At 36.0% G+C, this 57,671-nt stretch carries 40 protein-coding genes and 1 tRNA gene (2 of these 41 only partly in view); 11 read left to right on the top strand and 30 right to left on the bottom strand.

What is annotated here, in order from left to right:
- The 11 genes from sov to ruvB form a co-directional block, all read right to left on the bottom strand.
- Positions 1-4,416 carry the 5' portion of a T9SS outer membrane translocon Sov/SprA gene (sov, locus tag P177_RS03585; protein WP_036151911.1) on the bottom strand. Its footprint begins 2,769 nt before the window's first position, so only the first 4,416 of its 7,185 coding nucleotides appear in the window; the start codon lies at positions 4,414-4,416; the stop codon falls past the left edge of the window.
- 5 nt (positions 4,417-4,421) lie between these two features.
- Positions 4,422-5,003 (bottom strand): Holliday junction branch migration protein RuvA, encoded by a 582-nt coding sequence (gene ruvA / locus P177_RS03580; RefSeq protein WP_036151909.1) that lies wholly within the window; start codon positions 5,001-5,003, stop codon positions 4,422-4,424.
- Positions 5,004-5,077: 74 nt separating this feature from the next.
- On the bottom strand, positions 5,078-7,372 hold the full coding sequence (locus P177_RS03575) for an NADP-dependent malic enzyme (RefSeq protein ID WP_036151907.1): 2,295 nt from the start codon (positions 7,370-7,372) through the stop codon (positions 5,078-5,080).
- A 119-nt stretch (positions 7,373-7,491) separates the two neighbouring features.
- Positions 7,492-8,811 carry an MFS transporter gene (locus tag P177_RS03570; RefSeq protein WP_036151904.1) on the bottom strand — a complete coding sequence of 440 codons (1,320 nt, stop codon included), beginning with the start codon at positions 8,809-8,811 and terminating at the stop codon, positions 7,492-7,494.
- A 168-nt stretch (positions 8,812-8,979) separates the two neighbouring features.
- Positions 8,980-9,900: a tRNA epoxyqueuosine(34) reductase QueG gene (gene queG / locus P177_RS03565; protein ID WP_036157746.1), complete on the bottom strand. Its 921-nt coding sequence runs from the start codon at positions 9,898-9,900 to the stop codon at positions 8,980-8,982.
- A 177-nt stretch (positions 9,901-10,077) separates the two neighbouring features.
- Positions 10,078-10,887: a sulfite exporter TauE/SafE family protein gene (locus tag P177_RS03560; protein WP_036151902.1), complete on the bottom strand. Its 810-nt coding sequence runs from the start codon at positions 10,885-10,887 to the stop codon at positions 10,078-10,080.
- 20 nt (positions 10,888-10,907) lie between these two features.
- A complete protein-coding gene (locus P177_RS03555; protein ID WP_036151897.1) occupies positions 10,908-11,321 on the bottom strand; it encodes a DsrE family protein in 414 nt (137 codons plus the stop codon).
- A gap of 20 nt (positions 11,322-11,341) precedes the next feature.
- The gene (locus P177_RS03550) at positions 11,342-12,022 is read right to left on the bottom strand and encodes a Tat (twin-arginine translocation) pathway signal sequence containing protein (RefSeq protein WP_036151896.1); all 681 of its coding nucleotides are present in this window, start codon (positions 12,020-12,022) and stop codon (positions 11,342-11,344) included.
- Positions 12,023-12,028: 6 nt separating this feature from the next.
- Positions 12,029-13,075, bottom strand: a complete 1,047-nt coding sequence (locus P177_RS03545; RefSeq protein ID WP_245232996.1) for a c-type cytochrome — start codon at positions 13,073-13,075, stop codon at positions 12,029-12,031.
- Between the two features lie 196 nt (positions 13,076-13,271).
- Positions 13,272-17,363: a hybrid sensor histidine kinase/response regulator transcription factor gene (locus tag P177_RS03540; RefSeq protein WP_167333092.1), complete on the bottom strand. Its 4,092-nt coding sequence runs from the start codon at positions 17,361-17,363 to the stop codon at positions 13,272-13,274.
- A 393-nt stretch (positions 17,364-17,756) separates the two neighbouring features.
- Positions 17,757-18,779 carry a Holliday junction branch migration DNA helicase RuvB gene (gene ruvB / locus P177_RS03535; RefSeq protein WP_036151894.1) on the bottom strand — a complete coding sequence of 341 codons (1,023 nt, stop codon included), beginning with the start codon at positions 18,777-18,779 and terminating at the stop codon, positions 17,757-17,759.
- A gap of 129 nt (positions 18,780-18,908) precedes the next feature.
- On the opposite strand from ruvB, the gene P177_RS03530 reads away from it, so the two are divergent.
- Positions 18,909-21,173, top strand: a complete 2,265-nt coding sequence (locus tag P177_RS03530) for an acyl-CoA dehydrogenase family protein (protein ID WP_036151893.1) — start codon at positions 18,909-18,911, stop codon at positions 21,171-21,173.
- Here the strand turns inward: P177_RS03530 and P177_RS03525 are convergent.
- The 9 genes from P177_RS03525 to P177_RS03485 form a co-directional block, all read right to left on the bottom strand.
- Positions 21,170-21,997: a GIN domain-containing protein gene (locus P177_RS03525; RefSeq protein ID WP_036151892.1), complete on the bottom strand. Its 828-nt coding sequence runs from the start codon at positions 21,995-21,997 to the stop codon at positions 21,170-21,172. The genes P177_RS03530 and P177_RS03525 overlap by 4 nt on opposite strands.
- 134 nt (positions 21,998-22,131) lie before the next feature.
- Complete coding sequence (locus tag P177_RS03520; protein ID WP_036151889.1) at positions 22,132-23,961, bottom strand: cytochrome c oxidase subunit I; 1,830 nt, start codon at positions 23,959-23,961, stop codon at positions 22,132-22,134.
- Between the two features lie 61 nt (positions 23,962-24,022).
- The gene (locus P177_RS03515) at positions 24,023-25,126 is read right to left on the bottom strand and encodes a cytochrome c oxidase subunit II (RefSeq protein WP_036151886.1); all 1,104 of its coding nucleotides are present in this window, start codon (positions 25,124-25,126) and stop codon (positions 24,023-24,025) included.
- A gap of 32 nt (positions 25,127-25,158) precedes the next feature.
- Positions 25,159-26,493, bottom strand: a complete 1,335-nt coding sequence (locus tag P177_RS03510; protein ID WP_036151884.1) for a hypothetical protein — start codon at positions 26,491-26,493, stop codon at positions 25,159-25,161.
- Between the two features lie 15 nt (positions 26,494-26,508).
- The gene (locus P177_RS03505) at positions 26,509-27,069 is read right to left on the bottom strand and encodes a c-type cytochrome (protein WP_036151882.1); all 561 of its coding nucleotides are present in this window, start codon (positions 27,067-27,069) and stop codon (positions 26,509-26,511) included.
- A 2-nt stretch (positions 27,070-27,071) separates the two neighbouring features.
- Positions 27,072-27,602 (bottom strand): DUF3341 domain-containing protein, encoded by a 531-nt coding sequence (locus P177_RS03500; RefSeq protein WP_036151881.1) that lies wholly within the window; start codon positions 27,600-27,602, stop codon positions 27,072-27,074.
- Between the two features lie 2 nt (positions 27,603-27,604).
- Positions 27,605-29,350 (bottom strand): NrfD/PsrC family molybdoenzyme membrane anchor subunit, encoded by a 1,746-nt coding sequence (nrfD, locus tag P177_RS03495; protein WP_084684620.1) that lies wholly within the window; start codon positions 29,348-29,350, stop codon positions 27,605-27,607.
- A gap of 32 nt (positions 29,351-29,382) precedes the next feature.
- Positions 29,383-32,502 (bottom strand): TAT-variant-translocated molybdopterin oxidoreductase, encoded by a 3,120-nt coding sequence (locus tag P177_RS03490; protein ID WP_036151880.1) that lies wholly within the window; start codon positions 32,500-32,502, stop codon positions 29,383-29,385.
- Positions 32,503-32,537: 35 nt separating this feature from the next.
- A complete protein-coding gene (locus P177_RS03485) occupies positions 32,538-33,911 on the bottom strand; it encodes a cytochrome c3 family protein (RefSeq protein WP_036151879.1) in 1,374 nt (457 codons plus the stop codon).
- A gap of 231 nt (positions 33,912-34,142) precedes the next feature.
- Between P177_RS03485 and P177_RS03480 the strand changes: the two genes are divergently transcribed.
- Complete coding sequence (locus tag P177_RS03480) at positions 34,143-34,514, top strand: SPOR domain-containing protein (protein WP_051941700.1); 372 nt, start codon at positions 34,143-34,145, stop codon at positions 34,512-34,514.
- A gap of 56 nt (positions 34,515-34,570) precedes the next feature.
- Here the strand turns inward: P177_RS03480 and infB are convergent, their stop codons facing one another.
- The 3 genes from infB to rimP are packed head-to-tail and all read right to left on the bottom strand — an operon-like array spanning position 34,571 to position 39,160.
- Entirely contained in the window at positions 34,571-37,411 is a 2,841-nt protein-coding gene (infB, locus tag P177_RS03475; protein ID WP_036151878.1) for a translation initiation factor IF-2, read from the bottom strand.
- A 42-nt stretch (positions 37,412-37,453) separates the two neighbouring features.
- The gene (gene nusA / locus P177_RS03470; RefSeq protein WP_036151877.1) at positions 37,454-38,686 is read right to left on the bottom strand and encodes a transcription termination factor NusA; all 1,233 of its coding nucleotides are present in this window, start codon (positions 38,684-38,686) and stop codon (positions 37,454-37,456) included.
- A gap of 12 nt (positions 38,687-38,698) precedes the next feature.
- Positions 38,699-39,160, bottom strand: coding sequence for a ribosome assembly cofactor RimP (gene rimP / locus P177_RS03465; protein ID WP_036151875.1), 462 nt, complete (start codon positions 39,158-39,160; stop codon positions 38,699-38,701).
- A 222-nt stretch (positions 39,161-39,382) separates the two neighbouring features.
- Between rimP and P177_RS03460 the strand changes: the two genes are divergently transcribed.
- Complete coding sequence (locus P177_RS03460) at positions 39,383-40,708, top strand: cation:proton antiporter domain-containing protein (RefSeq protein WP_036151874.1); 1,326 nt, start codon at positions 39,383-39,385, stop codon at positions 40,706-40,708.
- Positions 40,709-40,743: 35 nt separating this feature from the next.
- Here P177_RS03460 and P177_RS03455 read toward each other — a convergent pair whose 3' ends face one another.
- Together P177_RS03455 and P177_RS03450 are read right to left on the bottom strand one after the other, a co-directional pair.
- Positions 40,744-41,076 carry a hypothetical protein gene (locus P177_RS03455; protein WP_051941699.1) on the bottom strand — a complete coding sequence of 111 codons (333 nt, stop codon included), beginning with the start codon at positions 41,074-41,076 and terminating at the stop codon, positions 40,744-40,746.
- 252 nt (positions 41,077-41,328) lie between these two features.
- Positions 41,329-41,399 (bottom strand) — tRNA-Gln (locus tag P177_RS03450).
- Between the two features lie 168 nt (positions 41,400-41,567).
- Here P177_RS03450 and P177_RS03445 point away from each other — a divergent pair.
- Positions 41,568-44,891 carry a glycosyltransferase family 117 protein gene (locus P177_RS03445; RefSeq protein WP_036151872.1) on the top strand — a complete coding sequence of 1,108 codons (3,324 nt, stop codon included), beginning with the start codon at positions 41,568-41,570 and terminating at the stop codon, positions 44,889-44,891.
- Between the two features lie 81 nt (positions 44,892-44,972).
- Here P177_RS03445 and P177_RS03440 read toward each other — a convergent pair whose 3' ends face one another.
- The 3 genes from P177_RS03440 to P177_RS03430 all read right to left on the bottom strand — a co-directional run bounded on the left by P177_RS03440 (position 44,973) and on the right by P177_RS03430 (position 47,371).
- The gene (locus tag P177_RS03440; protein WP_036151869.1) at positions 44,973-45,269 is read right to left on the bottom strand and encodes a thioredoxin family protein; all 297 of its coding nucleotides are present in this window, start codon (positions 45,267-45,269) and stop codon (positions 44,973-44,975) included.
- Positions 45,270-45,361: 92 nt separating this feature from the next.
- Positions 45,362-46,591 carry a metallophosphoesterase gene (locus tag P177_RS03435; protein ID WP_036151866.1) on the bottom strand — a complete coding sequence of 410 codons (1,230 nt, stop codon included), beginning with the start codon at positions 46,589-46,591 and terminating at the stop codon, positions 45,362-45,364.
- Between the two features lie 57 nt (positions 46,592-46,648).
- Entirely contained in the window at positions 46,649-47,371 is a 723-nt protein-coding gene (locus P177_RS03430; protein ID WP_036151863.1) for a copper homeostasis protein CutC, read from the bottom strand.
- A gap of 41 nt (positions 47,372-47,412) precedes the next feature.
- Here P177_RS03430 and P177_RS03425 point away from each other — a divergent pair, with 41 nt between their 5' ends.
- From P177_RS03425 to P177_RS03395, 7 genes are all read left to right on the top strand, one after another.
- Positions 47,413-48,399, top strand: a complete 987-nt coding sequence (locus P177_RS03425; RefSeq protein WP_036151860.1) for an isoaspartyl peptidase/L-asparaginase family protein — start codon at positions 47,413-47,415, stop codon at positions 48,397-48,399.
- Positions 48,400-48,464: 65 nt separating this feature from the next.
- Entirely contained in the window at positions 48,465-49,313 is an 849-nt protein-coding gene (locus tag P177_RS03420) for a hypothetical protein (RefSeq protein ID WP_051941698.1), read from the top strand.
- Positions 49,314-49,323: 10 nt separating this feature from the next.
- Positions 49,324-49,842 carry a hypothetical protein gene (locus P177_RS03415; RefSeq protein ID WP_036151851.1) on the top strand — a complete coding sequence of 173 codons (519 nt, stop codon included), beginning with the start codon at positions 49,324-49,326 and terminating at the stop codon, positions 49,840-49,842.
- Positions 49,843-49,930: 88 nt separating this feature from the next.
- The gene (gene polA / locus P177_RS03410; protein ID WP_036151849.1) at positions 49,931-52,765 is read left to right on the top strand and encodes a DNA polymerase I; all 2,835 of its coding nucleotides are present in this window, start codon (positions 49,931-49,933) and stop codon (positions 52,763-52,765) included.
- Positions 52,766-52,885: 120 nt separating this feature from the next.
- Positions 52,886-55,768, top strand: coding sequence for a leucine-rich repeat domain-containing protein (locus P177_RS19315; RefSeq protein WP_051941697.1), 2,883 nt, complete (start codon positions 52,886-52,888; stop codon positions 55,766-55,768).
- Positions 55,765-56,439 carry a hypothetical protein gene (locus tag P177_RS19310; RefSeq protein ID WP_051941696.1) on the top strand — a complete coding sequence of 225 codons (675 nt, stop codon included), beginning with the start codon at positions 55,765-55,767 and terminating at the stop codon, positions 56,437-56,439. Before P177_RS19315 ends, P177_RS19310 begins: the two co-directional genes overlap by 4 nt.
- Before the next feature lie 89 nt (positions 56,440-56,528).
- Entirely contained in the window at positions 56,529-56,828 is a 300-nt protein-coding gene (locus P177_RS03395) for a T9SS type A sorting domain-containing protein (RefSeq protein WP_036151845.1), read from the top strand.
- A 52-nt stretch (positions 56,829-56,880) separates the two neighbouring features.
- Here P177_RS03395 and P177_RS03390 read toward each other — a convergent pair whose 3' ends face one another.
- Positions 56,881-57,387 carry a hypothetical protein gene (locus P177_RS03390; RefSeq protein WP_036151843.1) on the bottom strand — a complete coding sequence of 169 codons (507 nt, stop codon included), beginning with the start codon at positions 57,385-57,387 and terminating at the stop codon, positions 56,881-56,883.
- Between the two features lie 93 nt (positions 57,388-57,480).
- Positions 57,481-57,671 carry the final stretch of a DUF5916 domain-containing protein gene (locus P177_RS03385; protein ID WP_036151841.1) on the bottom strand. 2,440 nt of this gene lie beyond the right edge of the window, so the window shows 191 of its 2,631 coding nt (coding positions 2,441-2,631); the start codon falls outside the window, past its right edge; the stop codon is at positions 57,481-57,483.

The following is a 57,671-nucleotide window of genomic DNA, read 5'->3' as shown; positions in this document are numbered from 1 at the left end:
AACATCAAACTCACCAACAGGAATCACTTCATCATTTTCAATTTCAAAGAAACGAACATCAGTTAAATCACCATCTGCAATCCATTGCGATTTCACCTTCGTTAAATCACTAAGCAAAATATTCATCTCATTATTCTCTGGCCATATTTCATCATCTGCAACTGCAGTAAAAGGAGTGAACTCTAACGGCAATTCTATTTGATAGTAATTTTGAGTGAAATCTGTACCCATACGCAAGAAACCAACTAAAGGTGTAGAGGTATCAGCATAATCACTATCTATAATTTTTTCGGCATGAATAAACATTTTCAATTTCTCATATTGACGAATGTCTACATTCAAATTTTTGAACACCCCTCTAGAATCTTCAGACTCTAGATTAGATACCGTCAACGAAAGTGATTGCTCGTTCTGCCTAATAATAGTATTGTTATTATTTAACTGCTCTCTAACAACACCTGGAGGCAACACATATGGTATTGGTGTTCTACTACTATTTTCTTCTATGTTAACCGTATTTACATCTAAGGTAGTACCATCATCAGAAGGATCACTGTCAATATTTGTGTCTTGCAAAGTATTTGTATACGTACGCCAATCTCCTCTAACTAAATCCAAAGTTGCAAAACGTAATATAGTAGGGCTATTGAAACCTGTCATATACATACGCATAAAACTAATAGATCTAAAATCCGTAATACCACCAATAGCATCTGTAAAGTCGCTTAATGGAATTTTATACTGAATCCAGCGGTAATTAACCTCATCACCATTCGGTATTCTAATATCACCAGTTGCGGTGCCTTCAATAATATCGGTTACATATTCATCATTAATAGTAGTATTCGGCTTTATAGCAATACGGTACTCATAATAACTATTTACCGTATTCATGGTTAAATCTCTATCAACATCTTCCACATCCGGTAATGTTGTAGAACCCCTATCCGTATTCGTTACCGTTACAGGGGAATTCCCTTCCGGGTTATTAAAATCTAAATACCTATCTAAAATACTACCATCTCTATTTAAATAATATCCGTAGTTATCTAATGCAGGGTCATCACCACCGTTATTAGTATACACATCCGCTTCACGTACATCATCTAAACCGTCAAAACCAATATCCTGTAAACCTCTATTGTTTTCATCTGCATCAAAAGCATACACCAAAGATTGTGTTGCCGGTACTTCACCCCAAGAGGTAGGCGAAACAAAATCATTACTATCAACCCCCGGTAATCCGTTTTCATATTGCTTTTTACCGTCACGCAGAATATCTTCAGAAATATTACCTAGGTTAAGCACTAATTCACCCGCTCCATTTGCAATACCATCAACATAAGGGTCCATTACCCAAAATTGAACGAATTCAACGTTACTCTGTTCAAAATCCGTACTGCTCAAAGAACGCATCATACCACCCCACTTTTCAGTTGGAGCTTCAGTGTCAAAATCTGGATTATTATTGTACGGCCCCTTGGCATTTGGATAATAAACCATATCTAATGTAGACTGTACTTGGGTTTGACCTTGAGCAACATCTGTCTCTGGAAAAACTTCATCAATATATACTCTACGGGTTGCATTGGTTGAAACATCATCATCACTGATTTCGGCAGGTCTTTGCGTGGTAAAGAATATAGGATCTATAGTATACCAAGACAACTTTGCCCTACCATAACCGTTTAACAGGTTATTTGCATCTTCTGGAGAACTACCAAAAGGTTGGTCACCATTACCATATTCCAAAGGCATACTGGCAAGAGACCATCCAAGGGATGCTCTAATATCTATCAATGCCTGCGCTCCTTCAAAATCATCTAAGTAAGTAGTAGTCTCTCCTTCAAAATCAGCATTTTTAGGTGAGCTAGGAATTAATGCCGCCATTTCTGCCCTTACCGAAATATTAGAAGGTACATCTGTATCAATATTTGGTAACTTATTCACCATACGTGTCAAGAAAGGCACCTCAGTAGAAAAGTTAGTATTTAATCCAAAAATAGTATTGTTTACAGATTCTACACCGTATGTAGATTTTTGGGTCAAAGGTCTTTCGTTCATATTTAATAATGTACCGCCCAAAACAAATTTTTCATTGAATTGATGCTCTACATTCACACCTGTAAAACGACGTGTTTGTTGACCGAATACCGCATTATTCTCTACCGATATATTGATAGGCACATTTGAAGCCTCTAAACTAGGATCTAAAATTTGTACCGTACCAGACTGATAATTTACCGTATAATCTATACCCTCTTGTAATGTTCTACCATTAGCCGTTACCGTTACAGAACCTTGGGGCACATTAAATGCTCCTATAGAAATACCGTTACTACCCTCTGATTTGTAAGAACCTTTTAATAAGAACTTATTTTTTTCTGGATCTTGTAGCGCCGCCGTTTTTGTTAAAGCATACATATCTCTGAATACATACTGCTCTTGGTTGGCATTATACCCAGAAGTGACATCGTATTGACCGCTGTTACCATTTTGTAGTTTCTCGTACAAAGACTCTCCAAAAGGTTCTACTGTGGTAAAGATGATACGACCATTCTGCACATCTATGGTTTGCCCACTAATGAAATCAAAGAAACCATCACCACCGGGTTGAATATCATTATACACATTTAACCTATCTAGATTAAAAACATTTAAAAGAATAGTCTCTTCTAATCCTTCTGGCCAACCAGAACCCGGACCTTCTTCTATTGGTGTAATATAATTTCTTGCCGTAGGATCAGAATATAAAATATTCATCTTAAAATCTTCTTGACTTAAGCTATACGCACCAGTAGCGTAGATATTCTTCATCATTAAATCCCAAATAGGATCAGTGATATTGGTGATATTACTTTTAAGAAGTTTAAGTATTAGTGTATTGTTTTCTATAACGGTACTAACATCTTGAGTAACCGTAGTTGCCTCTATACCACCATTTGCAAATTCACCTACTTGGTATACTTGCCCTTGAAATGTATATTGGTAAGCAACACCTAAAACCTCATCATTACTTAAACGTTGGTTTAAAGAGATATACCCTAATTGTGTATTGAAATCGAAATCTCTACCCTGTTCCAATTTTCTTGCATTCTCTAAATACGCATAATCAAAACCTTGGTTAGGAGAGTATCCACCGGTAAAACTACCAGCATTAAAACCACTCTCTACAGTTGCAATTTCTCTAATATTATCATTTAAAGCACCACTATTAGTAAGTATTAAAGCCGGGTCATAATCATTTGCGTTGTTTCTAGGTCTTAAATCTGCAGGACCATTAAAGAAACCACTACCGCTACCATTATTTTGTCCTACTCTGGTCTTTGTAATATCTGATTCACCTAAATCCTGAATAGCCACCACATTACGCACATTTAACGTCTGCTGCGTTCTGTTTGTAATCCAAACCTCTATACGCGTAATCTGAACTTGACTTTGTATATAAGGATAAGAAGAAAGTGCTTCATCGTAATTATCTCTAAAGTATTGCGCTAAGAAAAAGTGTCTGTTTTCATCATAATCCAAAGCCGTTAGAGAGAAATCATTTAATGTACCACCACCTTGTGCTACTACCGTATTATTTTGCGAACGCTGCTCAGAAAAAACTGCGGTAACCGAAGTTTTACCAAATTGTAACTTCGTTTTTACACCAAATAAACTTTGTGCTCCTTGAATTAAGGAACTATTTAGTGGCATGTTTACGTTACCAACTTCTATAGATTGAATAATATCATCTTCAGTTGGTGTGTAATCTAACTTAACAATGTTCTGAAAATCGAAGGTTGCTTCTGTATCATAATTGGCATTTACCTGTAGGCGCTCACCAATTTGACCCAACATACTAAGACTTATACGCTGATCAAAATCAAAAGAAAGGTTTGTTCTATTTCTAGGAGATAAAGAAGGATTATCGTTTTTCTGCCAGATAACACCCAAATCCATTGCCACAGATCCTTGTGGAATTATCTCAATAGTATTACCACCAAAAATGGTAGAAAAGAAATCATTATTTACATAAAAATTAGGAAGTAAGTTTTTACGAGCTTCTTCACTACCTTCTTTTTTACCTGAGTAAGCATCGGATTTTTCCTTGAAGTAAGATTTAATTCCTTCTTCCCTGATCAATTTAAAATATTGATCTGGTGTAAGAATTATAGGATAACCAATATTAAAATCACCCACACTCTCATTATAGATATAACGATCAAGTTCAGGGTCATAAATATATTTTGACACAATACTTTCTGGATTCTCAATTAGAATTCTACCCAAATCATACCCTGTCTTTACCGAATCAATTTCCTTTTCTTCTGTTTCTTGCGCCATAACAGTCGTTATAGAAGCTAAAAACATAAAGAATGCAAAGATGCCCTTAAAAGAAATTTTAAGAAATTTAGTTACCCCGTTTTTCAAACTTATTACAAATTTTTGAGCGCGAGTTTTATTATATCCTCGACACTTAGCGAAGCATCTTGACCAAGCACTTTATCGACAACCCTCTCTGATTGTTTACGTGCGAAGCCCAGAACTTCTAAAGCAGATAACGCTTCATCTTTATTTGTATTGTTTGTACTTAGTGAAAGTTCGTCTATATCGTAAACTTTTAAGACCTTATCTCTAAGATCCAAAATTACGCGCTGTGCCGTTTTCGCCCCTATACCTTTTACAGCTTGTATTGATGCAACATCACCGTTAGCAATAGCATCTCTAACTTGAGACGGAGACATAGAAGAAAGCATGGTTCTTGCTATACTTGATCCTATGCCCGAAACGGACAATAATAATCGGAATATCTCACGCTCTGATTTTTCAACAAATCCGAACAGTGTGTGAGAATCTTCTTTCACCTGAAGGTGCGTAAAAACAGAGATATTTTCTTGCTCCGGCAACTTAGAAAAAGTATTTAAAGAAATATTTACAAAATAGCCAACACCACCACATTCGATAATAACATGAGTTGGGTTCTTCTCTACTAGTTTTCCTCTTAAGTGATGTATCATGATTTTTCTAAAATTAAAAAGGGAAAGAAGTATGTCTACCAATTTCCCTATTCGAGTTATCCTTTAATTATAATTTATTTTGAACCTTTCGCTTTCTTGCGTTTTTCACGCTCTTGAGCATCAATTACAGCAACTGCAGCCATGTTTACTATTTCATCAACACTAGCTCCTAATTGCATAATATGAACGGCTTTTCTTAAACCTACCATGATTGGACCGATAGAATCTGCACTATTCAATTCTTTCAATAGCTTATAGGTAATGTTTGCGGATTCTAAATTAGGAAATATTAAGGTGTTCACCTTTCTACCAGCTAGCTTAGAAAACGGAAACTTACTCTCGTGAAGCTCTCTGTTTAAAGCAAAATCTGTTTGTATTTCACCGTCAACCACCAAATCTGGCTTTGTTTCATGAAGAATTTGAACTGCCTCTCTAACCTTTTTCGCGTTAGGATGTGTTGAAGAACCAAAGTTTGCATAACTCAACATTGCCAACACGGGATTGAATCCGAAATTTGAAGCAACATTTGCGGTCATTTGTGCTATATCTGCCAATTCCTCGGCATTTGGTTCTATATTGATTGAAGTATCGGCCAAAAACAACGGCCCTCTATCGGTAATCATAATGTTCACCGTAGCTACTTTCTTAACCTGACTTGCTCTACCAACAACTTCTAAAATTGGTTTTACCACCGTAGGATATGCTCTTGAGTAACCAGAAATCATACCATCAGCATCTCCCTCCATCACCATCATAGAACCGAAATAATTACGCTCGCGCATTTTTATTTTCGCACTGTAAAAAGTCACCCCGCTTCTCTTACGGCTTTCCCAGTATTTAGTAGCATAACGAACATGGCGCTCGTCAAACTCCTCTGACATAGGATCAATAATAGCAAGATCAGCATCAAACTCCAACTCTTTCTTTAATTCAAGAATAATATCTTTTCTACCTAAAAGAATAGGAATTGCTATACCCTCTTCATGTACTATCTGCGCCGCTTTTAAAACATCTAAATGATCAGCTTCTGCAAATACAATTTTCTTGGCATTGCTACGAGCCCTACCATGAAGTTGACGTACAACTTTATTATCATTCCCAGAACGAAGCATCAACTCCTCTCTATATTTATCCCAATCGTCTATAGGTGCCTTAGCTACACCACTTTCCATAGCAGCTTTAGCTACAGCAGGTGGTATTTCATATATTAATCGTTGATCAAAAGGTTTTGGAATAATATACTCCTTACCAAATGTTAGTCTAGTTTCACCATAAGCAATATTCACTTGCTCAGGTACCGGTTGTCTTGTTAAATCTGCCAAAGCTTTTACTGCAGCCATTTTCATAGCTTCATTAATCGCGGTAGCCCTTACATCTAATGCACCTCTAAATATAAATGGAAAACCAAGTACATTATTCACTTGGTTAGGATGATCTGATCTTCCTGTTGCCATTATAATATCCTTACGTGTAGCAACTGCCAAATCATAAGCAATCTCTGGATCTGGATTAGCCATTGCAAACACTATAGGATTCTCTGCCATAGATTCCAACATCGCCGGACTTACAACATTCGCTATGGAAAGACCAACGAATACATCGGCATCTACCATTGCTTCATCTAGGGTATCTATTTTTCTATCGGTTGCAAATTCCTTCTTTGCAGGAGATAAATTATCGGCATCTTTTCTAATAACACCCTTACTATCAAGCATTACTATATTTTCCGCTTTGGCACCAAATGCCTTGTACAATTTAGTACACGAAACAGCGGCAGCACCTGCACCACTAATAACAATGCGTACATCTTCCATTTTCTTTTTAGAAAGCTCCAAAGCATTCAATAAAGCAGCAGCAGAAATAATAGCCGTACCGTGTTGGTCATCATGCATTACAGGAATATCCAATTCCTCTTTTAATCTACGTTCAATCTCAAAAGCTTCAGGAGCTTTGATATCCTCTAGGTTAATTCCACCAAAAGTTGGAGCAATCATTTTAACGGTCTCAATGAACTTATCTACATCTTCAGTATCCACTTCAATATCAATACCATCAATATCCGCAAAAATCTTAAAAAGAAGACCTTTACCTTCCATTACCGGTTTTGAAGCCTCAGGACCTATATTTCCTAAACCCAAAACAGCGGTACCGTTAGATATAATGGCTACTAAATTACCTTTAGAAGTATATTTATAGGCGTTGTCCTTATCCTTTGCTATTTCTAAACATGGCTCTGCAACACCGGGCGAGTACGCCAGAGCAAGATCACGTTGTGTACTATATGGTTTAGTAGGTACTATTTTTATCTTACCAGGCTGTGGTTTTGCATGATAAATAAGTGCTTCTCTTCTTAGCTTTTCATTGCTCATACTCTTCTATTTAAAAAAACAAATTTAAAGGTATTCTGTAAGAAAGCGATAAGCAGACCTGTATTTATATGAATAAAATAAATAGTTCTGTTATGATAGACCTAAAGTAAAATTTGAAATTACAAATCAGCTGCCTTTTCTTTACTAGACACGTTAAGTCTCAATGCCAAAAACCCCGATATTGCAAAAAATGCACCTGCAAACAACATGGCATTAATGGCATTATTTCCAAGCAAATATTTATAAATAGGTCCAAAAGTAAGCGTCTCTATTCCCATAGGAATTACAATCATCATATTTAAAATACCCATATAAACACCACGTCTTTCTTGCGGAACCACTTTTGACACCATGGTATAAGGAATACCCATCATTGCCGCCCAACCAATACCGAACAACACCATTGGCGCCAATACCAAAATAGGATCTGTGATATACGGGATCGCAAATAAAGAAATAGCAGTACCGAACAAGCTTAATGCATATATTTTTTTACCACCGTATTTTAATGTAAGCGGCACCAAAGCCAAAGCAACAACCATGGTTACTATATTATAGGTCAAACTCATTTGTGCAGATTGTGAAGCTGCTTCTCCTGTAGTGTAACCCATTGTCAATTTAAATAATGGCGTTGTATACTGCCAGTAAATAAATAAAGCATACCATTGAAACAAATACACTGCACCAACCCTCCACATAAATTTGGGCATTTTCTTTATAGACTCACCAATTTCTTTAAAAGGCAAAGCAATACGCTCAGTTAATGGTTTAACTTTTGCATGATTAATTGCGGCCAACTCTTCTGATGAAGGTGGAATTTCGGGAGTTTTTAAAACAGAATAAAGGATAGTGGTAATAGAAAGAATTGCACCAATATAAAAGGAATAGTACAACCAAGTAGGTATCGTTCCCGCAACTTCCACAGATTCACCTCCAAATAAATATTGGAATAGTACAATAGATCCATTAGCCAAGAGAATACCTGCACCCACAAACAAACTTTGCATTTGATACCCCAAACTCAATTGTTTCTCAGGGAGTTTATCCCCAACAAATGCTCTATAAGGCTCCATTGCCATATTGTTACCCACATCTAAAATCCAAAGTAAACCAACCGCAAACCATAAAACGGGACTCGTTGGAAAAGCGAATAAACATAAACTACCCAAAATTGCCCCAATCAAGAAATAAGGCTTTCTTCTACCCCAACGTTCAGACCAAGTTTTATCTGACATTGCACCAATTATAGGTTGCACAATTAACCCTGTTACCGGACCCGCAATATTTAAAATGGGCAGCATATCTTCTGGTGCACCTAAGTATAAGAAAATAGGATTAATAGCCGTTTGCTGCAACCCAAAACTATACTGGATTCCTAAAAATCCAACATTCATATTAAATATCTGCCAAAAACTAAGACTCGGTTTTTTGATTTTCATCTAAAAAAAATGTTATTGATTCGGTGGTAAATTTTATTACATTCTTACAAAAATCATGTGTTTTATTAGAAAAACATAATTTTACATGACTAGCAATATAATATAATTAAGTCTCCTCTATGTCATCAGCAAAGAAAAAAGCTAACGAAAACGTTTGAAAATAAAATATTATTTCAAAAAATTGATGTTTCTGGTGAGTCCACCATACTTTGTTCGCTTCACTGCAGATTTTTGAAACACCTTTCTAAACACATCCTCGGTGATTTCTTCCCAATCTTTTTTGGTCATACTCAGCAATTCTGGATTAGGATTGAACAAAGGTTCATTATGAGGTTTGGAAAATCGGTTCCACGGACAAACATCTTGACAAACATCGCAGCCGAACATCCAATCATCAAAAGACCCTTTCATTTCATTGGGCAATTCATTCTTTAATTCAATCGTAAAATAAGAGATACACTTACTACCATCAACTACATAAGGATCTACAATTGCCTCAGTTGGGCAGGCATCTATACAAGCCGTACATGTACCACAATGATCTGTCACTGCATGATCGTATTCCAATTCAATATCTACTATTAGCTCTGCTATAAAGTAAAAAGACCCTACTTGTTGGGTAAGCAGATTACTATGCTTACCTATCCACCCTAACCCACTTTTTGCTGCCCAAGCTTTATCAAGTACCGGAGCAGAATCTACAAAAGCCCGCCCATTAACTTCACCTATTTCTTCAGATATGAATTCCTGTAGCTGCCTAAGTTTTGTTTTTATCACATGATGGTAATCGTGGCCATATGCGTATTTAGAAATCTTATAAGAATCTTCTCGTTGGGTTTCTTCCGGATAGTAATTTAAAAGAAGGGAAATAACGGATTTAGACCCTTCTACCAATTTTCTTGGATCTAATCTTTTATCGAAATGATTAGCCATATAGCTCATTTCGCCGTTCATATTATTATTGAGCCACCGCTCTAATCTAGGAGCTTCCTCTTCTAGAAAATCAGCTTTGGATACACCGCATGATAAAAAACCGAGGCGTTTGGCTTCGGTTTTAATAAGGTTGCTATTCTTTTGTTTTAAGTTCAGGGTCAAATAATTTAAATCTAAATTACGATTATCATTCTAATTCATTTTATCATTGTTATATTAATTATGGTAACCCACCATACCTGCATAAATACGGAGAAAAACATCCATTTACACAGTTTGCAATTATTTCATCTTTCATCAAACTTTAATAACTCATAATTGGTTTCAAATTAACTATGTTTTACCAAAAAATAATTCTTTAACCATTATACATAAAACTATACATATTAAGAACCAACCAAAATATTTCTTCAGCTTTTCGCCCTTTACAAATGTTGAAAAATAGCTTCCTAAGAGAATACCTAAAACAGAAACCAACGTAAAGCCAAATAGAAAAGACCAGTTGATTTCAACACTGAGAATATCACCCAAGAAACCAATGAGGGACTTTAAAGCTATAATGAACATTGAGGTGACCACTGCATTTTTCATCGGTAAACGCAAACAGATTACAAGTGATGGAACTATAAGAAAACCGCCACCTATACCGACAACACCTGTTAAAACACCTATCAGCACCCCAGCTATTATCATTATTGGATAGTTATAATACAACTGCTCAAAAGGGTTATGATAAACCTTATTATTATGTATCATAGAATACCCAGATACCAACATCAAAATAGCCAGTAAAAACAATATCGCAAAATGTTGTGTTACAACATAACCGAAAAGACTAAATAATTCCTCTGGAATAATAGGAATAAGAAATTTACGAACCAGAAACACTGAAATAAAAGTTGGAATACCAAAAAATACAACTATCCTAAAATTTACAAGTTTCTTCTTTAAATTACCTAAAGCGCCTATTGTAGCCGAAGTGCCAACAACAAACAAAGAGTAAGCTGTGGTAGTTACCGGACCAATGTGGAAAAAATAAGTAAATATGGGAATTGCCATTAATGAACCTCCACTACCAATCAGTCCCAAAACTACCCCTATAGCCAACGCACCAAAATATCCTAATATTTGGGTAATTTCCACTTCTGTTAATGATTAAGTTTTTACTTACCTTCTTTTATATAACCCCAGCCTTGCTTTTGCTTAGAAATAATTTCATAAATACCGTCAGTAACCGTTCCTACGCCCGGTATTAAATCTTTCTCCGTTTTTTTATTTCGCTTCATTGTGTTTTGACAAACCACGATAGAAATATTATCGTTGTTAATGATTTCGCGAAGAGTTTCACCTGCAACAGACGAATTTTTATCCACCATTGAATAAGCACTACTATAAACAACCAACTCAAATTCTGAAGTTGGATATGATTCAGACATCAATCTCAAATGTCGCGCTGCAGAGCGTTGTACATCGGGACTTCCACTAGTAAGGTCAAACACAACTTTAATAGGTTCCTTTTGGGAAAATAAGTTTAAAGACAGGGAAAAAAATGCTATAATTATTATTATATTTCTCATGTTATTATATTTTTTATTAATTAATTTCCGGCAAAAATATAGCCACATCCGTTCTGCTGAGCTCTACCCAAAGCCCAGACGCCAGAGGGAACAATCTGTATTTCTGGATGAACCGCATCTACCCATTCTTGATATACCTTCTTAGCATCCAAACCCATTTTTTCTGCGACAGCACCACTGTAAACTGATAGTGCCAAATTACAGACACAGAACATTGCGCCACGCTCTTGCATTTCTTTAATACCTTGAATTACCGGCATTGGAAAATCACCATTTTGAGGCTCATAATAAGGATTGCGCAAAGCAGCAACATTGGTAGTATTATCATTTACTCCGAATACTTCACCTAACTTATATTTTTTCCAAACTTCTGATTTCAATGCAAAAGGAATAGCATTATGGCGTAATACTGTCATGGCAGTTATATCATCATCTTTTGATCCCGTTTCATTATTACTTAGGTAAAAAGCCCAATTCCAAATAATTGGAAATCCGTCATGAGGCGTAGACCCATCATAAACAATGCGATGGGTACCCTTAATTTTATTGAACCAATCATCCGCTTCCGCCATTTTTTTATCATCGTAATTTGGCATTGCTGCATATACCGGTCCGGTAATTAATGACAAGGTACTTGCCGTGGCCCCCATTAGCACCGCACCCATAAACTTTCTTCTAGAACTCTCGTTTTCTGTTTTCATACTTACTTATTTAGATTTAATAATATTGTATTCACTTTTGTAATATTCCATAATTGGTAAAAAAGGTCCTATTTGATGCTGCCGTATTGAAAATGTATCGGCATACGGGGGATATGGAGTTGATACCGGCTTTTTTTTGAGATCGGGAAAATCTCTTTCGCGATTTTTTTTGGATGGTCTATCTTGCACATTGATATATCCGGCAACGTCATAAGCCTCTTCATCGGTCAAAATTGGATTCTCGTAGGTAACGCCATATGGCATGTTTGCTTTAATAAATCTTGCTGCCGTAATTACCCGGGTCATACCTGCTCCATCATTATAAGAATCCTTACCCCAAAGCGGTGGGTATTGATATCCATACCCTACTTTCGCCTTTAAGCCTTGACCTTTTTCAGCATGACATAAAACACATTTTGCCTTAAAAACCGCTTTACCTTGTTTAATATCAACCGCCCTGTCAGGAATATCTATTTTCACAAATCCTTGCCCTGAAATTTTTCCATCTTCGGGGGCATACCTGCTAAGCCAACTCATATAAGCCAATAACCCCTTCATTTCCTTACCTTCTAAAGGCATAGGTTTTCCGTTCATACTGCGCTCCATGCATCCATTTATACGCTCCTCTATTGTGCCTATTTTATTCTCTCTTCCCCTATATTGAGGAAAACGATTTATTATCCCAACTAGTGGAGCGGCGTATGCTTTTGTACCCGACCAGAGATGACAATTATTACAAGACAATTTATTACCTGCATACACACTGCCTTTATCTTTGCTACCATTTCCTATATACTTGGAGGTGTTTTGAAAAAGATCATAACCAAATCGTATTAAGTCATTATCTTTTGAATCATCCAATTGAGAAATATCATAACTCATATCGTAATCTTTGCTCAAGGAATTTTCAACTCTTTTTTCAATTGTTGGCTTATCTAAACAACTACAGAGCAGAAAAAAAGAAATAAAGCTTAGACTCATTAAAAGCTTCAAATAGAATGGAGTCAGTACTTGTGCCGAACATCTAGGTTCAGAATTAACAATATCTATCATCTAGTTTCATTTTACTGCCACATATTGCCCTAAGGGATAATAATTACTTCTGGATACATGCAATTTTAAAACAAGAATTAGTGAAGGGCTTTCAGTATCCCGGCAAAGTCTTGTAGTATTTATGAAAAGAGAATTTAGTATAGCATTATTTGTGCATAAGAAAAGTTGAAACTAAACTCAAACCGCTACTTATCAATTATTTATCAATTGCACTTGGTGCATAACCAAATTCATTCTTAAAAGCGCGGCTAAACCAAGAAGGATCATTAAAACCTACGCTATAAGCAATTTCCGAAACAGTCATATCAGAATCGTAAAGCATTTCTTTTGCTCTATTCAAACGGACCGAGCGTATAAAGACCGCAGTAGATTTATCAGTGATAGTTTTTAGTTTTCTATACGTTTGAGATTCGCTCAATTGTAATTTAAATGCCAATTGTTTTGGACCGAAGTTAGAATTAGCCATCTCATGTTGTATAATTTCAATGACTTTTTGAAGGAATTGAACTCTTGGGTTCTTAGTTTGAGTTTTTAAAAAAACAGCTAAACCATCGCTTTCAAACTTATTGACCATTTTCTTACGTAATGCAATAAGTTGATCTAACCTTATAAACAACTCAGCTTTTTCAAAGGGCTTTACCAAATATGCGTCAGCACCATGTGATAGACCTACAATACGGTCTTTTTGAGTAGACTTCGCCGTTAACATTATAATTGGTATATGATCTGTACGCTTATCTGATTTTAAAGTTTTACAAACTTCATAACCATCCATTACCGGCATCATTACATCGCAAATTATTATGTCTGGAATTTCACTTAGAGCTTTCTCAACACCAATCTTACCATTATCTGCACAAACTGTTTGATATTTGGTTTCAAGCGAATTCTTCAAAAAATAAACTACATCGACATTGTCTTCTATGATCAATGCAATTGGCAAATTACTTTCTTTAAAATATTGTGGCTTTTCATCTTCTTTTAACCCATCGATTTCAAATACGGGAATTTCAATATCTTTAAGTGTTAAGTACTGTCTTTTAGCGGTGGTGAATATGGGTAAATAAACAGTAAATTCCGTTCCTTTACCCAATTCACTTTTCACTGTTATGTTTCCACCCATCAACTCAATAAAGTTTTTGGTTAACGACAGCCCTATACCAGTGCCTTCACTCGACCTAATCATGGATGCATCTGCTTGATAAAATCTATTAAAAATATGAGGTAGGACATCTTTTGAAATACCCATACCATTATCTTTAACTTTTATCAGAAATTGACTAGAGCCATTTTCCGCAGTACTGTTAAGATGTACAATGATTTTATCCCCGTCACCTAAAAATTTGATTGCATTTGATAACAGATTATAAATAATGGTCTGTAATTTGTTTTCATCTACATCCATTAATAAGCTGTCTACTTCTGAGTATACTACTAAATTGACATTTTTTTCATAGGCATACGATTGAAAACTTTCACAGATGTATTTAATAAATGAGATTACATCGGTCTTCACGAGTTGCAATTCTATATTTCCGCTTTCCAACTTAGCAAGCTCTAGCATTTCATTAACTAAATGCAATAGGCTTTTGCCATTTCGCGCAATTATCTCAAGAGGTTTATTTACCCTTACAAATTCTTTTTCACCAAGATTTTCCTTTATAGTTTCGGCCATACCCAATATTACTGTCAAAGGAGTTCTAAACTCATGCGTAATATTCGTATAAAGACTATTCTTTAGTTGGTCTATTTCTTTAAGCCTGTTACTTTCAGCAAATGCCAACTTTCTTGAAACCTTAAACTTATAGAAAGAATATGCCAATACTATCGCTAAAATGACGTATAGCATGTAAGCCCACCAGGTTGACCACCATGGAGGAATTATATGCAACTTCATTTTAAGAGGCTCTTGATCCCATTCTACACCCCGTGAAAAACCATTTACCAGCAACGTATGATTACCCGATGGAAGGTTCAAAAATTGAATCTCCGGGTCTTTAAGCATATTCCATTCTTTATTATTGGGCAATAACTTATACCCATATCCAATCTGTTTGTTTAAACGGAAATCAACAGAAGAAAACTGAAGATAAAATGGGAATTGATTATTATTGAATTTTAACTCTTTAGTCTTTAACAATGATTCCTTTAGGGCACTTTTAGGTGAGCTGTTAGCTTTTAATACTTGATCCTTAATCCGAAATTCAGAAAAATAAAGTGGTTGTGGTGCATCGATACTGGTTAAATCTCGAGGATGAAAATAGGTAAGGCCATCAATACCGCCCAAATAAATAAATCCCTGATCATCCCTAAATCTCGCATGAATATCAAACTCGTTACTCTGAATACCGTCTTGAACCCCATATTGTTTAAACTGGTTGCTTCTTGGATTAAAATGAACAATACCAGCAGTAGTACCCAGCCAAAGATTTCCATCAAGGTCATCTTGTACTCCATAGATTATGGCACTTGTAAATTGATTTTGCTCTGTCCACGATTTAAATGTACCATCTTGTTGCCACAAATTTAAACCGTAACGTGTTGCTACCCATTTATTGTCTTCGTCATCTACCAAAATATCGTAAACAGAATTATGGGATAACGAATTCTCTAAATCATCATTTCGTGTATAATTTGTAAAAACGGGGTTAGGATAGTTTTTAAAGCTCAATTTAGTAAGACCACCCTGAGAACCGATCCAAATGTCCCCTATTTTATCTATAGTAATACATTGTGCAAAATCATTAATAAGAGAATTTGAATTACCCTTCTCGTTCTTGTATCTATAAATCTTTTCATTGCCATTTGAATCCATCTTCAAACTGAAAATTCCGTGACCAAATGTAGCTCCCCAAACTATACCAGAAGAATCGAGTGCGATTCCTTTAAGAAAATCATTACTAATAGTATTGGGGTTACTCTTTACATGTCTAAATATTTTGAACTTAGGATTTTCAGCGTCAAAAGTCTTTAAATCTATCATACTAAGCCCTCTAGTTGTGGCTATCCAGATTCGCTGATTCGCTTCATCCTTACAAATTTCTCGAATTACATTACCCGAAATACTGAAAGGGTCGTTTTGATTTTCTTGAAAATAATATACATTATCTTCCCGAATAAGGTTCAATCCCCCATCAGAAGTACCAAACCACAGGTCTTTTCCATCCTTTAAAATTGAAAATATCACATTATCATTTAATACTTGTGAGCCTCTCTTATTTTTGGAAATGTTTTTAAAATAAGGACTATTAAAATCTAGGAGATTCAAATTGTTTGCTGTACCTACTAATAATTGATTTTCTGAATTTTTCAGCAATGACTGAACAGTATTATTACTTAATCCGTCAGTTTCATTTTCTGAATATTGAATGTTTAGAACTACTTCAAGTGCATATACATCAAACAAAAATAAACCTGACCCAGTACCAACCCAAACTGTGGAATTGTCAGCTTTCAAAAAAGTTACAACATGTCTAGTAGGGCTTCCACCATATTTATTCAAATTGATTTTTTGGAGCTGTTTTGAATTAGTATCGTACAAGAACATACCGATTTCAGTGCCAATAAATAATTTTTCGTTACTTCTAAAAAATGCTTGTACATCACCTTCCACACTTATATCAGATGAAATAGCTGATGAAACACCGGGGTTTAAATCAAATTTATAAACAGTCCCATTATACCCTCCCACCCATAAATTATGGCTGTTATCAAAATAGAGTCCACTTAAAGATGTGTTCTTGAGAAAATTCTCTTGGATAAAATTCTCACCATCAGAAGTAATTTTATATAGTCCTGAGTTACGTGTAGTTATCCAGACATTACTTTTGTGGTCTACAACCATATCCAGAATTGTCTCGTTAGGCACAAGGTTCTCTAAGTCTATTGAACGAAAAACATCTAGTTCATAGTCATAAAGATTCAATCCATTGCCAAGTGTCCCCACCCATATATTACCAGATTTATCTTCCAGCAAACTAGTTACATGATTTCCAGAAATGGAAGCATCGTCAGATTCGTCGTATTTATAAGTTTTAAACTTCTTTCCATCAAATCTATTGAGCCCATCTTGAGTTCCAATCCATACAAATCCTAAACTATCTTTTAACAATTCGTTTATTGTGACCTGTGAAATACCATCTTCTAAGGAATAATATTTTATACGTACATCATCTTGTGCAAAAAGAAAAGATAATTGGAATAAAAGCGTACTTATTAAAGAAATACACCTTACCGATAATGGATAAAAGAAAAACTTGAGAATTTTAAATTCAACACTCCAACCCATAATTGCTTCTTTAAAATAATGAAGAAAAAGCATCGGGGTTTGCTAGAATATGCGCAATGAACTTCGCAAATGCACAGAACAATTTACTAAAAGATAACTAGCGAAGGAAACTTATTGAAAAAATTAAATTATTAACGATTTAGGAGGATATATTTATAAAGTACATTGATAGAAACCCAAACCTCGAAATCTCTATTAAAAGTTGTGAGCAGAACCATTTTATTCAATAGTTTCAGGTACTTAATTTAGCTTTAAAGATTCATATTAAGCCATTTTTCAATACAAGGCTCTTCTATCTTTTAAAATCTGATTTGGATATACCGCATGATAAAAAACCGAGGCGTTTGGCTTCGGTTTTAATACTATTGGTCCATTTAGATTTTATATCAATACTCAAAATAGCCCTGGTTGAATTCCGCCTTTTATTCTTCCAAGGTGCTTATAAGCTAATTCTGTGACTTCCCTACCGCGCGGAGTTCTCATAATAAAACCTTGTTGAATTAAAAACGGCTCGTACACCTCTTCTATCGTTTCTGCACTCTCAGAAACCGCAGTTGCCAAAGTGGTAATACCAACAGGACCGCCTTTGAATTTATCAATTATAGTTGTTAGTATTTTGTTATCCATTTCATCAAGACCATGAGCATCCACGTTCAATGCCTTTAAGCTAAACTTTGAAATTTCCATATCAATAGAGCCATTTCCTTTAATCTCCGCAAAATCACGTACCCTTCTAAGTAAGGCATTGCAGATTCTAGGTGTACCTCTGCTTCTACCAGCAATTTCTATAGCTGCATCTTGAGAAATAGGTACGCGCAAAATTTCTGCACTACGCTCTACAATAGTAGAAAGTAGTTCTGTAGAATAATATTGCAATCTACTTTGGATACCAAAACGCGCACGCATAGGCGCAGTCAATAATCCTGACCGTGTTGTTGCACCAATCAATGTAAACGGATTTAAATTTATCTGAACAGACCTGGCATTTGGTCCAGATTCCAACATAATATCTATTTTATAATCCTCCATTGCAGAGTACAAATACTCTTCAACAATAGGGCTTAATCTATGGATCTCATCAATAAACAACACATCACGCTCATCTAAGTTAGTCAATAACCCTGCTAAATCTCCTGGTTTATCCAATACAGGACCAGATGTTATTTTAATTGACACCCCCAATTCATTAGCAAGAATATTAGCCAAAGTAGTTTTACCCAAACCCGGAGGACCATGAAACAAGGTATGATCCAATGCTTCTCCTCTTCTATTTGCGGCTTCCACAAAAACCTTAAGGTTTTCAAGCACCTGATCTTGACCGGCAAAATCGTCAAAATTTACAGGTCTTAATGCTCTTTCAATATCAAGTTCCTCATTAGAGAAACCATCAGCAGATGGGTCTAAATACTCGTTCATACACTAACAAAGATAGACAAACACCAGATAACTTTTAACTTAAACCAATAGCTAATTCAATTTATCAAAATACCCAAATGACCGTTAAATACCTGTAAGAAATCTAACTAAAAATTGTAATTTCATGGCATGACAAAAGAAAATTACACAGCACAAGTATTACAATATATTCCGGTCTTTTATATTATATGGTCAGATGACCTCTTGTCGGCATCAGAAATAAATGTTGTTGAGAACGCCATATCAAATGATGTTACCTTATCCTCAGATGACAAAAAACAACTTAAAGCGTGGATGAATGTCAAAAATCCGCCAAAAAACGAGTTATTCAAGTCTTGGAAACAATTGATTATAAATAGTGGTGTAAAGTTAGTGGAGCACGAAACGTATCCATTAACGGCTTTCAGTCAAAAAGTAGCATCACACTACTACAATGACATATCGTACAACGATCAAATAAAAAGTATTGAAATTAATTTGGGCATTCAACCCAATCATTACAGCCATTTATTTGACGTACATATTGACTTAGAAAAAAAATCCTCTCAATATTCGGCAAAAACCATAGACACAATTTTAAAAGGAAATCATGCAAAGGCAATAGATTCTTTTAGAGCCGTACTTAGTGATCCAATTTTCTCTTGGGAAATAAGACGTAACAAAGAAGAGTTTCGAAATCATGTTCTAAAACAAGTTGAGTTTTTGGCGGATAAGGGTTACGGCGCAATGGCATATCCCGAAGCATATGGTGGCACCAATGATATGGAAGGCTACGCTTACATTTTTGAGAATATGATGTGGGCAGACGGAAGTCTATCTATAAAATTTGGGGTACAATTTGGGTTATTCGGTGGCAGTATTCAGAAATTGGGCACCAAGAAACACCATGATAAGTATTTAAACGATACAGGTAAGTCTGAATTATTAGGCTGTTTTGCCATGACAGAAACCGGACACGGATCTAATGTTCGCGGAATTAAAACAACGGCCACCTATAACAAAGATTCCGAAACTATTGTCATACATACCCCAGGTAAAAACGATAATAAAGAATATATTGGAAATGCCATTCATTCTAAAATGGCATCTGTTTTTGCTCAACTTATTGTAAACGGAAAAAATGAAGGAGTACACGCTATTCTAGTTCCCCTTAGAAATCAAGAACATGAATTATTACCAGGTATAATGGTTGAGGACAACGGTTACAAACTTGGACTTAACGGCGTTGATAATGGCAAAATTTGGTTTAACCAAGTTGAGGTACCAAAAGAGAATCTATTGAACAAGTACGGTACTATATTAGGTAATGGAGATTATTATTCAGAAATAAAGAATCCGAACAAACGCTTTTTCACCATGTTGGGTACTCTGGTAGGAGGTAGAATATGCGTTGCCAGGGCAGGTTTAGGCGGAGCAAAATTTGCATTGACAGTTGCCATTAAGCATGCTTTAAAAAGAAGACAATTTAATGATAGCGTTAAAATACAAGAAGACCTTTTGATGGATTACCCATCTCACCAACTACGCTTGACTCCCATAGTAGCCAGCGCGTATGTGTATCACATTACGTTAGATAAAATGATGGCGCTCTATTGCGATGAATCTCAACCAGACAAAAGACAGGTTGAAACGCAGGTAGCAGGACTTAAATCCATTATTACTTGGTACGCCAACGATGCCATTCAAGAATGTAGAGAAGCTTGTGGTGGCAAGGGTTATCTTTTAGAGAATAGAATTGCAGACCTGAAAGGTGATGTTGATATATTCACAACTTTTGAAGGCGATAATAATGTATTATTACAACTAGCCGCTAAGGGTGTTCTTTCAGATTTTAAAGCGGAGTTCAACAGCGCAGGCTTTTCAACTGTCTTGAAATTATTAAGCTCTCAGCTAAGTGATAAACTGTCCACCATAAACCCGTTGTACACAAACAAGACAGATAAAGACCATTTATACAATCCTAAATTTCATGTACACGCTTTTGAACATAGAACAAGAAGATTAACCTATACTATTGCAATGCGTATTAGAGGTTATATTAAGAAAGGAATTCCGTCATATCAAGCCTTTTTAAAGGTACAAACACACTTAATGACACTTGGCAAGGCATATAGTGCCGAACTGGCGTACAAATCATTTATAGCGCACAACGACACAATGACCGACCCAGAGTATAAAGCGCTATTTGAAAAACTAGGCACCTTATATGCTCTGCATGAAATAAGAAAAGATGCATCATGGTATTTAGAGCAAGGCTACATAAGCGGAACTAAATCTAAAGCTATACGCCAAAGAGTTGAACGCCTGTGTACAGAACTGAGACCGCACCTTAATAGCCTTGTAGATGGTTTTGGAATACCGGATCACTTAATGACCGCGCCAATAGCTAACTAATTACGCTCTTTCTCTAATCTTGATGTGTCTAAAAAATCAAGAATAGTTATTTCAGGTTCACCATAGAGCTTGGTTCTAGTACCACCTTTAGAACTAAGCTGTAATGTGTTCAAAGCCCTAACTTCTATATCTGGTGAATCTTCGGCAACTACAAGAACATAGTTAGCTTGAAGATCAGATGCCTTTAGAGATGTGTTACCATACAACTTAGCCATTAAAAAATCTGTTGTACCCTCCACTTTAGCAGAGGCATTTTTATACATGTAAATATTATTACTAGCACCAGTGGTATATAATTTCACATCTATTCTATCTTTTAATGTAAGATTTAAAGAGTCACTGGCTAAGTTAAAATCACCTGAACTGATTTCTTCCATGTTAATATCCATAATATCAGCAGTAGCATTTAACTCTAGTCTAGATGTACCAAAGGTTTCTACCCTTAACCTATCGGTAGAAATAACATCCTTCATGCTAATTTTACCATTCATCATTCTAATACTATTCAGCTCTTGAAAGAAAATGGTAATCTCCAATTTCTTCTTTCCCGTAATATTATAGAACGAAGATATCTTTAGTGTGCCATTGTCCACTTTAAATTTTAGTACATCTACCAAATTATCATCCAGCTCCAAAGCATAACCTTCTGTAGTTGCTTTTTGAATAACGATGTCAAGATCATCAACCAATTCAATAGCATTAAAAGGCTCTAAATCCTCGCGTACTTCAATAACATTTTTATTCCCTTTTATCTTGGGTTTACGTTGCGAATAACCGTTAGCAGAAATAACCAACAGAATAATCAATAGGGCGAACTTTTTCATAGTGTTTACTTATGTTTAATAGTTGAAGATATCAATTTTAAGTAAAATTAGAACAACTTAATAATATCTTAGGATTATTACCAAAAAAAAAGCCCAACTATTACTAGTTGGGCTTTTTTAGATTTAAATTTTATTTAGTGATTCATTTCCTCTTCATCTTCCTGCAATGGTATATGTTGTGGAACATAATCTTGTCCAGCAATTATATATTCGCCGTTCTCATAGACTTTACTATAGTCATAAGCCCATCTATGAACTTCAGGAATAGGACCAGCCCAGTTTCCGTGAATATGTTTTTGTTCAGCAGTCCATTCTAATGTATTTGACTTCCATGGATTTTGAGGTCCAACCTTACCGTAGAATATACTATAGAAGAAGTTAGCAACAAATACTAGCTGTGCCGCTGCCGCTATAATAGCAAAAACAGTCATTAATACTTGGATATCTGTTAACTCATCAAACATTGGGAAAGCTGTATTCTCATAATATCTTCTTGGAACACCAGCCATACCTACAAAGTGCATTGGAAAGAATACTCCATAAGCACAAATTGCAGTTACCCAGAAGTGAACATATCCTAAGTTCTTGTTCATTAATCTACCTCCGTACATTTTAGGGAACCAGTGGTAAACACCAGCAAACAACCCGTACAATGCAGATATACCCATTACCAAGTGGAAGTGAGCAACCACAAAGTAAGTATCATGAACGTTAATATCTAATGTACTATCACCTAAAACTATACCGGTTAAACCACCAGTAATAAATGTTGATACCAAACCAATGGAAAACAGCATAGCCGGATTCAATTGTAGGTTACCTTTCCAAAGTGTAGTTATATAATTAAATGCTTTTACAGCAGATGGTATTGCAATCAATAATGTTGTAAATGTAAATACAGATCCCAAAAATGGATTCATACCAGAAATAAACATATGGTGACCCCAAACGATTGTCGATAAAAATGCGATTGCCAAAATAGAAGCAATCATTGCACGGTAACCAAAAATTGGTTTACGAGCGTTTGTAGACATAACTTCAGAGGTAATACCTAATGCAGGTAACAATACTATATATACCTCTGGGTGACCTAAAAACCAGAACAGGTGCTCATATAATACTGGAGAACCACCTTGGTAATGTAAAACTTCACCTTGAATAAAAATATCCGACAAGAAGAAAGAAGTACCAAAACTTCTATCCATTATTAATAATAAAGCTGCAGATAATAATACCGGGAATGAAATAACACCAATTATAGCTGTTACAAAGAAAGCCCAAATTGTCAAAGGCAATCTTGTCATTGACATCCCTTTAGTTCTTAAGTTGATTACAGTTACAATATAGTTCAATGATCCTAAAAGAGATGAAGCGATAAATATCGCCATTGAGCTCAACCATAATGTCATACCCATACCTGAACCAGGCTGAGCCATTGGCAAAGCACTTAAAGGTGGATAAATCGTCCAACCAGCTGCTGCTGGTCCTGCTTCAACAAATAATGAAACAATCATTATACCCGAGGCAATAGCAAACAACCAAAAAGAAACCATGTTCAAGAAACCAGATGCCATATCTCTTGCACCTATCTGTAACGGAATCAACAAATTACTAAACGTACCACTTAAACCAGCAGTAAGTACAAAGAATACCATGATGGTACCGTGCATAGTTACTAATGCTAGATAGACATCAGCATCCATAACACCACCTGGCGCCCACTTACCTAAAAGTGCCTCAAAAATAGGAAAAGATTCCCCTGGCCACGCCAATTGCATTCTAAACAATAATGACATTGCAATACCAATAAAACCCATAACAAACACACCTAAAATAAGGTATTGTTTACCAATCATTTTATGATCTTGACTAAAGATATACTTTGTTACAAAAGTTTCTTTATGATGATGTCCATGATCGTCGTGTGCGTGATCATCTACATGTGCATGTGCTGTTGCTGACATAATCGTAATCTTATTTTTATTAATTTTCTAATTATAGCTTTGTTGACTAGAGACTAAAGTATTACTCTCCTATTGATATAGCGCTTAATGAATGAACTACAGGACTAGATTCGTCTTTCATTACTGTTTCTGCAAAGGTAGACTGACCTTTCATCCATTCCATATAATCCTCTTCAGATTCAACAATAATCTTCATTTGCATATTGTAGTGAGATTTACCACAAATCTTATTACAAAGCAAAATATAATCGAATTGCCATGGATCTAAAGGCTCACCCGTACTTGCAGCCTTTTCTGCACGAATTTTATTGGTTCTCTTTACCTTATCCATAACATCTGGATTGGTTCTCATCTCCTCTGTTGTGTAAATCGGTGTAAATGAAAACTCAGTAATCATTCCTGGAACACAGTTCATTTGTGCTCTGAAGTGAGGCATATAAGCTGAATGCAATACATCTTGCGAACGCATTTTAAAGTTTACTTTTCTACCTACAGGTAAGTGTAGTTCTTTAACGATAACATCGTCATGAGCATAGGTATCAGCTTCATCTAAACCTAATACATTAGCTTTATCGATATCTATCATTCTAACATTAGCACCACCTAAAACATTATCTCCACCACCATATCTAGCGGTCCAATTAAATTGTTGTGCATAAAGCTCTACAATTAAAGGATCATCCTCATCGTTAACATCCATAATGGTTGTCCATGTGTATAATCCCCATAGAATAAGACCTGCCAATACAATTACAGGAATAATAGTCCAAATAAACTCTAAACGATCATTATCTGCATAGAACAATGCCTTTTGTCCCTTTTTACCTGCATATTTATATCCAAAATAATGTAATAAAGCCTGTGTAAGAGTCTGTACTATAAAGATGATAATAAAAGATACCAACATTAAGCTATCATACTCCTCACCGTGAGCAGATCCTGCTTCAGGCAATAAGAACTTACCATATTTCCAAAAACTGAAAATGGTAATTCCGTAAATGAATACCAAAAATCCAAATAACATATAACCGTTATTCTTATTATCGCTATCCGTTGCTATTTGGTGTTGCTCAGTTTTAAGCTGTGATAATTCAAATATCTTAGTCAACTGCCAAATGGCAATGGCTACAAGAACAAGTACAGCTAAAGTTAATAATGTCGTCATTGTATATATAAATGTTATACTTTACTTAATTACTAGTAATGAAAATGTCTACTTTCTTCAATAAAAGGATTTCTTTTTGGTTGTAAAGGCTGTGTTGATAGCGCTCTGAAAATCCAAAATATAAATAAGCCTGCAAAGAACAATACAGAACCAATTTCAGGAATACCAATATACCAGTTCTTACCAACCGTTGATGGCATTATGGCATTAAAGATATCCATATAGTGACCTGCAAGTATTACAATACCTGTTAAAATTACGAACCAATTAATTCTTTTAAAATCGCTATTCATCAATAACAGTACGGGAAATAAGAAGTTCATAGCTACCATACCAAAGAATGGCAATCTATAGTCTGCAATTCTAGTTACATAATACGTTACTTCTTCAGGTATATTAGAATACCAGATAAGCATGAATTGAGAAAACCATAGGTACGTCCAAAAGATACTGATACCAAACATGAATTTTGCCAAATCATGAATATGACTATCGTTAACATCCGGTAAATAACCTTTAGATTTTAAATAAACAGTAACCATAGCGATTACTGTAATACCTGATACGAACATACTCGCAAATATGTACCAACCAAATAGCGTACTAAACCAGTGTGGCTCAACACTCATTATCCAATCCCAAGACATTATAGACTCAGAAATCAAATAGAAAACTAAGAAACCAGCAGATATTCTAAAATTTAATTTAAAGTTAGAATTATCATCAGATTCATCTTGAGCTATTGATAATTTTCTAGAATATTCTCTATACCCGATCCAACCAGCTAAAAATATCGCCGCTCTTATCAAAAAGAAAGTAGGGTTTAAATATCCAGATTTACCTTGAAGTAATGCATCGTGAGCAACTACGGTTTCATCCATCCAAATGAATAAATGATTCATATGGAGTACCGAAAGAAGTAATATTACGAATACAATGATTCCACCAGGAACCAAGTAAGCGGTGATACCTTCCATAACTCTAAACAATAACGGTGACCAACCTGCCTGTGCAGCACGTTGTATAGCGTAGAACGCCAACACCCCTAAAGATATCATAAAAAAGAAGAATGCCGCAACATATAATGCCGCCCATGGTCTATTCTTTAATTGATCTAATAAATGCTGATCATGAGAAGAATCATGTTCTTCACCATGAGATTCAACAACCGCATGATCACTTTCTTTAGTTGCATGTTCAGCTTCAGCTGCATGGGCATCACCATGACCTTCGTCGTGACTTGCTACCATTTCTTTTGCCTCTGCTATAGTTCCAGGAGCCATAACAAATCCACCAATGATTCCTAATGCACCTACTATCATTAGAACGATGGAAGCTATTTTGAGTCTATTTGAAAACGTATACATAGTATTGTTTACCTATTATTTGGTTAAATCTTGTTTCAGTGTCATAACATATTCAGATACTTGCCACATCTCTTCTGTATTCATTTGAGATGCATAAGAGCCCATTGAATTCAATCCGTAATGAATTGTATAATATGTAGATCCTACTGTTAAGTTTCTTACTGGGTCAGCATAACTAGGAACACCTAGTATCTTTTCTCTTTTCACAAGAGTTCCCTTACCATCTCCTTTATCTCCATGGCAAATGGCACAATATATTGTATACAATTGACCGCCTTTAGCCAAATTAGTTTCAACATTAATTGAATCTAATGGACTACCTTGTAATCTTGCTAGTTCTTTACCTTCTGGAGAATTCTCGATTTCATAAGGCAACCAACCTCTGTTAATTGTATTTGCCGGTGGCAACATAGCTTCTGATTGATTTGGTAAAAAATCTGCCTCACCATAAGCTTCGTAACCAACAGACTCATACATATTTGGCATGTACTGATAGTTTCTAGACCCTTCTGTTTGACAAGAAGTTACTACGATCGCTAAACCGAATAATATTGTTAGTTTCTTAAAACTGTTCATATTTAATGACTGTTTTTTTCAGATATATTAATTTCAACTGCACCAGTATTCATCAATAAATCTCTTAATTCTTGCTCGTTGTCATGGATTTCAATCTCCATTAAAAAATGATCATCCGTAGTTCTTACATCAGGATTTTCAGCTTCTTTAAAAGGCCATAATCTACTTCTTAGATAGAAAGTAATTACCATTAAGTGAGCTGCGAAGAAAACCGTTAATTCGAACATAATAGGAACGAAAGCTGGTAAGTTCTCCAGGTAGCTAAAACTTGGCTTACCACCTATATCTTGTGGCCAATCTTCGATCATGATAAAATTCATCATAAGAGTTGCCACTGTAAGACCAACACAACCATATAAGAAAGCTGTTATAGCTAATCTAGTTGGAGCCAAGCCCATAGCCTTATCCAAGCCGTGAACAGGAAAAGGACAATATACCTCCTCTATATGAAGTTTTGCTGCTTTAACCTTTTTAACGGCAAGCATTAGCACATCATCATCATCGTAAAAAGCGTGTATAACTTTAGATGCCATATTTATCTTTTGTTATTTAATAAAATTGATGCTTGTCCTGCCCAGTCATCACGTTGTGCTCTTCCTGGAAAAGAACCTGTAATAGAATCCAACAAATTGTATTCACTCTCAGTCATTCTAGCAACTTGAGCAAAAGTGTAAATTCCTATTTCATTTAAAGTAGCTTCCATTTGCGGACCAATACCTTTAACTTTCTTCAAATCATCGGCCTGTTGCGTTGTAGCATCAAATGTACCAACTGCACTCAATAAATCAGAAACCCCTACTTTATCACCTACCGTAGGAACAACTTCCCCCATCAGAACATCATCGGTAATTGGTTCTTTAATCTCTACTTTAGTTTCTTTAATTTCATAAAGTGGCTTACCAGCATCTCTTAACACCTTGTATTTCTGCCCTGAAGATTTCAAGATAGATTTAACCTCTGCCTGTGCAATTACAGGGAATGTCCTAGAATACAATAAGAACAATACAAAGAAGAAACCAATTGTACCGACAAATATACCTATATCTACAAATGTTGGCGAGAACATTGTCCAAGATGACGGAAGGTAATCTCTATGCAAAGAGGTTACAATAATCACGAATCTTTCGAACCACATACCTATGTTTACTACGATAGAGATGAAGAAAGAGAACATAATACTTGTTCTTAATTTTTTGAACCACATGAATTGTGGAGAGAATACATTACAAGTCATCATTGACCAGTATGCCCACCAGTAAGGACCGGTTGCTCTGTTCAAGAAAGCGTACTGCTCATATTCTACACCTGAATACCAAGCCATGAATAACTCTGTAATGTAAGCACAACCTACAATAGAACCAGTTAACATGATTACAATATTCATTAGTTCAATATGTTGAACCGTAATATAATTTTCCAAGTGACACACCTTTCTCATAATAATCAACAAGGTATTCACCATTGCGAAACCAGAGAAGATTGCCCCAGCAACGAAGTAAGGCGGAAAGATTGTTGTATGCCAACCAGGTATAACCGATGTAGCAAAATCAAAAGATACAATAGTGTGTACAGATAATACCAAAGGCGTTGCAAGACCCGCAAGAACCAATGAAACTTCTTCAAATCGTTGCCAATCTTTAGCACGACCACTCCAACCAAAACTTAATAAGCTATATATTTTCTTTTGGAAAGGCAATACAGCCCTATCACGAATCATAGCAAAATCAGGAAGCAAACCTGTCCACCAGAACACCAACGATACTGACAAGTAGGTTGATATTGCAAATACATCCCAAAGAAGCGGAGAGTTAAAGTTTACCCATAATGAACCAAATTGATTCGGAATAGGAAGTACCCAATATGCCAACCATGGACGACCCATGTGAATAATTGGAAACAAACCTGCTTGAACTACAGAGAAAATTGTCATTGCCTCTGCAGAACGGTTAATTGCCATTCTCCATTTTTGACGGAACAACAATAATACCGCCGAGATCAACGTACCAGCATGACCGATACCTACCCACCAAACGAAGTTGGTAATATCCCAAGCCCAGTTTACAGACTTGTTAAGACCCCAAGTACCGATACCGGTAGAGACCGTATAAATAATACAACCTACTCCCCAAAGAAATGCTACTAGAGCAATGGAAAAAACTATCCACCAGTGCTTATTAGCTCTGCCTTCTACTGGTGCGGCAATATCCACTGTTACATCGTGGTAGCCTTTGTCTCCAGTTACTAAGGGTTTACGTATAGGTGCTTCGTAATGCGACGCCATAGACTTTTGTTATAATTACTTTCTACTATTGTTTATGCTTCGTTGGTGTTTCTAACCTTAACATGGTAGAAAACATTTGGTTGAGTACCCACATGCTCCAATAAGTGATACATGCGGTCACTTTCTTTTAATTCCGCAACTTTACTCTTCTCATCATTAACATCACCAAATACAATGGCACCGTTACTACATGCAGAAGAACAAGCTGTTTGGAATTCTCCATCTTCAATAACACGACCATCTCTCTTAGCGTCAAGAATTGTTTTTTGTGTTTTCTGAATACACATAGAACATTTCTCAATAACACCTCTAGAACGAACGTTTACATCTGGGTTTAATACCATTTTACCCAAATCGTTATTCATATGGAAATCGAACTCGTCATTATTATTATATAAGAACCAGTTAAATCTACGTACTTTATAAGGACAGTTGTTAGCACAATATCTTGTACCTACACATCTATTATAAGCCATTTGATTTTGACCTTGTCTACCATGTGAAGTCGCCGCTACAGGACAAACAGTTTCACAAGGCGCATGGTTACAGTGCTGACACATTACAGGCTGAAAGGCAACTTGTGGATTCGCAGAAGGATCTTCCAACTCACCAAAACCACCTAAAGAACCGTTATCACCAGACAAACCATCAAAGCCATCTTTCTTTGCATTATCACCTTCAAAAGTCTCTTCCGAAGAATAATATCTATCAATACGCAACCAGTGCATATCTCTTGACTTTCTTACCTCTGCCTTACCAACTACAGGTACATTATTCTCAGCATGACAAGCGATAACACAAGAACCACAACCGGTACAAGCATTCAAGTCGATTGACATATTAAAATGATGCCCAATGGTACGATCAAAGCTATCCCACAAATCAACAGAAGTTGCAGGAACTTCTTGGTGATCTAAAGAAACCACAGGAACTTCGTTCCATTCAGCATGATCTTTAGTATTAAATATCTCTAAAGTAGTTTCCTTTATGATATCACCTCTACCCATAAGGGTTTTATGCAATTGAATACAAGCAAACTCATGGTTACCTGCTACTTTTTCTACACTTACAGATTGATTAGCATTAAAACCATCATACAATTCAAAGGCATTAACCCCTGTCTGCATATCTTCTTTTAAGCCCACTTTCTTACCGTAACCAAAAGAAAGACCTACTGTACCTTTAGCTTGCCCTGGCTGAACAACTACAGGGACTTGCTCCAAACTAACACCATTAACAGTAAGCTTTACATAGCTACCGTCCATACCGCCATTGGCTACATTAACGTTCTCTACACCTAATTCAGCAGCATCTGCTTTAGAAATAGTAACATAGTTATCCCAAGATACTCTTGTAATTGGATCAGGAAACTCTTGCAACCAAGGATTACTTGCTTGCTGACCATCACCCATACCTACTTTAGAATACAAAGTAAGTTCCATTCCATCACTAGTGGTATTTGCCAAACTACGCACAGCAGAAGCTAAAGAAGTATTGGTTACAACCTCAGTTACATCTTCTGTTGCCACAATATTTTGTGTAGCACCCTCTGCGTTCACCACCATTGCATCGGCACTGAAAACACCATCTTGCAATGCTTGATTCCAACTTGCACCATTAAGCACAGATGAAGACCAAGTTTCTTTTATATAATCATAATACGTTTGCTCGCTTCCAAGTAGTTCTAAAACTACAGTTTGAAACTGCTTTGTATCAAACAATTCTTTAATAGTAGGCTGCATTAAACTGTAATGCCCCTTTTTGATCTGAATATCTCCCCAAGACTCTAAGTAGTGATTTGTAGCACCTACATATTGCACCGCCTCTGTAGTTTCATTCCAGTTAGTAGAGAAAGCAACCGAAAGATCAACCTTTTCCAAACCTTCTTTAAAATCAGCGGCATTAGGCAAAGAATAGACAGGATTTACACCATCCATTAACAAAGCACCAACTCTACCAGCCTTCATATCGGCTATAAGAGCATTCACCGCTTTTACACTACCTTTTCTAATATACTTAGGCGCCGCAGCATCATAAGCCTTACTAGAAAGCATTTCATTAATTGCCAAAACAACCGCTTGAGCATTAACATCATCCAAACCAGTTACAACAACTGCATTAGATCCTGCCTTCTTTATTTCAGCAGCAATGGAATCAACCAATGCATCATACTCTGAAGTGTTACCACCAACAGAAGTACCATTTAATTTTCCGTATAATTTTGCTAAAACCACTTTTTGCGCACTTGGCTTCATAGCCACACGTTTATCTGCATTAGCTCCAGTTAATGACATATTAGCCTCTAACTGCACGTGTCTTGACATCTTACCATTCTTAGGCACACGACCTCTAGAATAAGCAGCATCATAACCACCACCTTGCCAATCAGCAATAAAATCAGCACCAAAAGAAACTATCAGTTCTGCTTTCTCAAAATCATAATCAGCTAAAGCACGCTCACCATATTTATTTTCAAAAGCAGTTAAAGCGGCATCTTCAGAAATTGCATCATAAGTAACATGAATAACATTTTCATTTGCAGCAACCAAATCAGACATTAAACGATCTGTTGACGGACTTGCATATGTCTGCGTAAGTATAGCTATTTTTTTAGCTGAACCTTTAAGTCCACCCATCTTAGCCTTAACCGTCGCCTTTAATACACCCCATTCAACAGCTTCACCATTTGCCATAGGCCCCTGTAACCTAGTACTATCATACAAAGAAAGAACAGAACCCTGAACTCTTGCATTTGCAGATCCACCAATTTTAGCCAAAGTGTTATTCTCAACCTTAATAGGACGCCCCTCTCGGGTCTTTATTAATATGCTAGCAAAATCAAAACCATTAGCAATTGTAGTTGCGTAATAATTCGCAACCCCAGGAACTATATTTTCAGGCAAAACAACATAAGGAATCGATTTTACAACCGGACCCTCACATGCCGCCAAAGAAGCAGCCGCAGTACTAAACCCAACATACTTCAAGAAATCTCTACGATTTGTATTTGTAGAAGACAACGTTTCCTTGTCACCCAAGAAATCATCCACAGGAATCTGCTCTACAAATTCGTTCTGCTTAAGCGCCTCAACAATGGAATCGTTAGGATTTAACTCCGCCTCGTTCTTCCAATATTTTTTGTTTGATGCCATACGTATTATCTGTAATTAGCTTCTTTAAATTATTATTAATAGTGACATTTACCACATTCCAGTCCACCCAACTGAGCAGCTGTTAAATTCTCCACACCGTACTTCTTAGAAAGCTCTGCATGAATTTTCTCGTAATACTCATTACCTTCAACTTTAACATTGGTCTCTCTGTGACAGTCAATACACCAACCCATAGTCAACGGAGAATATTGCTCCATTATTTCCATTTCCTCAACAGGTCCATGACAAGTTTGACATTCCACCCCTGCAACAGAAACATGCTGCGAGTGATTGAAGTAAGCAAAATCAGGAAGATTATGAATTCTAACCCATTCTATTGGCTGACTTTCGCCAGTATATTTTTGGTTCTGCTCATCCCAACCAACTGCTTTATATAATTTCTTGATTTCTCCAGTATAAAAATCGTTGGTATAACCATTTTCCAAATCCTCTTGAGAAGGCCCTTCTGGATTACCCGTATATTCATAAATTGACTTGTGACAATTCATACAAACGTTCAACGAAGGTATACCAGACGTTTTAGAAACTCTTGCCGAAGAGTGACAATACTTACACTCAATTTTATTATCACCAGCATGAATCTTGTGAGAATAATGAATTGGCTGAATTGGAGCATAACCCTGATCAACACCAACCTGCATCATCCAACCATAAGCAAAATACGCACTACCTAACAGCAAAAAGATAGCGGTCACTAAAACTAAAAATTGATTTTGCACAAAAGCTTTCCATATTGGAGTTCTTTTAACAACATCTTCTTTTTCAATTACAATTCCGTTTGCCTGAGCTATACGTTGCAAAGTTTTATTCACCAACAACAACATAATAACCAACAAACCAAACACAAGCACCAAAGCACCAAGTATGATTTCATTAGAAATTCCTGATGAACCACCAGACTCACCGGCAGCAACTTGAGCACCTCCAGCAGCAACCTTAGGCGCAGCAGGCGGTGGCGCAGCAGTATACGCTAAAATATCATCAATATCACTATTAGACAAGGTTGGAAAAGCCGTCATAGCAGCTTGATTGTACTCTGCATAAACCTTGTTAGCATAAGAGTCACCAGATTTAATCACACCAGGACTATTCTTAATCCAAGCATACAACCACTCCCTATCTAAACCCTCATCTTCACTTAATCTGTTTTCCACATTCTCTAATGCAGGTCCTGTCATTTTACGGTTTAACGCATGACATGCAGCACAGTTCTGATTGAACAATGCCTTACCATTTTTAGCGTCACCATCACCAGCAGCCTCTACAGCTGTAGCTTCGGCAGCAGCAGCATCATCCTGCGCTGTTAACGGACTTGCAAAAAGCAAAAATAAAACTAGGGAAAACCCTAAAATTTTAGAAAACTGATTTCGGTTTGGAACCTTTTTCATATATCGAATATTTCTATCGGAATCTTGGCATGATTTTGGTCATAGATGAAACCAAATTAAAATCCACCAAATGCCTAAATCGGAGACAAAAATACGACATAGACTTTATTTGCAAAATGTTAATGTATCTATAATTTACAATTTAGAAATATTCTAAATAGATCAAGATTTATTTGTTTGATCCTTAATAAATTACTTTTGCTTCGTTAAAAATAAAATTAATAATTGGTTATGAAAATTCTAAGTACCATAGTGGTTTTTGCCTGTTTTACTCACTTTAGTCATTCACAAAGTGCAAACGTAAACATTGAGCAAGACCAAAAAATTGATCAGTTGCTTGAAATTTATAAATCTTCCTTAAGCAATAATGAATACTATAGAATACAAGTAGGTTTTGGCAATTACGCTAAAGCACAAAAAATAAAAGCAAATGTAGAAGAAGATTTTCCAGAACTAGCTTCTAAAATTGATTTCGACTCACCTACATACCGTGTAAGAGTCGGCAGGTTTACTTCTAGACTTGATGCCGAAAGAAAGTTTAACGAAGTACGAATCAAATATCCTGATGCAATGTTATTAAAACCAAAAAAATCGACCAAATAGGTCGATTTTTTTTGCTTAATCTTTTAAAGAGAATTAGAAACTCTTTTATAAAAGTACTACTTAGACTTTAACTTTTTCTTGACCGCAACCTCTTGGAATGCTTCAACGATATCACCTTCATTGATATCATTATAGTTCTTAATTTGAAGTCCACAGTCATAACCTTTAGCTACCTCTCTAACATCATCTTTAAATCGTTTTAATGAAGATAATGTACCTGTATAAATAACCACGCCATCTCGTATTAATCTAATATTAGAGTTTCTAAAGATTTTACCGCTGGTTACCATACAACCTGCAATAGTACCTATTTTAGAAATCTTGAATGTTTCTCTAATTTCAGCAGTACCAGAAATCTCTTCTTTCATTTCAGGAGACAACATACCTTCCATCGCATCCTTAAGATCGTTGATCGCAGCGTATATAATAGAATACATACGGATATCGATTTCTTCTTTCTCGGCAATAGCTTTAGCATTACCCATAGGTCTTACATTAAACCCGATAATGACCGCATCTGATGCAGAAGCCAATAACACATCTGACTCTGTAATAGGACCAACTGCTTTATGGATAATATTTACTTGGATTTCATCAGTAGATAATTTCTGGAAAGAATCAGTAAGCGCTTCTACAGAACCATCAACATCACCTTTAAGTATAATGTTAAGCTCTTTGAAATCACCTAACGCAATTCTACGTCCAATTTCATCTAACGTAATATGACGCTGCGTTCTAACAGATTGCTCACGTTGTAATTGAGATCTTCTTGATGCAATTTGTTTCGCCTCACGTTCATCTTCCAGTACATAGAACTTATCACCAGCTTGCGAAGCACCGTCTAGACCTAAAATAGAAATTGGTGTGGATGGCCCTGCAGTCTTAATATTATTACCTCTCTCATCCTGCATCGCCTTAATTTTACCACTAGTGGTACCAGCCAACACATAATCACCTATCTTAAGCGTACCCGACTGAACCAAAACAGTAGACACATAACCTTTTCCTTTATCCAGGAAAGCTTCTACAACAGTACCCGTAGCCTGCTTATCTGGATTAGCTTTTAACTCTAACAATTCAGCTTCAAGTAAAACTTTCTCCAACAACTCTTTAACACCTAAACCGGTCTTAGCAGAAATATCATGAGATTGTATCTTACCACCCCAATCTTCTACCAACAAGTTCATTTGAGCCAAACCTTCCTTTATCTTATCAGGGTTAGATGTAGACTTATCGACTTTATTTATTGCAAAAACGATTGGCACACCAGCAGCCTGTGCATGACTAATTGCCTCCTTCGTCTGTGGCATGATATCATCATCTGCCGCGATTACAATAATTGCGATATCGGTAACCTGAGCACCCCTTGCACGCATCGCGGTAAACGCCTCGTGACCCGGTGTATCCAAGAAAGCAATTCGCTCTCCGTTCTCAAGTGTTACTCCGTATGCACCAATATGCTGTGTAATACCACCACTTTCACCGGCAATTACATTTTCTTCACGGATATAATCCAACAAAGAAGTTTTACCGTGATCCACGTGACCCATTACAGTAACAATCGGAGCTCTATGTTTTAAATCTTCAGGAGCATCTTCCTCCTCTACAATACTTTCTTCAATATCTGCAGTAACGAAATCAACTTCATAACCAAATTCTTCAGCTACAATAGACAATGTTTCAGCATCTAAACGCTGATTCATGGTCACCATAATACCTAAAGACATACAAGCAGAAATAATCTCAGTTGTAGAAACACCCATCATAGTCGCAACCTCAGTCGCAGTAACGAACTCGGTTACCTTAAGCACCTTGTTCTCTAATTCCTGTTGTTCTAGATCTTTCTCTGTCTGCTCGCGGTGCTGATCTCTTTTACTTCTTCTGTACTTAGCCCCTTTCCCCTTCTTAGATTTACCTTGAAGTTTTTCTAGGGTTTCACGCACTTGCTTTTGAACATCTTCTTCGGTAGGCTCAACCTTTGCAACTGGCGCAAATCTTCCTCTACCTTTATTTCTATCACCTGGTTTTCCCGTGCTTCTATTTTGACCCGGCCCAGAAGGATTTTTTGTGACAATTCTTCTACGTCTCTTTTTACGATCGGCGCCTGCGGCAGGTTTTTTATCTTCTTTCTTTTTCTTAGGCTTCTCAAACTTGCTAAGGTCAATTTTCTCGCCAGCAATTTTCGGACCTGATAATTTCTGATATTGGGTCTCAATTGTTTTGGGAGCTTCAGGTTCTGCAGGAGCATCTGTAGTAGGCTCTGTTTTCGTAGCTTCCGGTTTAACTTCTTGCTTAGGAGATTCTTCAGCCTTTGGCGCAGCAGGCTTTGGAGCTTCAACCTTAGGCTCTTCTTTCTTAGCCTCTGTCTTTTTCACAGGCTGGGAAACTATTTTAGGTCCTTGTAGTACAACCTTTCTTGTTTCTTTCACCTCAACCTTAGGCGCAGTCTTTTCTTCAGCCTTGGGAGCGACTTTTTCCTCAGCTTTCGGAGTTTCCTTAACAGGCTCCTCTTCCACTTTTTTCTTAGGATTTAGGTCAATTTTACCGACCATCTTAGGTCCGGAAAGCTCTACTTTACCAACCAAGGTTTTATCTTCAGATTCTGCGTTTCTTCGCTCACGGGCCAAGCGACGATCTTCTTGCTCTTTTTCCAATCGAACTCGAATTGCCTCTTTCTCCTTACGCTTTTCCTCTCCAACTTCTTTTGAAGCTACCTTTTTGCTTTTATCCGTCTGGAACTCGTCAAGCAAAACTTGATAAACGTCATCGGAAATTTTTGTGGTAGGCCTCGCTTCCACATCATGTCCTTTTCCGTTAAGAAAGTCCACTGCCCTATCCAAGGAAATATTAAGTTCACGAAGAACTTTATTAAGCCTTATTTTTGCATTGTCTGCCATAAATACTGATTCCCGTTCTTTTATTTAAGTGCTAATATATAGCTAATCTTCTAATTCTTCTTTTAGGATACGCACAACTTCTAAAATTGTTTCCTCTTCTAAATCTGTACGTTTCACCAAATCGTTAACATCTTGCTCCAAGACGCTACGTGCTGTATCAAAACCGATTTTCTTGAATTCTTCAATAATCCAAGCATCGATTTCATCAGAGAATTCTGTTAATTCAACATCTTCCTCAACCCCTTCACGGAATACATCTATCTCATAACCAGTTAATTGACCGGCTAATCTAATGTTATGACCACCTCTACCAATTGCCTTAGAAACCTCTTCTGGCTTCAGGTAAACTTGAGCCGTCATCTTCTCATCGTTCAACTTAACAGAAGAAACTCTAGCCGGACTCAATGCTCTTGTCACTAACAATTGTGGGTTAGCTGTCCAGTTAATCACATCAATGTTTTCATTACCCAACTCACGAACAATTCCATGAATTCTAGACCCCTTCATACCTACACAGGCACCAACAGGGTCAATACGATCATCATAAGAGTCAACAGCCACTTTCGCTTTTTCCCCTGGTATTCTAACCGCTTTTTTCACAGTAATCAATCCGTCGAAGACCTCTGGTATTTCTTGGAAAAATAATTGTTCCAAGAATTTAGGTGAACTTCTAGACATGATAATAGTAGGTTTTGCACCTTTTAATTCCACACTTTCAATAACCCCTCTTACATTATCGCCCTTACGGAAGAAATCAGAAGGTATTTGCCTATCTTTTGGCAAAATAATCTCATTACCCTCATCATCTAACAAAATAATTGCTTTATGACGTATATGATGAACCTCTGCTGTATAAATCTCGCCCTCTAAATCTTTAAAGTGCTTATAAATAGTTGTATTATCATGCTCATGAATTTTAGAAATAAGATTTTGACGTAATGCCAAAATTGCTCTTCTTCCTAAATCTATCAACTTAACTTCTTCAGACACATCCTCTCCAACTTCAAAATCTGGCTCAATTTTACGAGCTGCAGTTAATGAAATTTCCTCATTTGGCTCTTCAACCTCACCATCATTAACAACGATACGGTTTCTCCAAATTTCTAAATCACCTTTATCTGGGTTGATAATGATATCAAAGTTATCATCTGAACCAAACTTCTTTTTAAGCGCATTTCTAAAAACATCTTCCAAAATGGCCATCAATGTTACCCTGTCTATGAACTTATCGTCCTTAAACTCTGAGAAAGATTCAATTAACGCAATATTTTCCATTGGTAATTACAATTAAAATTTTAATACAACTTTTGCTTTAATAATATCTGAAAAATTTACTTCTTCTTTTTTTTGAACGGTTACTTTTCCCTTACCTATTGGCTTAGGCTCCCTAGCTTTCCATTCCAGAACAATAGAATCATCGTTTACAGCGGTTAAATTTCCTTCAAACTTATCGTCATTTGTACGAACCTCAAGTTTTCTGCCAACATTTTTTACATATTGACGTGGCATAACCAACGGAGCCGCCGCACCAGCAGAGGCAACTTCAAGGGAAAAATCGTGTTCATCACGATCTAAATTATGCTCAATAGCCCTACTTATTTTTATACAATCACTCACCGTAACCCCATGGTCACCGTCTATTACAACATGAATGCTATTATCAGCACCCATAGTGAAATCGATTAAAAATAGGGAGGGGTCTTCTTGAAGACCTTGTTCCAATAATTCTTTTACTTTTTCCTTTAGCATAAATAATAAGTAATAAAAGAGGGGACTAATTGTCCCCTCATGAATACTTTTATATCCTTTCAGCATTGCAAATATACAATAAATTTAATTTCCTACAATAGACTATTCACACCTAATTCATTCACTATGAAAACAATCTAAATAAATAATTAATACCTCAAAAAATATGCTCTTTTAGAAATTATCTTATTTTTAGCGAAACACCAACCAAAACAATACTTAATGGAAATTCTTTCATCTTACAACCTTATCATAGGGGCTTCTTTAATTGTAGTTTTATCTTTCTTTTTTAACGGCATTTCTAAAAAAACGAATATACCGGCAGTTCTCATGCTCATTGTTCTGGGCGTTCTAATTAAAATAGGATTAGAATTCTTTATTCCAGAGATTCCCGACTTTAAAGGCTCTTTAGAAATTTTAGGTACTGTTGGCCTTATAATGATCGTTTTAGAAGCTGCTTTAGAACTAGAATTAAAAAAAGAAAAATTATGGCCCATTCTTAAATCAATGGTCATTGCATTAATTGGTTTGGTAGGCTCTGCATATGTTGCCGCTTTAATTCTATATCAATTTATCCCCAATATGACTATGCAATCTGCATGGTTATATGCCACACCGTTGTCTATTCTTTCTAGCGCCATAATTATACCAAGCGTTGGCGGACTAAGTGAAGCTAAAAAAGAATTCCATATTTATGAGAGTACTTTTTCTGATATCATGGGTATTATGATGTTCTACTTTCTAACAGGAAAACTAAACCCCGCTGAAGACTCAGGAGTTATTGGTTTCAGTATAAATTTCGCCGTAACAATAGTAATAGCATTGGTTGCTAGCTATGTAATTATATTGGTCTTTCAACGCATAAAAAGCCAAGCAAAACTATTTTTATTGATTTCTGTTCTGCTACTTCTTTATGCTATAGGAAAGAAAATGCACCTATCATCTTTAATTATCATTCTTGTATTTGGTTTGATCGTAAAAAATGTCAACTTATTTTTCCCCGGTAAGACCAAAATCTTTCTTGAAAAGGAAAGAATGCAACAAATTTATCACGAGCTGCACATCGTCACCCTAGAAACTGCATTTGTAGTCAGAACTTTCTTCTTTGTAATATTTGGTATCACCATAGTACTTTCATCATTACTGAGCATTAATGTTGCTATAGTCAGTTTATTAATAATAGCATCTATTTATGCCATACGGTTTTTAATACTTATAGTTTTCGTTGGTAAAGATATGTTACCGCAGTTATTCATTGCTCCAAGGGGATTAATTACCGTACTACTTTTCTATGCCATACCTATGGAAGCACAAATTGAAGGATTTGAATCTGGTATACTTTTATTCGTAATAATAGCTACTAGCTTAGTAATGACATGGGCTATGATTCGTGATAAACGAAAAATAAGTACAATGCTAGATGAAATTGATGAAGAAATCACAGAAAGAAATTTAGCCGAAGACGCAATTAGAAAATCAGAAGACGAAGAACTATTAGAGATAGAAAATGACACTCCAGAACAAATTGACCCGGAGGATTCGCACTAAAAAGAAATCTATAAAATTAAGAAGTTGGTTTTAAGCTATTGAGGCATAAAAGATGCATGCACCTCAACCTGATCACTATATGCTTGCGGTTCAGAATCCTCTAAACTATCTACTTCTTTACGAAAACGAAGTATCATTAGTGTATCTAGCTGTTGATCAATACTATCCTTAAGCACTCTCCAATTAGAAGAGTTCATTTTATTATTGTACTCCATGATTTTGTTGAAGCGATCTAAATTATAACGATTCGCCTTCCATGCATGGGCAGTACTTTCTTCATGCTTCACATCTTGCAAGTAGAATCCAATTCCAAATCCAAGCAAAACAACAATCAATAAAATCTTTAAAACTTTTGGAGAGAGTTTCATAGGGTTAAGTTCTTTAGGGTACCAAAGTATATAATAACATTGTCGAAATGGTTTCTTTTCCGATGAATTTGTAACGTTATCGGTTTAAATGTACAAAAATACTGACACACAGTTAACCATTTCTTCACATTAAGTACTTATGTACGTATGAATAGCAAAGAACTAGCTTTAAAAAGGCTTTTAAAATGACATAGGTCATAAAAACAAAAATCCCGATATCAATTGATATCAGGATTTACCTTGTTCTCTTAGTTGGCCCACAAGGACTCGAACCTTGAATGACGGTACCAAAAACCGAAGTGTTACCATTACACCATGGGCCAATACCTTTTTAAGAGGCTGCAAATTTAAAACAAAGTTTTGTTTCACCAAACATTTTTTTAAGTAAAAATGAAAAAAATATGCTTTACCCATGTTAAAGGTTTATAAAAATAGTTCATTCCTTTCTATATTAATTAGTAAATTCGCCACTTAGGTTTAACCCAAGCTTCATGTTTTCAAAGAACTACCACAAGTGGGACACTATATTAGGATGGTCCGTATTTTTTATAGCCCTTATTACATACTACATTACCGTTGAACCCACCAATAGTTTTTGGGATGCGGGAGAGTATATAGCAACAGCAGCCAAGCTTCAAGTGGGTCACCCACCAGGAGCACCTTTACTACAAATGATAGGCGCATTTTTTGCAATGTTCGCTTTAGAACCAAGTCAAGTTGCTATGATGGTAAACCTAGTTTCCGGCGTATCAAGTGCATTTACCATTTTATTCATGTTCTGGACAATTACCAATATCACCAGAAAATTAATAGATAACGATGGTCCTTTCACCAATAGCAAAGCAATTGCAGTATTTGGTAGTGCCTTAGTAGGTTCATTGGCATTTACATATTCAGATAGTTTTTGGTTCAATGCCGTAGAAACAGAGGTGTATTCTATGGCAAGTTTTATCATGGCCTTATTGTTGTGGCTAGGATTAAAATGGACAGATAATCTTGATGACCCTCGTGGAAACAAGTGGCTTGTATTAATATCTTTTGTTGTCGGGTTAACTTTTGGAGTTCAGTTTATGGGCTTCTTAGCAATACCATCAATTGGTTTACTTTATTATTTTAAAACCTACAAAGAGACCACAGTAAAGAACTTTTTATTAGCTAACATCATTGTTATAGCAATCTTAATGTTAGTATATAAATTTTCACTAACCTATGTACTTCAACTTTTTGGTTGGGGAGAGGTATTCTTTATTAACAGTATAGGTCTACCATTTAATTCAGGTTCTATTATTATCGGTCTTTTATTTATAGCTGCTTTTTACTTCGGCTTAAACTATACTCGTAAAAACAATTATAAAACAGGCAATACCATTGTTCTGTGTATGATGTTTTTATTTCTAGGTTTTTCTTCCTGGTTAATGCTGCCTATTAGAGCAAATGCCAAGGTTGTTATCAACGAAAACAATCCAGAAGATGCAAGAGCACTTTTAGCATATTACAATAGAGAGCAATACCCAGGTGTTGACAGTCCCGTTTACGGCACCTATTATTCAGATATGTTTGCAACTGCAGGCGAAGATCAAGATGGCAAACCTAAATATGAGAAAGATTACACATTAGGGAAATACATTATTGTAAATAAATACAAAGATGCCGTTCAAGGTCCCAACCCTAAACACCAAGGTTTGTTACCTAGAATGTGGAGTTCGCAAAATGCCGAAAACTACATGCGTTATTTTGGAGCCTTAGATTTTAGGATTACACAACCGAATCAAGAATTAAGACAAGCTGCAGAACAAGTTAAAATTGGTTTTGCAAATGGTGAAATTGGCGCCGACCAGTATATAAGCTTCTTAAAACGTTTTGATGAATATATAGAAGTACAGCCGCCAACCTTATGGGATAATATTGAATATATGTTCGAGTTTCAATTCAACTACATGTATCTGCGTTATTTCATGTGGAATTTCGTCGGAAAACAGAATGATGTTCAGGGTCGCTATAATGACAACGGAAACTGGTTAAGTGGTATTAACGCTATTGACAGCATGAGATTAGGGAGTCAAGACAACTTACCAAGCGATATCCAAAATAATCCAGGTAGAAATACCTATTTCTTTTTACCATTAATTTTGGGAATCATAGGTATCGTTTTTCAACTCTCAAAAGACAAAAAGCAATTTTGGGTATTATTGATGTTCTTTCTGTTTACGGGACTAGCTATACAGTTCTATACAAACCCCGGTATTTTTCAACCTCGTGAACGAGATTATTCACTTGTAGGTTCATTCTATGTATTTGCTCTTTGGATCGGATTAGGGGTATACGGATTGTATGATAGTTTTAAAGAATGGATCACTCCTAAAATATTAGCCCCTGCAGTAGTTGTTGTAACATTACTTGCCGTACCAACGGTAATGGCGGTACAAAACTGGGATGACCATGATAGATCTGGCAAATTCACGGCAAATTCGTCTGCAAAAGCATATTTAGATTCTTGCCAGGAAGATGCGGGAGCTATTTTATTCACCATTGGTGACAATGACACCTTCCCAATTTGGTACGCACAAGAGATTGAACACTACAGAACAGACGTTCGTATAGTTTGTACCAGTCTTTTTGAAACAGATTGGTATGTAGATCAAATGAAGGCTGCCGCTTATGAAAGTGCACCTATACCTTCTCAGATTACACATGAAAAATATAGATGGGGATCAAGAGATGTGCTATACCACCAAGGTATTACAGAGAACAGATGGCCAATAAAGGATTTCATAAATTGGATCGACAGTGATAAACCTAGAACAAAGCTTAAGTATTTATTTGAGCAAAATGGTGCAGATTTAAGTCAGTATTCTGAAGACACTCAGAACATGGTCTACTACCCTACTAATAAAATTAGGGTTCCTGTAAACAAACAAAATGTATTAAACAGCGGCTTGGTCAAAGCAAAAGACGCAGACCTTATTGTAGATTACATTGATATTGACTTACCAGGTGCTATTACAAAGAAGAGCATGATGATGCTTGATATCTTAGCTAACAATGATTGGAAACGTCCTTTATACTTCTCTGGAGGTAGTTTTGACGATGCCGAGTACTTATGGATGAAAGATTATCTTCAACTAGATGGTTTAGCGTACAAGCTCGTACCTATTCGTACAGAAAGACCTAACGCATTTGAATTAGGACGAATTGATACTGAATTAATGTATGATATCGTTACCGGATGGGATTGGGGAAATGCAGGTGGCGACATATACCACGATACACAAACCCGTATTCAGAGCGTATCTTTTAGAGGTAATTTAGCTCGTTTAACGGAAGCTTTGATCAAGGAGAATAAAATGGACAAGGCTAAAGATATCATTGAGATTTCATTGACCAACATGCCTGTAGATAAATTTGGATACTACACTTTAGTGGAACCTTTTGTAGACGGCTATTATAAAGTTGGAGAAAACCAGAAAGCACGTGCTCTTTTTGAAAAGTTGAAAGGCAAATACCAAGAAAGGTTGGAGTATTACGCTTCTACAAGTTTAGACGAGCAATACAGCAATATTGATGACATCATTGCAGATATGGAGGCATACAGACGTAATATAGATATGATCATCACCAATGATAGCGAGGATGTTGCTGAAAAAGAAACCTTAATATTCAATGAGTATATAGATAAGTTCCAACACTTCTATAAAGACGAGGACGATATGGACATGCGTGAAGAAATGCAGCAGACCAATCCAGATATGATGGATACCATGCCTGTTTCTGACACCATTTTACCTGACAATACTAAAACTGAAATTGTAGAATAGATATTCTGTCAAAATAGCGCATTAAAAAAAGCTTTGAGTTTACACTCAAAGCTTTTTTTATGTTTTAAATAATATTAAATTTTAAACGTATTCTTTAAGAATACCCATTAACGTAGTAGCATCTTGTTCGCCACTTTGTCGCCATACCATTTCGCCTTTTTTGTAAATCATAAGCGTAGGTAGACCCTTAACACGTAAAGCCTGAGAAAGCTCTTTGTTCTTATCCACATCTATTTTTATAACCTTACCTCTGCTACCTAAAGCAGCGGCTACATCCCTTAATACAGGATGCATTGCAGTTGACTGCTCATTCCACTCTGCATAAAAATCAAGAAGAACAGGTACCTTTAAATCTATTAATTCACCAAATTTGGACATATAAAATGCTTTTCTTTGTTAGCCAAATGTAATAAAAATTGTTAAAATACTACTCTTAGCATCCTAATAGTAGTATTGTAATAGGGTTAAAATCATGTTAATGCCTTTTTCTTCAAAGTTATCACGGTAATTTCTGGCCATATACCTACCCTACCCGGATAACCTAAAAATCCAAAACCTCTGTTTACATTAATGAATTGCCCCATTTCTTTGTAAATACCCGCCCAATAAGGGTATCTCCATTTTACAGGGCTCCACTTGATCCAACCTGGTATTTCAATACCAAATTGCATACCATGAGTGTGTCCGCTCAATGTCAAGTGGTAATGGTAAGCATCTGGTATCACTTCCATTTCCCAGTGCGATGGATCGTGACTCATTAATATTTTAAAATCATCGGCATTAATCTGTGAGGCAGCTTTTTTAAGGTCCCCGGCTTTTTTGAATCCGCCTTTACCCCAATTCTCTACTCCCACCAAAGCAATCTTATCATCCCCTTTTTGTAAATATCTATGCTCGTTTAGCAAAAGATCAAAACCCATTTCTTTTTGCAATGTTTTTAGGTCTTCTAAATTCTGTTGTTTCAGCTCTTCGGTATCCCAAGGAATATAATCTCCGTAATCATGATTACCTAAAACTGAAAACTTACCATCTTTTGCACAAAGGGTACTAAAAAGATCTGCCCACGGCTCCATTTCAGAAGTCATATTATTAACCATATCACCCGTAAACAAGAGTACATCGCTTTTCTGCTGATTAATAAGGTTTACAGCGTATTCAATCTTTTTTCTATCATCGAAACTACCACTATGTATATCTGAAATTTGGGTAATCTGGTACCCATCAAAACTATCGGGAAGATCTTCGAATTCCAAATCGTATTTCAACACCTTAAAATTGTACTTCCCTTTGTACATACCATATAGCAGCGCCCCAAATGGTACGGCAGCTACTCCCAGTGCTAGTAAACTAAGAAAACGTCTACGTGCCGGAAGTCCGAATTGCTTTTCCTCACCATAAATTTTTTGATATGCACCTGCTATAAAACGATATATATCTTCAGAAAACAAGAATAAGATAGTGATGATATTGAACGTTAACATGGTCAATAAAAAACCAAAAGCATAACTTTTAGAAATACTTAAAACACGACCTGTCTCCTCACCTACCGAAAATTGATAAATGAAATTGATCATTACGACCAATGAAACTGCAATATATAACCAAGACCACCAAGGTTGCTTGGTAATTGTTTTTAATGCTTGCAATACATAACAGCTTAAAGCAACATAAGCTAAGACAAAAATAAACCAACGGATCATGAATGAATTTTTTACAAAGATATCTGTATCTCAACGGTATGTGTGCTCAATTGCATTTTATTTAACCTTGGCCACAACAGCTTTAATATTATCCAATTGCGTGATTGCCCTTTGATTATCACTTAAAAAGTTAACTGAATTCATAGAAATTAACGGTTTTGAAGATAAGGATTGCACCATCTTAGTACCCGATAAATGTGCCATTTTAAAACCTTTATCTTTAAATAGCTCAACATTAGCAGCATTTACACCAGAGCCTGGCATAATCTGTATCATTTTAGATTGTTCTTTTAATTGGAATAAGAAATCTAATCCCTCAGGTGCTGACTTCTGTTGACCAGAAGTTAAAATAGTATCCACTTGCATAGTTTCCAATTTCTTCAAAGCATCCAACGGGTTCTGTATCCAATCAAACGCCCTATGAAACGTAAATTTCAATTTACCAGCAGCATCCTTTAGTTTTCGGGTTCGCACTACATCTAAAGAAAAATTTTCCAAAAGAACTCCAGATACAATTCCATTATATCCCAGCTCTGCACACAGCTCAATATCCGAAATCATAATATCCAGCTCTTCATCAGAATATGTAAAGTCACCACTTCTAGGACGTATAAGAATATTAACCGGTATTGTAATTTTACTTCTCACAGCTTTCAACAACCCGTAAGAAGGTGTTAATCCGCCCACCGCTAATTCTGAACACAACTCAATTCGGTCTGCTCCGGCACGTTCGGCAACTAAAGCAGATTCCAATGAATTAGCACAAACTTCTACTATCATATTCCTATATTTAAGGTCACTAAAAGTAAAGAACCCATCCCATGAAAAGAAGAAAATTTCTTAGAAATTCTAGCACAGTAGCCGCCGGTATAGTATCCGCACCTATATTAGCTTCATACAAAGAAACTCCTCTAGTAAAAAGAGCAGTTAACACACCAGTTCTACCTATTGCAATCTGCACATGGAATTTTGGCAATGCAACAGCCAAAGCATGGGAGGTTTTAGAAAAAGGAGGCAATGCATTAGATGCCGTTCACCAAGGGGTCATGGTAGAAGAAAATGACCTAAGCAATAGCACTGTAGGAAGTGGCGGCAAACCGGATAGAGATGGCAATGTTACTTTAGATGCATGCATTATGGACAAAGATGGTAACTGTGGAGCGGTTTTGGCAATGCAGCATATTGCAAACCCCATATCTGTAGCAAGAAAGGTAATGGAAGAGACTCCGCATGTAATGCTAGCCGGCAAAGGAGCCGAACAGTTTGCTTACGAACAAGGTTTTGAGAAAACAGATTTGCTAACCGAAGAATCGAAACAAGCTTGGGAAGAATGGAAAAAAACATCTCAATACAAACCTATCATAAATATAGAAAATCATGATACCATTGGTATGTTAGCAATTGATGCCTATGGTGATATTGCCGGTGCATGTACCACTAGTGGCATGGCATATAAAATGGCAGGCAGGGTTGGTGACTCGCCTATTATAGGCGCCGGACTTTTTGTTGACAATGAAGTTGGTGGCGCAACGGCAACAGGTGTTGGTGAAGAAGTGGTAAGAACAGTTGGTAGTTTTTTAATTGTTGAATTAATGCGACAAGGCAAATCGCCACAAGAGGCATGCGAAGAAGGTGTAAAACGCATTATCGCTAAAAACAAGGACAAACAAGATTTTCAAATCGGTTTTATCGCGATAAATAAAAAAGGAGAAACAGGTGGTTATTGTATTCACCCGGGGTTTAGTTATAGAACGTATTCTAAAGAAGGCCATGTTAACAATCCTTCAGATAGTTATTTAAAGAAATAAGATTATTTCTGAAAAATCTTACAAATGGCGTAGTTTTTGATTTCTGATTTTCCTCAAAACCAACCATGAGAATAATTTTAATTTTATTGATTTCAGGATATTTATATCCACAAAGAAACGATTCACAAGCAGCTTTCTACAATGTAGGTTCAAAAGCTATCATAGGCGGCGTTGGAGCATTGATCAATAAGAAACCTAATGAGAAGGGGTCCAAGGTTTTTTTCAAAGGTATGTATCAAGGTGCTTTAGGAGGTTATTTAACCTTTGAAAGCAAAAGATTGGTAAGGCAATTTCATAGAACTGATAACTACGCCTACTTATGGCCTTCTAAAATCTTGAATTCGGCAGGCAACTCCATTATATATAACGCCGCCGCTAACCGAAACTTTTGGGAACGGTGGCACATGGATTTCGGCTTTAATTATCTGGAATATGATTTTAAACGAGAAAAAAAACTGCGTTATCGAATTTTACCCTTTGCACTTTACGCTAATGCATACGGATTTGCAACCTCAAAATTTGATTTTAAAAGAACATTTTACTCTGGTCATTTTATTTTCAAAAACGAAAAATTAGCTAAAATAAGAGATATTGATCCTGATGGAGCAGCTTTATACAATACAATTCAATTTAAACGCAGCATCAATATTGATATAGAAGCGGTTTTAGCACATGAAATTATTCATGTTTATCAATATACCAGTGCATTTTTTATCAATGCCTATTTTAAAGAACCTATTGAAAGGTTAGAAGAAAAAAGCAATTTTTTTAAAAAATACAATAAAGTGTTTTATACAGATTTGAATGCCCCTTTAAAAATAGGCTTATATAATGTACAGTATTTATTCGGTGTCGATTATTATGACATACTTCAGGAAAAAGAAGCTGACTATTATTCCTCAAACCATTTTTAATATACCATAAATGAAAGCAATCTTATATCTAGCCGGCATGTTAATTATATTCTCCGGCTGTACTATAGAAGAGGAATATACCTTTAAAGAAAAGATTGCTGGTAAATGGGTTGGAACTAAAAGAATTGTTTTTTTCAAAGATGGCTCTTCAGTAGATAATTTATCTACAGGTATATGTGAAAGTCAAACAGAATTAATTCTTTTTGAAGATGGCAGTCTTTACTTTGAACATTATATTGAAACCGAAAATAATTCCGGAGGAACTGATTTCCGTGAAATTGACTTAACAACTAGCGATAATGGAGAATGGAAAGTAATGCCAGGCAACAAGGTTATTTTTAAACTCACAAATACTTCTGACAATTCTGAATTGATTATGGAACTTTTTGAAGTAAACCTTATAGATAGAGGCAATCTCGAAATAAGGTATAAGGAATTTGAAAATGATGAGAATGAAAACATTGATTATTACGTTTATAAATATTTTAGAATTTATGGCGATTACGAATCACCTGAAAATAACAATTGAATAATAAAACACATAAGCAATAGGGCAATCTCCCTTAATGTTTCCCTATCAATTTGTACTTTTAACGTTTTACAATCAATACTCAAAAATGGCAGATCAAAAAAGACTCTTTTTGCTAGATGCATACGCACTAATTTTTCGTGGTTACTACGCACTTATAAAAAATCCAAGAATAAACTCTCAAGGAATGGATACCTCGGCAATTATGGGGTTCATGAATTCTTTATTCGATGTTATTCGTCGTGAACAACCAGATCATTTGGCCGTTTGTTTTGATAAAGGAGGAAGTGCGGAACGTACAGAGTTGTTCCCAGAGTATAAAGCAAACAGATCAGAAACTCCAGATGCCATCCGTATTGCCGTACCCTATATTCAAGATATCTTAAATGCAATGCAGATTCCTGTTGTAGTAAAAGAAGGATGGGAAGCAGATGACATTATTGGAACGTTGGCAAAGCAAGCAGAAAAAGAAGATTACAAAGTTTTTATGGTAACGCCAGATAAAGATTTTGGACAATTGGTATCTGAAAACATTTTCATGTATCGCCCTGCTAGAATGGGTAACGGTATAGAAATTTGGGGTATTCCAGAAATTCAAAAACGTTTTGGGGTTCAAAGACCAGAACAGGTTATTGATTACCTTGGTATGATGGGTGATGCCAGTGATAACATACCAGGCTTACCAGGTGTTGGTGACAAAACTGCCAAGAAATTTATAGAGCAGTTTGATTCTATGGAAGGGCTTTTGGCGAATACCGATAAGCTTAAAGGTAAAATGAAAGAGAAAGTAGAAGCCAATGGTGAACTTGGTTTACTTTCTAAAAAATTAGCTACTATTTGTTTAGATGTCGATGTCACTTTCAATGCTGGTGATTATGAAATGTCTGAACCAAATGCCGTAGAAGTTCAGAAAATTTTCGAAGAGCTTGAGTTTAGAAGATTAAAAGATCAGTTTATAAAATTATTCTCTGCGGAAGCCGAAGAGGCGACCACAGAAGCTACAAACAAACAAGTCGCTAAAAAAGAGACACAAGATGCTGGATCAGGACAGTTCTCGCTATTTGGAAGTCCTGCAGATGCTGGTGCAACCGTAAAAGATTTTTCAAGTAGAAAGACCATTGCAGATGTTGCGCATTCTTACCAAAGTGTTGCTCCTGGTATGGCAATGAAATTATTCTTGAAAAGTTTAATGCAGCAAACCTCTGTATGTTTTGACACCGAAACTACAGGTTTAGATCCTTTAACAGCGGAATTAGTTGGTATTGCTTTTTCTTGGGAAGCAACAAAAGGATATTACATTCCCTTTACAGATAATAAAGAAGATGTTCAGACACTTTTAGAAGAATTACGCCCATTCTTTGAAGCTGAAAAAATTGAAAAAATAGGTCAGAATTTAAAGTACGATATCAAAGTATTAGATAAATACAACATTGATGTAAAAGGACCTCTGTTCGATACTATGTTGGCACATTATCTAATTAATCCGGATATGCGTCATAATATGGATGTATTAGCGGAGACGTACTTAAACTACACTCCGGTTTCCATCACAGAACTTATTGGTAAAAAAGGAAAGAATCAATTGAGCATGCGAGATGTTCCGTTAGAAAAACAAACGGAATACGCTGTTGAAGATGCAGATATCACTTATCAACTTGCACAACATTTTAGACCAGAATTAAAGGAAGCCAATACCGAAAAGTTATTTCAAGACATTGAGATTCCGTTATTACGTGTTTTAGCGGACATGGAATTAGAAGGTATCAATTTAGATGAGAAATTCTTGAATTCACTTTCAGAAGACTTGAACAATGACATCAGCAATCTAGAAAAGAAAATTTACGAAGTTGCCGGTGAAGAATTCAATATTGGTTCACCCAAACAACTAGGTGAAATACTGTTTGACAAACTAAAACTAGTCGACAAACCTAAAAAGACCAAAACAGGTCAATATTCTACTGCAGAAGATGTATTGTCTAATTTGGCAAAAGACCATGAAATTATTCAGAATGTATTGGATTATAGAGGTCTTGCCAAATTGAAAAGCACGTATGTAGATGCACTGCCAGAACAAGTAGAACCATCTACTGGTAGAGTACATACAGACTATATGCAGACCGTTGCGGCAACAGGTCGTTTAAGCAGTAACAATCCAAATTTACAGAACATACCAATTAGAACAGAACGCGGTAGACAAGTAAGAAAAGCGTTTGTACCAAGAGATGAGAACTACACTTTACTGGCGGCAGATTACTCTCAAATAGAACTACGTATTATCGCAGCACTAAGTGAAGAAACCACCATGATAGAAGCTTTTAAAAATGGTGAAGATATTCATGCTTCTACAGCATCAAAAGTATTTAATGTGCCTTTGCAAGAAGTGACTAGAGAACAGCGTAGCAATGCAAAAACCGTAAACTTTGGTATCATCTATGGTGTTTCTGCATTCGGATTAAGTAACCAAACGGACTTATCAAGAAAAGAAGCAAAAGAACTGATAGACACCTACTACAAGACCTATCCAAAGTTGCGAAATTACATGAGCGAGCAAGTAGATTTTGCACGTGATAATGGTTATGTTTCAACTGTGTTGGGCAGAAGACGCTATTTAAAAGACATCAATGGAAGTAACGCAATAGTTCGTGGTGCTGCAGAACGGAATGCAGTAAACGCACCTATTCAAGGTAGTGCTGCAGATATCATAAAGATTGCCATGATCAATATTCACAACAAACTAGAAAAAGGCAATTATAAGTCTAAAATGCTTTTACAAGTACATGATGAATTGGTGTTCGATATTTACAAACCAGAATTAGAGGAATTAAAAACCCTAATTAAATCTGAGATGGAAAACGCATACAAAATAGCAGTTCCTTTAGATGTAGAAGTTGGCTTGGGTGAGAATTGGTTGGTTGCGCATTAACAGCCATATTTGTAATAGAAGAACCACACTTTGTAAGAAACAATTGTAGTATTTCGACGAAAATATTCTGTTAACAAAACGCTAATATTTATATTAGTGTTTTGCTAACCATATTATACTATGATTAAAAACTACACTAGGCTGCTATTGGCAGCCCTATTTTTGTATTGTTTTACAGGATTTTCGCAAACGAATTATTTACAGAATGCTAGCTTTGAAAATTGGTCTGGCAGCCCTGAAGCACCAGAAAATTGGAGCATCGCCAATGAAAACAATATTACTAAAAGCATTGACGCTACAGAAGGGAACTTTTCTCTAGAATTAGATTTGAACAATACTTTAGTAAACCAAACCGAACTTAGCACTTGGAATACAAACGATATAGTTTTGGTACCAAATACTAGTCACACCTTTACTTTTGATTACAAAGTTAGCACTGACACAGGTAATAACCTTAGTGCCTACCTAGACGTTTTAAAAGATGAAGGCAGCTATACTATACAATATATTCATGAGTTCATTCCTTTAGAAAGTGATGGCAATTGGCACACCTACACTTTCGACTTTGACACTGAATCCGAAGAAGATTATGCTTTTGAATTAACCTTTAGAGCAAACACAGACCCTGCTAGCTCAATTAAAGTAGATAATTTGCAGGTTTTGGGTCCTGAAACAGCAGTTACCCCTGACAAGGAAGCATTAATTGCATTATATTATGCCACAGATGGACCAAACTGGCAAAGACAATGGGACCTTAGTACTGAGATTAGCACGTGGCATGGGGTTACTACAAATGAACAAGGAAGGGTAACCGAGTTAAGCCTAAAATCAAATAATCTAATTGGCATAATTCCACCTGAAATACAACTTCTAACTGAATTAGTAAAGATAGAATTAGACAGAACTTTGATTTACGGACAACTACCTAATCAAATTTCTGAAATTTCAATGGAATTTTGGAATTTAACTAAATTAGAAGAAGTCAATTTTTCAAATACAGAACTTGAAGGTACTTTACCACCTCAAATAGGTCAACTTATTTCATTAAAATCACTATTATTATACAACAATAATCTTACAGGCAATATTCCTACTGAAATTGGAAATCTTGCAAATCTTGAAATATTATCATTAAGTTCTAATAATTTGACCGGCAATATTCCATCACAATTTGGTCAAAATAGTTCATTAAAAAGTTTAGTACTCTCATATAATTCCCTAGACGGGAATATTCCAAGTAGTTTAAGTCAGATTAATTCACTTGAACTACTAACTTTGGATAATAATGAATTAACTGGAACCATACCAGCAGAACTCGGTCAATTAACTAATCTTTACAGACTCAGTCTTGACAGCAATAATCTTGAAGGGAACATACCTAATGAGCTAGCACAGTTAAATAATATTGAAACTCTCGACTTAGCGGTTAATAATTTATCAGGTGAAATACCTGAACATTTAGGTCAACTCACCAGTTTAAAATATTTAGAACTTGGAGGCAATAATTTAACAGGTGAAATCCCTGAATCACTAGGACAACTCACCAATTTAAACTCTTTACAACTTGGATCAAATAATTTAACAGGTACAATACCTGCACCCCTAGGGCAACTTACCAATCTTTTGAAATTAAATTTAAGCAATAACAATTTTAGCGGCAAAGTGCCAATATTTATTCAAGATGATATTTATTCGTTTTTTATTCAAAACAATTCTTTGCTCTTTGAAGATTTGACTGAGGTTATCAGTAATCAATCGAATATTTACTATCATCCACAAACGAACTTAGGTAGTTTATATGGTTCGCCAACATCATTATTGGAAGGAGAACAATTTTCTTTAAGTGTAACCGAAACTACCCATGTTAACAATACATATCAATGGAGAAAAGATGAAGTTGAGATTGAGAATGAGACTAATTCTACTTTTACAATTGATAGTGTTACTCTAGAAGATGCAGGCAAATATGATTGCGTAATCAACAACACCACAGTAACCGACCTTACTTTAGTTAAACACTTTAGTAGATTATTGGTCACCAGTGTTGATGATGACAAAGATGGTGTTTTAAATGAAGATGATATTTGCCCAGACACCCCTTATGGTGAGAGTGTAAATACATTTGGTTGCTCAGAAAGTCAATTATCAGATAACGATGTTGATCAAGATGGTGTTCCCAATACTAATGATGTTTGTGAAAACACACCTATTGGAGCAGTAACAGGTGCTACTGGCTGTAGCTATCAAGATATTTTATTACCAAAACAAGATGATTTTACTGCAAAAGCTACGAGCACTTCTTGCCCTAATACCGCAAATGGGAAGCTTACTATTGAATTTAAAGTTAATCAAACACATATATTAGCGATAACAGGTCCGAATAATTTCTCTGCTAATTATACGCAACAAAACGGAAGCACACTCACAGTTACTGATCTAGAATCAGGTTCTTATAACATTGTTGCTAATTCAGAAATCGGTCGATTAGTTGGCGCGCCCAATATTGAATTTAGCTTGAATATTGAAACTCCCGAGGAATTCATTTCTGGTAAAACCGTTATAGACTACACTGCTAAAAAAGCAAGTGTTGTAGTTTCAGGCAGTAAGAATTACGAGGTTTTGGTAAATGACAAAGTATACACCTTTCAAGTGGACAATATAAATAATCAGCAGCTATCATTTCCGTTAGATAATGGTGTTAATGTTATTTCTATAGAAACAGATAAAATTTGTCAAGGCGTTTTTAATGATAGCATGGTAATCAACAACGCTATTCTATCTCCAAACCCCGCGGCAGACATGTTACGAGTTGAAGGTTTAGATATAATGACTAATGCTCAAGTTATCTTATCAAACATAAGCGGAGTAACATCACTACAAGAAAGTCGAAAAATAAATAACGGCACATTAGAAATGAATATTTCTAACCTTTCTCCCGGCATCTATATGTTAACAATTGTAGATGGAGATAAAGAGACCAACTTAAAATTCGTAAAAAAATGAAATTAGCTATAAAATTAATTTTGGTAGGATTACTAGTTGCGTCATGCGGCGGTAGCGATGACAGCAACAACAATCCGCCAGAGGAAACAGAAAAAGAACTGGGTGCATTTAATCTTATATTTCCTGAAAACAACTTAATATGTACAGAAGGAGAAGACAATGGTACTGACGGGGTAAGTATAGATTTTCAATGGTCAGCATCTACAAACGCTACTTCATATGAATTAGAAATTACGAACCAAGAAAACAACTCGACAGATTCACGAACAGTAAATTCAACCTCTGAAGCCGTGGGGCTGCCAAAAGGAACTCAATTTTCATGGAAGGTAACAGCAATTCTTGAAAGTAAATCTTTAGCAAGTGATTCTTGGAACTTCTATTCAGAAGGCACAAGCACAGAGAATTTCGCCCCTTTTCCTGCTGAAATTAGTGTTTCAGATAATGGTGACGGCACCGTAAGCGTATCTTGGGTAGGTGAAGACTTAGATGACGACCTATCAACTTACGACGTTTACATTGGCACATCTGGTAACTTAGAGTTGATTCTTGAGAATACAACCAATATAAATACCAATTACACTATTACAACTGGAGAGCAATATATTGTTCAAGTAGTTTCTAAAGACAGTAACAACAATACATCTACTAGCCGAACCTATTTCACATTCTAGAAAGTTAAAGTTTATTTAAAGAAAGACGAAAAGGTATTTTACAAACGTTAGCATATAGCGTACTTCTACAATGAGGCACGTTATTTTTCATGAAAAGACTTCTAATCATAGTATTATTTATAAGCCTTGGAGCAGGTAAACTAGCTGCGCAAGACATAAAAGTCTTTCCTAACCCTGCAACGAACGTTATCAACGTCTTAGGACTTAAAAATGATGCTAACGCCACTATTAGCATTAGAGATAGTTATGGCACACAAATCATTTACCACCAATGGGATATTAAAAGAAATTCCTTGAATATTCCTGTTTTCAATCTTGAAAAAGGTTTGTACATGATTACCATACAATCTGAACATCAAAATGTAAAAACTAAATTTTACAAGCAATAAAAAACCCTCACACAAAGTGCAAGGGTCATTTATTACTATAATTGAATATAGTTTATCGCTTCACGAAAATCAATTGCCCGTCTTCTGAAAAGTTAGGAATATCAAGATCGCTGGCATCTAATGTCATTACATTACCTTCAATAGTAACACCAATTGCCACTTCCTCACCATTTTCATCTATGGTAGTTACAGTTTCCCCATCAAAAGTATAGGTACTAGCATTTGTATCAGACTCTGTTGGGCAAGGAATATCTAAGCCCGTAGCAGTTGCGTTAACTTCAATATAATTTACGGAATTAGAAGCGCTAGCCGTTAAGTCTTCATTAAACTGCAAAGTAATAATGAAGCAATTTTCTTCTGTAAGAAAATCTAGAATCTGTTTTCGAAATTTAACATCGTCACTTGCCGTTTCATTGTCAATTTCAAGTTCTGTAGCATCCCAAGTACCTATAATAGCCGCACTATTGAGTTCTGCTTCATTTTGGGTCTCATCTTTGTCAGAACTACAAGATACAAGTGTTAATACTACTCCTGCAATTAGTAAAATATGCTTATACATCTTTTTAGTTTTTTGGTTGTACAAGCTTAAAAACGAAAAAATCAACTTATTATTTCATATCTGAACAAACAGCTATCTAACAGAGACGGGGACTTAGAGTATAAATCTATACGTTGCCTTTAACAAAATGGTATTATCTTTTTTCTGCCCTAGTATTTGACGATCTAAATTCCTGCCCAAAGTTTCACCAGGATTCCCTGCCCCTACAACTCCTTGTGACCAGACCAAAAAGATTTCCGACCCAGGCACATATTCCCATCTTAATACTAAATTCGATCGAAACT

The sequence above is a fragment of the Maribacter forsetii DSM 18668 genome (assembly GCF_000744105.1).
Lineage (GTDB): Bacteria > Bacteroidota > Bacteroidia > Flavobacteriales > Flavobacteriaceae > Maribacter > Maribacter forsetii.
The sequence above is the reverse complement of the archived record's forward strand: the minus strand, read 5'-3'. Positions and strand labels throughout refer to the sequence as shown.

Coding starts and splice junctions, on each gene's coding strand:
- ruvA (WP_036151909.1), bottom strand. CDS start 5,003: ATGATACATCACTTAAGAGGAAAACTAGTAGAGAAGAACCCAACTCAT.
- P177_RS03575 (WP_036151907.1), bottom strand. CDS start 7,372: ATGAGCAATGAAAAGCTAAGAAGAGAAGCACTTATTTATCATGCAAAA.
- P177_RS03570 (WP_036151904.1), bottom strand. CDS start 8,811: ATGAAAATCAAAAAACCGAGTCTTAGTTTTTGGCAGATATTTAATATG.
- P177_RS03555 (WP_036151897.1), bottom strand. CDS start 11,321: ATGAGAAATATAATAATAATTATAGCATTTTTTTCCCTGTCTTTAAAC.
- P177_RS03550 (WP_036151896.1), bottom strand. CDS start 12,022: ATGAAAACAGAAAACGAGAGTTCTAGAAGAAAGTTTATGGGTGCGGTG.
- P177_RS03545 (WP_245232996.1), bottom strand. CDS start 13,075: ATGATAGATATTGTTAATTCTGAACCTAGATGTTCGGCACAAGTACTG.
- P177_RS03540 (WP_167333092.1), bottom strand. CDS start 17,363: ATGGGTTGGAGTGTTGAATTTAAAATTCTCAAGTTTTTCTTTTATCCA.
- ruvB (WP_036151894.1), bottom strand. CDS start 18,779: ATGAACGAGTATTTAGACCCATCTGCTGATGGTTTCTCTAATGAGGAA.
- P177_RS03530 (WP_036151893.1), top strand. CDS start 18,909: ATGACAAAAGAAAATTACACAGCACAAGTATTACAATATATTCCGGTC.
- P177_RS03525 (WP_036151892.1), bottom strand. CDS start 21,997: ATGAAAAAGTTCGCCCTATTGATTATTCTGTTGGTTATTTCTGCTAAC.
- P177_RS03520 (WP_036151889.1), bottom strand. CDS start 23,961: ATGTCAGCAACAGCACATGCACATGTAGATGATCACGCACACGACGAT.
- P177_RS03515 (WP_036151886.1), bottom strand. CDS start 25,126: ATGACGACATTATTAACTTTAGCTGTACTTGTTCTTGTAGCCATTGCC.
- P177_RS03510 (WP_036151884.1), bottom strand. CDS start 26,493: ATGTATACGTTTTCAAATAGACTCAAAATAGCTTCCATCGTTCTAATG.
- P177_RS03505 (WP_036151882.1), bottom strand. CDS start 27,069: ATGAACAGTTTTAAGAAACTAACAATATTATTCGGTTTAGCGATCGTA.
- P177_RS03500 (WP_036151881.1), bottom strand. CDS start 27,602: ATGGCATCTAAAGTTATACACGCTTTTTACGATGATGATGATGTGCTA.
- nrfD (WP_084684620.1), bottom strand. CDS start 29,350: ATGGCGTCGCATTACGAAGCACCTATACGTAAACCCTTAGTAACTGGA.
- P177_RS03490 (WP_036151880.1), bottom strand. CDS start 32,502: ATGGCATCAAACAAAAAATATTGGAAGAACGAGGCGGAGTTAAATCCT.
- P177_RS03485 (WP_036151879.1), bottom strand. CDS start 33,911: ATGAAAAAGGTTCCAAACCGAAATCAGTTTTCTAAAATTTTAGGGTTT.
- P177_RS03480 (WP_051941700.1), top strand. CDS start 34,143: ATGAAAATTCTAAGTACCATAGTGGTTTTTGCCTGTTTTACTCACTTT.
- infB (WP_036151878.1), bottom strand. CDS start 37,411: ATGGCAGACAATGCAAAAATAAGGCTTAATAAAGTTCTTCGTGAACTT.
- nusA (WP_036151877.1), bottom strand. CDS start 38,686: ATGGAAAATATTGCGTTAATTGAATCTTTCTCAGAGTTTAAGGACGAT.
- rimP (WP_036151875.1), bottom strand. CDS start 39,160: ATGCTAAAGGAAAAAGTAAAAGAATTATTGGAACAAGGTCTTCAAGAA.
- P177_RS03460 (WP_036151874.1), top strand. CDS start 39,383: ATGGAAATTCTTTCATCTTACAACCTTATCATAGGGGCTTCTTTAATT.
- P177_RS03455 (WP_051941699.1), bottom strand. CDS start 41,076: ATGAAACTCTCTCCAAAAGTTTTAAAGATTTTATTGATTGTTGTTTTG.
- P177_RS03445 (WP_036151872.1), top strand. CDS start 41,568: ATGTTTTCAAAGAACTACCACAAGTGGGACACTATATTAGGATGGTCC.
- P177_RS03440 (WP_036151869.1), bottom strand. CDS start 45,269: ATGTCCAAATTTGGTGAATTAATAGATTTAAAGGTACCTGTTCTTCTT.
- P177_RS03435 (WP_036151866.1), bottom strand. CDS start 46,591: ATGATCCGTTGGTTTATTTTTGTCTTAGCTTATGTTGCTTTAAGCTGT.
- P177_RS03430 (WP_036151863.1), bottom strand. CDS start 47,371: ATGATAGTAGAAGTTTGTGCTAATTCATTGGAATCTGCTTTAGTTGCC.
- P177_RS03425 (WP_036151860.1), top strand. CDS start 47,413: ATGAAAAGAAGAAAATTTCTTAGAAATTCTAGCACAGTAGCCGCCGGT.
- P177_RS03420 (WP_051941698.1), top strand. CDS start 48,465: ATGAGAATAATTTTAATTTTATTGATTTCAGGATATTTATATCCACAA.
- P177_RS03415 (WP_036151851.1), top strand. CDS start 49,324: ATGAAAGCAATCTTATATCTAGCCGGCATGTTAATTATATTCTCCGGC.
- polA (WP_036151849.1), top strand. CDS start 49,931: ATGGCAGATCAAAAAAGACTCTTTTTGCTAGATGCATACGCACTAATT.
- P177_RS19315 (WP_051941697.1), top strand. CDS start 52,886: ATGATTAAAAACTACACTAGGCTGCTATTGGCAGCCCTATTTTTGTAT.
- P177_RS19310 (WP_051941696.1), top strand. CDS start 55,765: ATGAAATTAGCTATAAAATTAATTTTGGTAGGATTACTAGTTGCGTCA.
- P177_RS03395 (WP_036151845.1), top strand. CDS start 56,529: ATGAAAAGACTTCTAATCATAGTATTATTTATAAGCCTTGGAGCAGGT.
- P177_RS03390 (WP_036151843.1), bottom strand. CDS start 57,387: ATGTATAAGCATATTTTACTAATTGCAGGAGTAGTATTAACACTTGTA.